Origin of the sequence: Cryobacterium sp. MDB2-A-1 (assembly GCF_004402675.1) — a bacterium.
GTDB lineage: Bacteria > Actinomycetota > Actinomycetes > Actinomycetales > Microbacteriaceae > Cryobacterium > Cryobacterium glucosi.
In genome coordinates, this window is the sequence record NZ_SOFK01000002.1 from 1 (window position 1) to 57,671 (window position 57,671).

Below are 57,671 nucleotides of genomic sequence, written 5' to 3' on the forward strand. Positions count from 1 at the left end.
AGGGACTGGACATGGTGGGACTTCCTGATTCTCGCCCTACGTCAAACGGCGAACTTGCTCTGAGCTACCCGCCTCAACTCACCCTGACACGTAGGGAGGTCGCGGCAACGAGATGGCTCGCCACGCTGATTTCACGGCAGCTCGAGCGGCGGGGCCATCGGCACGCCAGCCCCAACGCCGTCTGCATCCGCGGATTCACCGGCAACACAACCTGGCGTTCCGGGGACGCTCCCGACCGGGACCATCGGAACGGGCACGCTGACGTCCGACAACGGTACTACCGGCAATGTGAGGTTCGATTTCCACGGAACCGAGCTCACGCTCCACATCGATGACCTCGTCACTCCGGCAGCGGCAACGGTCGACGCGGTGACCGCGACCCAGCCCATACCGGCGAACCAAACCTGCTACGACAGCGGCTTCCGCATGGACTTCGGGCCGTTCACGAGCGGAAGCGGCGCCTACGGCTGGGGTGACCTCAGCATCCTCAGCGGAGATCCCAGCGGAATCGACCAGGTCATTCTGGTCACAACCCCCGCCCAACCGGACACGACCGACCCGGACTGCCGTGAGGCCGTCGTCGCGCGCGCCGACATCCGTTGGACCTTCGCGCCGCTCCGCGGCTACCTCAACCCCGTGGACTCCGGTGCGACGCCCGGCGCCCGGGGCACGGTCGACGTCATCGACGGCAGGCCCGCGGGCTATACCGCCGCAACGAATGAATACCGCGCCGACGTGGCCGCCCGATTCGGCATCACCGTCGACGACCTCACCTATTTGAACGATGCCCAGCTGATGGGCACGAACAAGGAAACCGCGCCGGCGGGAAGGCGACTCAACCTGCTCCTCGCAGACCGATAGCACGAGCACATGGGCAGCACGAAGAGAGTGGGCCGGGCGATGAGGAAAGGGAGCCGCCTGTCAGAATCGAACTGACGACCTTCTCATTACGAGTGAGATGCTCTACCAACTGAGCTAAGGCGGCGTGACGCCCGAATGCTTCTTTCCGGAAACGCGCGGTGACACAGCAACAAAGCTTAGCTGGTCCGGAGGGTCAATTCGTACAGCCCCGCGAACGACGCCCGCACCCGATCGGCGAGCGGCTCCGACTCGTCTCCCTCGGCCCAGCAGCGCCAGGCGTGTCGCAGGGCTGCGACCGCGACGAGCGTGAGCAGCAGGGCGCGCTGGTGCAACGCGATCGGGTCGGCGGCGAGCACGGGATCGTCCGCCGCGAGGCGCCGGCTGATCACGTCGTCGAGGTGTCCCTCGAAGCTGCGGAGGGTAGCCATCCGCATGCCGAACAGGTAGGGGTTCTCCTTCATCACCTGACGCCGCAGATGGTGAATCTCCCGGTCATCCTGGGAATTCTGCACGCTGGTCGAGAGCAGCACCGCGAGGTCGGCGAGGATGTCACCGGAGGGGCTCCTGTGTACGAAGTCCTCGATCTCCGCCTCGGAACCGAGGGTGAGATCGTCACCGGCGAGGGCGGCGTCCTTCGACGGGAAGTAGTTGAAGAAGGTGCGCGGGGACACATCGGCGATCCGGCTGATGTCCTCGACGGTGACCTTGTCGACCCCGCGCTCGGACGCGAGCGTGAGCACAGCGAGTTGGATGGCCCGGTGGGTCGCCAGACGTTTCCGTTCACGCAGGCCGGGTTCTTCCGCAACATCCACCATGGTCACATTCTTACACGGCGCGCAAATGTGCAGTCCTCGAGTCGTCACCGGATGCCGCACGGCCGCCCCCGCACATCAGCACTTCGGGTCGGTGGCCGGCACCGTCCCCTGCAGCAGGTATGAGTCCACCGCGTTGTTCACGCAGGCATTGGACTTGTTGTACGCAGTGTGCCCCTCGCCCGCGTACGTGACGAGCTGCGCACTGTCGAGCTGCCTGGCCAGGCTCTGCGCCCACACGTACGGGGTCGCCGGGTCGTTCGTCGTGCCGACGACGAGGATCGGCGCCGCTCCCGGCGCGTGGATCTCGGCGCGGGTTCCGGTGAACTTGTCCGGCCAGTTCGCACAGCCGGTGTCGCCGTAGGCCATGTACTTGCCGATGACCGGCGCTGCGGCCTCGATGGCCGCGGCGTCGGCGCGCATCACGGCCGGGTCGTCGTTGTAGCTGTAGTCGAGGCAGTTGATCGCCAGGAAGGCCTCGGTCGAATTGTCGAGGTATGTCCCGTCGGAGTTACGGCCGTTGTAGGCATCCGCGAACTGGAACGCGATCTTGGTGTTGCCCTGCATCACGCTCGACAGCATCTCGCTCAGGTTCGGCCACGCCGACGCCTGGTACAGCGGGTAGATGATGGCGGTCAGCAGCGTGTTGGCGCCGAGCATCCGGCCATCGCTCGCGGCGATCGGGCTCCGGTCGACCGAGTCGAGCAGCGCGGAGATGGTGGTCATCGCCTGGTCGACGGTGCCGTTGAACGGGCACTTCGATCCAGCCAGGCAATCGGCGAGGTAGGAGCGTAGCGCGCTCTCGAAGCCGACGGCCTGCACCCGGGTCACCTCGGCATTGCTCGTGGACGGGTCGAGGGCTCCATCGAGGACGAGGCGGCCGACCTTGTCCGGGAACAGGTTGGCGTAGGTGGCGCCGAGGAAGGTGCCGTAGGAATAGCCGAGGTAGTTGAGCTGGGCATCGCCGAGCACGGCACGCAGCATGTCGAGGTCATGGGCAGCGCTCACGGTGTCGACGTGGGCGAGGAGGGCGCCGGTGTTGGTGGCGCAGGCGGCTCCGAAGTCGGTCGAGGACTTCTCGACCTCCTGGATCCAGGCATCCGTGCCGCGGGCTGCTGTCGGGATGGCGTACAGGTACTGGTCCATCTCGGCAGCCCCGAAACACTTCACCGCTGACGAGCGCCCGACGCCGCGCGGGTCGAACCCGACGATGTCGAATCCGGCCTGCAGCTTCGCATCCGTGGCGTAGTCGAGGGACCCCTTCACGAAGTCGTACCCGGAGCCGCCGGGACCGCCGGGGTTGACCAGGAGCGAGCCGACCCGGGTGCCGGTCGCGACGTGCCGCACGAGGGCGAGGTCGACGGTGTCGGTTCCGGGCGCGCTCCATTCGAGCGGGGCCTTCGCGGTGGTGCACTGCAGGCTGTTACCGCAGTCGGTCCAGGTGAGCACCTGGTTGTAGAACGGGTCGAGGGCGCTGCTGACGCTCTCCCCGGTGGGGGACGACGTCGAGGCCGAGGGTTGCGGCAGGAACGCGGGCACGCATCCGCTGAGCCCCATCGTGACGACGACGGCGGCGGCCAGGATCGCGAAGCGGCGGGCGGCCGGGTGGCGCGTCCGGGTGCCATTCGACACCGGGCCGTTCGACGCCGGGCGCTGGCGGATGCGTGTGGTCAACGGTTCCTCTTTACTGGTCTGGTCATGCAGGCGGTTCAGGCTCTTACGAGCGCCGCGCGTGGGCGGTGGCATCGTCGTAGTCATCGCTTCATCGCCGGATGGCGGACACCAGCATTGCCTCGAGGGCCAGGGCCGGTGCCACATTGGATTCAATTCTCTGCCGCGCGATCGCGATGGCGTCCAGTGTCGCGAGCGTCGTGACGGTCGCGCACGCCGCCGCTGCGGCGCGCACTCCGACGAGGAGCTCGCGGTTGATCACTTCATTCTCGCGGCCGAACTGTACCATGATCACATCCCGGTACAGCGAGGTCAGATCCACGAGGATCCGGTCGAGCCCGTCGCGCAGGCTCCGGGTGGCCCGCCGTTTCTGGTCGTCTTCCAGCGCCTTGATCTGGCCGCGGAGCGCGGGCGGCACCGACTTGCCGGGCTCGACGCCGAGGGAGCGGAGCACACCCTCGCGTTCGGCGGCGTCCCGCTCGAGGGTGATCGCCTTCGCGTCGTCACCGGCGATCGCGAGCAGTCGCGCCGCGGCGTTCACTGCGTGCGACACCCCACGGATGCCGAGCGCGGCCTTCAGGGTTTCCTCGCGCCGTTCGCGGGCCTCGGGGTTCGTGGCCAGCCGCCGCGCCATGCCGATGTGGCTCTGTGCTTCGCGGGCGCAGCGCTCGGCGATGACAGGGTCGACCCCCTCGCGCGCGACAAGAAGCGCGGCGACGTCGGCGACGCTCGGGACGCGCAACCTGACCGTGCGCACCCGGGACCGGATGGTCGGCAACAGGTCGGCCTCACTCGGGGCGCAGAGGATCCACACGGTGCGTTCCGGCGGCTCTTCGAGGGCCTTGAGCAGCACATTGGAGGTGCGCTCGACCATGCGGTCGGCGTCTTCGACGACGATGACCCGGTATCGGCCGACCGAGGGCGAATACTGGGAGCGTTTGACGGCCTCCTTGACGGATTCCATCTTGATGATGACGCCCTCGGTGGCGAGCACGACGAGGTCGGGGTGGGTGCGGGCCTCCACGAGCCGTTCGGCGGTCGCGTCTTCGGCTGGCGTTCCCGGGCTGAGGAGGGCGGCGGCGAAGGCGAAGGCCAGGTTGGACCGGCCCGAACCAGGCGGGCCCGTGATGAGCCAGGCGTGCGTCATGGACGCGGAGGTGCTCGAAGCCGAGGAGCCGGAGGCGACGGCGCTGCTGCCGGCGGTGCTGCCGGCGGTGCTCCCGGCGGCGCTCCCGGCGGTGCTGCCGGCGGTGCTCGCGGGGGCGTCAACCGCGCTCTGCTGCGGCGCGGCGGCGGCGCGGAAGATCGCGATCGCATCCGCCTGGCCGGTCAGGTTGTCCCACACGCTCATTCCCTCAGGGTACCGGTCGCCGCTGACATCCCGCCCAGACGCCTGCGAGGTCAGAGCAGGGGGGCTACGCGGGCGCGGATCGCCGCGGCGATCTCGTCGACCGGGCGCGCGGCATCCACGACCAGGAAACGGTCGGGCTCGGCGCGGGCGAGGTCGAGGAACGCAGCACGCACCCGCCCGTGGAAGTCGTCCTTCTCGGCCTCGAGGCGGTCGAAACGCTTGTTGGCGGCGTCGAGCCGGCCGCGCGCGACGGTCTCATCGAGGTCGAGCAGGATGGTGAGCTCGGGCAGCAGGCCTTCCGCGGCCCAGAGCGACAGCTCGCGGATCTCCGAGGCGCCGAGTACCCGCCCCGCGCCCTGGTAGGCGACGGATGAGTCGAGGTAGCGGTCCTGGACCACCACGTCCCCGCGGGCGAGCGCCGGACGCACGGCAGTGGCGATGTGCTGGGCGCGATCGGCCGCGTAGAGCAGGGCCTCGGCGCGCGGGGACACCTCGCCGGTGTGGTGCAGGACGATCTCACGGATTTCGACGCCGACGACGGTGCCGCCGGGCTCCCGGGTGCGCAGCACCGTGCGGCCCTGCTCACCGAGCCACTCGGCGAGCAGCCGGGCCTGGGTGGACTTGCCCGAACCGTCGCCGCCCTCGAGGGTAATGAAGAGGCCGGTCGGGGCGGCCTCAGTGGAGGCCGCCCCGGTCACGTCTGCTGCGGTCACGACTGGGTGGTCGAACCCGCGGGAGTCTTCGTCGCTGCAGTCCTGGTCGTCGCGGTCTTGGTGGAGGTCCCTGTCTTGGTGACGGCCGGCTTGCGGACTGCGGTCTTGATGACCGTGGTCTTCGTAGCGGTGGCCTTCTTCACGACGGGCTTCTTCACGGCGGGCTTCTTGGCGACCGGCTTCTTGGCGGGGGCCTTCTTCGCGGGCGCCTTCTTGACGGCCGGTCCCTTGGCGCGCTTGTCGGCGAGGAGCTGCACGGCCCGGTCGAAATCGACCTCTTCGACCGTCTCGGCCTTCGGGATCGTCACATTCGTGACACCGTCGGTGACGTAGGCGCCGAATCGGCCGTCCTTGATCTTGATCGCCTTGCCGCTGTCCGGGTCGGGCGTCTCGAATTCCTTGAGGGCGCTCGACGCACGCCGCGCACCGTACTTGGGCTGGCTGTACAGTTCGACCGCTCCGGGCAGGTCGATCTCGAAGATCTGGTCCTCGCTCGTGAGCGAGCGGGTGTCGACGCCCTTCTTCAGGTACGGGCCGAACTTGCCGTTCTGTGCGGTGATCTCGGTCTGCGTTTCGGGGTCGAGGCCGACGACGCGCGGGAGGGCGAGCAGCCGGAGCGCGGTCTCGAGGTCGATCGTCGCGAGGTCCATCGACTTGAATAGCGAGGCGGTGCGCGGCTTGTCGGCGGGGGCGATCTTCTTCGCGGCCGGCTTGCGCTTGGGCTTCGCTGCGGGAGCGCCGGCGTCGACCAGCTGGGTCACTTCACCGGTGAGCGGGTCGATGGTCTCGCCGGCGGACTCGGTCTGGGTCTCGACGAGTTCGACGACGGCGGGCTCGGCGGGCGCCGGGTCGAGCTCGGTCACGTACGGGCCGAAACGACCGTCCTTGGCGACGATGTTCTTGCCGGTCTCCGGGTTGACCCCGATGACGCGGTCGATGACGACGGGCGCGTCGATGAGCTGACGTGCTTTCGCGGGGGTCAGTTCGTCGGGTGCGAGGTCCGGCGGGATGTTCACCCGGCGCGGCGGGGCATCCGCTGCGGCGGCAGGGTCGATGACCTCGAGGTAGGGGCCGTACTTGCCGATGCGGAGGGTGATGTCGTCACCGATCGGCATCGAGTTGATCGACCGGGCGTCGATCTCACCGAGGTTGTCGACGACCTGGCGGAGACCGCGGTGCTTCTCGGAGCCGAAGTAGAAGCTGTTGAGCCAGTCGACGCGGTCGGCCTTACCGTCGGCGATGCGGTCGAGGTCGTCTTCCATCTCGGCGGTGAAGTCGTATTCGACGAGATCGGTGAAGTATTCCTCGAGCAGGCGCACCACGGAGAAGGCGATCCAGTTCGGCACGAGCGACTGGCCGCGCGGGGTGACGTAGCCGCGGTCGGTGATCGTGGAGATGATCGAGGCGTACGTCGACGGGCGGCCGATGCCGAGCTCTTCGAGCTTCTTGACGAGGCTCGCCTCGGTGTACCGGGCGGCCGGGGTGGTCTCGTGGCCCTTGGCCTCGACCTCGAGCAGGGACAGCGACTGGCCCTCTTCGAGCGGCGGCAGCTTGGACTCGGTCGGGTCGGTGGGCGCGTTGCGCTCTTCGTCGCGGGATTCCTCGTAGGCGAGCATGAAGCCGCGGAAGGTGATCACCGTGCCGCTCGCGGAGAACTCGGCGAGCACGCCGGACGCCGCGGGGTGCGGCGAGACGCCGGTCGGGCCTGCCGCGATGGTGACGGACGCGGTCGAACCGGTCGCGTCGGCCATCTGCGAGGCGACCGTGCGCTTCCAGATCAGGTCGTAGAGGCGGAAGTCGTTACCGCGGATGGTGTTCGCGAGCGAGGAGGGCGTGCGGAAGGTATCGCCGGACGGGCGGATGGCCTCGTGGGCCTCCTGCGCGTTCTTGCTCTTGCCCTTGTAGAGGCGCGGCTGGGCCGGCACCGTTTCGGGGCCGTAGAGAGAGGATGCCTGGTTGCGGGCCGCGGTGATTGCCTGCTGCGAGAGCGACGGCGAGTCTGTACGCATGTAGGTGATGTAGCCGTTTTCGTAGAGCGACTGGGCGACGCTCATGGTCTGCCGGGCGGTGAAGCGCAGCTTGCGGGCGGCTTCCTGCTGCAGGGTCGATGTCGTGAACGGGGCGGCCGGGCTGCGACGGTACGGCTTGGAGGCGACCTTGGTCACGGTGATCGCGACGCTCGGTTCCTTGAGCGCGTCGGCGACGGCGAGGGCGGATGCCTCATCGAGCGTCGTCGCCGTGACCTTGGGCTTGAGGCGGCCGAGATCGTCGAAGTCGCCGCCGGAGGCGATGCGTTCGCCGTTGAGGCGCACGAGCTTGGCCTGGAAAGCGGCATCCTCGCGCGCCGTACCGGAGGCGAGCTGGGCCGAGAGGTCCCAGTAGCCGGCGGAGACGAACGCGAGGCGTTCGCGTTCGCGGTCGACGACGAGGCGGGTCGCGGCGGACTGCACGCGACCGGCGGAGAGGCCAGGGCCGACCTTGCGCCAGAGCACGGGGGAAATCTCGTAGCCGTAGATGCGGTCGAGGATGCGCCGGGTCTCCTGCGCGTCGACGAGGGCCGTGTCGAGGTCGCGGGTGTTGTCCTTGGCCTTGAGGATCGCTTCCTTGGTGATCTCGTGGAACACCATGCGCTTCACGGGGACCTTGGGCTGGAGGACCTGCAGGAGGTGCCAGGCGATGGCCTCGCCTTCGCGGTCCTCATCAGTTGCGAGCAGGAGTTCATCGGCCGTCTTCATCGCCCGCTTGAGCTCGGCGACGGTCTTCTTCTTCGCGTCGGACACGACGTAATACGGCTCGAAGCCGTTGTCGACGTCGACGGAGAACTTGCCGAGGGGCCCCTTCTTCAGTTCAGGGGGCAGGTTTTTTGGCTCGATCAGGTCCCGAATGTGGCCGACCGAGGACAGGACCTCGTAGCCGTCGCCGAGATACGCGGCGATCGACTTCATTTTTGTCGGCGATTCGACAATGACCAGCTTCTTAGCGCCTGGCACCAGACTCCTCTTTATAGGTATCGGCCCGTTGAAGGGCCAAGGCACACCATACACACAGAAAGATGGTGCCCACCTAATCGGCCACACGTCACACAGGGCTTTGGGGCTTGCCAGCCTCGCCTGGGTGAGGACAATGGAGGCATGGGTACAGCAGCTACGGGCACGTACACCGCGAAGCTTACGGACGGCCCCCTCGAAGGCAAGACGATCACCACGGAGTTCCTCGAGACGGGCGATATCCGGCCTCGTCTGGAGATTCCCGCGGAGTCCGGTGGCAAGCGCTACGTCTATACCCGCGGCGCCGGCCTGGAGTTCGACTCCACGGAGTTCCCCGAGCGACCGACGGCCGTCGACTACCGCTACCTCGAGGCCATTTTCGACTGAGCCGGCCGCTTCGCCCCGACCGTTCCCGGGCGAAGCTCCGCCTCCCGGTGCACCCGCCGAACCCGGTGGACCGGCCCTGGCGCGCGCTCTCAGGTTCCAGCCGAGAAATTCCCGGGTGACCGTGACGCTCGCGATCGGGCCGGCCGTTGTGCAGCGCGCCACGGATGCCCCGTCGAGGGCCGCGATCTCGGCCGCGGCCTCGCAGGGCACCCCGGCCACGAGTCCCGACAGCGTGTCCGCTGCGGCGAGCGCCGTGGCATCCGCCGCCGCCCGCACGGTCTGGCCGACGACGAGCACCGCGATGAACGGGAGCAGGAGCGCGGTCAACAGCACGACCGCCCCGAGGATGCCCACCGCGAGCACCGACCCGGAGCCACGATCGCGGTTGCGGGTCACGTGGCGCCTCCGAGCGCGCAGGAGCCCGCCGTCACCGTGATCCCGAGCGCTGCGGGAGCGCTCAGCCGGGCGCAGACCGCGTCGCCGCGCTGGTCCACTGAGACGGCCGCGCCGCCGACGAGTTGCCGGGCCAGACTGGTCGCGTGGTCGAGCCCGTCGCCCCGGGCGAGGGACCGGGCCGCCTGGGCCGCGGCATCCGCCAGCCGGACCTGCTGACCGCCGACCTGCACCCCGCCGAGGCAGAGCAGCAGCACGAGGAGCACTGCCGGAATGACGGCGGCGAATTCGGCCGTGATGCTGCCGCGCTCGGCCGGGACGGTGCTCCCGTCGGTGCCGGTCGCGTCACCGGCCGCGGCACGGGATGCGGCCCTCCGGCTACCCGACCGTGAGGGCATGGCGCACCAGCTCGGTGAGGATGCCGCGCACTTCGTCTCCCCGGAGGATGAGGATGAGCAATCCCGCGAAGCCGACGGCCGCCATCGTGGCGATCACGTACTCGGCGGTCGCGGCGCCCGCATCCTCCCGCAGGCGCCTGACGGCCCGGCGTGGTCGTCGTTTCACCGTGTCTGTTGAGCTCGGCATCTGTCCTTCTCCTCTCCCATCGATCGACGCGGTTGTCCGGCGGCACGATCGGTTCCAGATTCGCCCGCCAGACACCGAATCCCGCGGCCGATCCGGATTCGGTGGAAAACGCCGCCCGACCCGGCCCTGTTGAGGACGCCCGCCCCGCGTGGGATCGCGAGAGTACACTTTTGGCCCTTAAGACCGCGGTTTAAGGGCCAAAACTGCGCTCTCGCGATCGGGCGAGGACGGCAAAGAGGAGGCGATTTTTGCTCCACGACGACCAATTTCAGAAAGGGGTTACCTTTGGCGAAAGATGAGCGTAGTGTCTTCCCAACGGCACCCACTAGGGTCCGGGGAACGAGGCGCTGATGGCAGACAAATCCCCAAAGAAGAGCACCGGCAAGACTGCCGCAGCGAAGACTCTGAAGGAAAAACGCGCCGACAAGAAAGCTCGTCCGGAGCGCAAGGACTAGAGCAACTGGACAGTTTCACCGTGACTTCGAAAGAGTCGGGCCCAAGGGCCCGGCTCTTTTTTCGTGCTCGGGTCTTTTCGTGCCCGGGTCTCTTCGTACACGGCTGCCGCGGCTAGAACTCCGAGAGCGTCGTCGACAGCACCGTCACGAGGAGCGGCACCACGCCGAGCAGCATGAAGGCCGGCAGGACACACACGCCGAGGGGAACCAGCAGGGCGATCCTGAGGGTGACCGCCCGCCGCTGGCCTGCTGTCCGGGCGTCGCGGCGCAGCTGCTCGGCTTCGCTGCGCAAGAGCTCGGCGGCGGGCACGCCGGCGCGCACGGCCAGGTCCAGCACCCGGTCCGCGGCGGAGCGGCCGGGGTCCGCCGAGTAGCCGGGGTCGGTTGAGCGGCCGCGTCTTGCGGTGCGGCCGAGGGCGGCGGAGCGGCCGGGCTTCGCGGGCTCCGACCGCCGGCCTCGTTCCGGATGCGGGTCTGGCGCGGCGGGGAGATAGCGGCCGAGCGCCTCGGTCACCAGGGCCTGGGCGCGGTCGACCGAACCGCCGCCGCTCATCGCGATCGCGGTCAGGTCCAGATCGAGGCCCGGCGTCGGCGCCCGAGCCCGGGCCCGCCGGAGCAGCCGGCGATTCCACCGGTTCCCCGCGAGTATGAGTCCGGTACCGCTGCCGAGGCACAGCCAGCCCGGTACGGTCAGGAACAGCGTCGCGACGGTGTTGAACCCGAGCAGCACGCCGAAGAGGATCCCGACGAGCGGCAGGACGGCGACCAGCCGGGCGGTCGCGGCCGGGCCGGCGAGCGCCGTCTCGAGGTCCGCATGAAGCTGGCCGAGGTCGCGCAGGCTGGCCGCGAGCTGACGCAGGCACGCGGCGAGCGGCGCCCCTGACCGGGTCGCCACCTCCCACGCGGCGGCGACCGCGCACCAGGCCTCGCCCGACTGCCCGCCAACGGCCCGCGCCTCCCCCGCAATGGCCTCCGCAACGCTGTCCCCGCGACTCGCGGCGAGACCGGCGGCGCGCACGACACGGATGCCGACGGCCGGCGAATCGCCACCCGCCCGGTTCACCCGCGGTCGCCTCCGATCCGCACCCCTCTGGGCAGCGCGAGAGGCGTCAGGGCCGGCGTCCTCGTCCAGGTATCCCCACGCGTTCACGGGCGACACCCCTGCCGAGAGGAGCACGGCCAGCCGCTGCACGATCCGGGCCGCATCCTCGATGTCGGCGTCCCCTCGGGCTTGCTTGACCGCTCCACGGCGCATCACGGGATGCCCCCGGCCGGCACGCCCACCAGCACGGCCACCAGCAGCCCGCGGCCGTCGAGCTCGAACCGGCCGAGCTGCGCGAGCCTGCGCTCACCGCCGCGGCGCTCGAGGTGCAGCACGAGGCCGATCGCGCTGACGGCCTGCCGGGCGACGGCCGCCTGGCTCATCCCGGCGAGCGCCCCGAGGGCCTCGAGCTGGGCGGGCACGTCGCCCAGGGAGTTCGCGTGCAGGGTGCCCGCCCCGCCGTCATGGCCGGTGTTGAGGGCGGCGAGCAGTTCGCGCAGTTCGCCGCCGCGGCATTCGCCGAGCACCAGCCGGTCCGGGCGCATCCGCAGGGCCTCGCGGAGCAACGCGTCCAGGCCGACCCGCCCGGCGCCTTCGAGGTTCGGCTGCCGCGATTCGAGCGCCACGACGTGGGGGTGGTCGATGCGGAGTTCGGCGACGTCCTCGATGACGACGATGCGCTCCCCCGGCGGCGCCTCGCCGAGAAGTGCTGCCAGCAGGGTGGTCTTGCCGCTGCCCGCAGCCCCGGTCACGAGCAGGTTCTCCCGTCCCTGCACCGCTGCACGCAGCCGGTCGCTGAGCGCGAGGCCCACCGTCCCCGAGCCGAACAGGCCCCCAGCGGCGAGCGCGTCCAGTCGCGGCCGGTCGGGCCGCGGCAGCCGGATCGAGAGCAGGGTGCCCGTGCTCGACACCGGCGGCAGCACGGCGTGCACCCGGATGCCGTCGGCGAGCCGCACGTCGACGCACGGGCTCGCCTCGTCGATGTGCCGGCCGCCGAGCGCGATCAGCCGCACCGCGAGCGCCCGCACCTCGGCCTCGGCACACCGCCAGCCCGACTGCCGCACCGGGCCGAGGCCCGCATCGACCCAGAGGCCGGCCTCGCCGTTGACGAACAGGTCCGTCACACCTGCGGATGCCGCGTACCGCGCGATCGGGCCCAGTCTGGCCAGGTTCCGCCCGGGCACCAACCCCGTCACCGACCCCGGCCCCGTCACCGGCGCGCGCTCCCCCGGGTCGGCGACCTCGGGCATCCGCTCACGGTTGAGCGACGGGGCGGCGACGAACGGTTGCACCATGACCCGAAAGTATCCGGCGATGACCTCGTGGACGGGGCCACAACACCAGGCTGGGGACGCGTCGCCCTGCACGACGACGGTGGAGGACGAGCCACCGAACCGCCGGAAAACTGCCGGAAACCCGTCGGGTCGCTAAAAAAAGGGGGGCGGCACCTATTGGGGGGAACAGGTGCCGCCTCGGCATCACGCTGATTGGGGGGAACCAAACGTGATGCAGGTCAAAACTTTCGTTCGGACGAGTCCAAGTGTATAAGGAAAATCAAGATGCGCAAGTCCCCCGTGTCCTCATAAATGAGGACACGGTGACGCGGCCCCCGTTCAGGGGTGACCTCGGGCGATCCCGGAGAGTTCTCCGGGGAGAGAGCCGCTCCGCAATTCCCCGCAACGTGAGTTCGCGGATCGTCAGGGTATGGTGCACGAGGGGCTTGTTACGCACCCGGCCGTCATCGCAAAGGAGCGACAAGCTATGAGCGTTCAGATCGACCACCTTCTCAACGAAACCCGCAGGTTCGCACCGACTGCCGAGTTCGCGGACCAAGCCATCGGCACCGCGCAGCTCTACACGGATGCCGCGAACGATCGCCTCGGATTCTGGGCCGATCAGGCCCGCGAGCTGCTGCACTGGCACAAGCCGTTCACCACCGTGCTCGACTGGACCAACCCGCCGTTCGCGAAATGGTTCGAGGACGGGCACCTCAATGTGGCCTGGAACTGCCTCGACCGGCACGTGCTCGCGGGCAATGGCGACCGGGTCGCGCTCTACTTCGAAGGCGAGCCAGGAGACTCCCGCGCGATCACCTACGCCGAGTTGACGGCCGAGGTGAAGCGCGCTGCGAATGTGCTGACAAAGCTCGGCGTGCAGGCCGGGGACCGGGTCGCGATCTACCTGCCGATGATCCCGGAGGCCGTGATCTCGATGCTCGCCGTCGCCCGGATCGGCGCTGTGCACTCGGTCATCTTCGGCGGCTTCAGCGCTGAGAGCCTGCGCTCACGAATCGACGACGCGAACGCGGTGCTCGTGATCACCGCGGACGGCGGCTACCGCAAGGGCCGCGTCACGCCCCTCAAGCCCGCGGTCGACATGGCGCTGACCGGTGTGCCGACGACCGTGCGCAACGTGCTCGTCGTCAAGCGCACCGGCAACGACGTGGAGTGGACCGACCGCGACCTGTGGTGGCACGACGAGCTCGCGAGCGTCGACGCCGAGCACGAGGCCGAGGGTTTCCCCGCCGAGAATCCGCTGTTCATTCTCTACACCTCCGGCACGACCGGTAAGCCCAAGGGCATCCTGCACACGAGCGGCGGGTACCTCACCCAGGTCGCCTTCACCCACAAGAACGTCTTCGACCTGCACCCCGAAACGGATGTCTATTGGTGCACCGCGGACGTCGGCTGGATCACGGGTCACAGCTACGTGACCTACGGCCCGCTCGCCAACGGGGCGACGCAGGTCCTCTTCGAGGGCACCCCGGACACCCCGCACCCGGGCCGCTGGTGGGAGATCGTCGAGAAGTACAAGGTCAGCATCCTCTACACGGCGCCCACCGCCATCCGCACGTTCATGAAGCTCGGCCGCCAGATTCCCCAGGGCTTCGACCTGTCGAGCCTGCGGCTGCTCGGCTCGGTCGGCGAACCGATCAACCCTGAGGCGTGGATGTGGTACCGCGAGGTGATCGGCGGCAACGTCGCCCCTGTCGTGGACACCTGGTGGCAGACCGAGACCGGCGCGATCATGATTTCGGCGCTTCCCGGGGTCACCGTCGCGAAGCCGGGCGCCGCGCAGGTACCGATCCCCGGGGTGTCGATCGACGTGCTCGACGAGGCCGGCGTGCACGTGGGCCACGGTAACGGCGGGCTGCTCGTCGTCACCGAGCCCTGGCCGTCGATGCTCCGCGGCATCTGGGGCGACCCGGAGCGGTTCATCGAAACGTACTGGGAGAAGTTCGGTGAGGCGAACCCGCGCTACTTCGCCGGCGACGGCGCCCGCCTCGACGAGGACGGCGATATCTGGCTGCTCGGCCGGGTCGACGACGTGATGAACGTCTCCGGGCACCGGCTCTCCACCGCGGAGATCGAGTCCTCGCTCGTGTCGCACCCGATGACGGCCGAGGCGGCCGTGGTCGGCGCGCACGACGAGACGACCGGCCAGGCTGTCGTCGCATTCGTGATCATCAAGTACAGCCACCTCGAGGAGTCCTCGCACGAGGACATCCAGGCGGTGCTGCGTGCGCACGTGACGCAGCAGATCGGCGCGATCGCCCGGCCCCGGCAGATCTTCATCGTGAACGAGCTGCCGAAGACCCGCTCGGGCAAGATCATCCGCCGCCTGTTGCAGGACGTCGCAGAGGGCCGCGAAATCGGCGACACGACGACCCTCGCCGACACCTCCGTGATGCAGGTGATCAAGAGCACCCTGGGGTAGCCGGGCCGGCCGGACGAGGGGGCAGTGAGGGTTTTCACAAGCGGCCCCCCTATCGTGGGGACAATGCCTCGTCTTCCCTCGTCCGGACGCCTGGTCGCGCTCGACGCACTCCGCGGTGTCGCCGCGGGCATTGTGCTCGTGCACCACGTCTCGATGACCGCTCCCGGCATCGCGGCCGCATACCAGTCGACCGTCGGCGTCGACACCGGTTCGGCGGGCTGGTGGTCGACCCTGACCCCGCTCAAGTTCCTCGTCGCCGGCCCCGAGTTCGTGCTGGTCTTCTTCGTCCTCAGCGGTTTCGTGCTCGTACGCTCACCGCTCGCGAGCCGGGCCGCGAGCACGGCGAACGGGCTCGCCGCCCGCGGCTACGACTGGGTGGCCTATTACCCGCGCCGCATCATCCGCCTGGCGATCCCCGTCGTCGTGTCCGTCGCCCTCGCCGCCGCGTGGATCCTCCTCGTGCCGCGTGCGGGCATCGACGTCGGCGGCAGTTGGCTCAAGCGGCAGGACAATCCCGACATCGGCCTCCCCAACCTGCTCGGCGAGGCGAGCGTCATCGGCGGCTCCGGCCGGCCGGACGTCAACCCGCCGCTCTGGTCGCTGACCTGGGAGATGTGGTTCTCGCTTCTGCTGCCGATCTGCGTGCTGCTCGCCGTCGCGACCCGCCGGCTGCCCGCGCTCTGGGCGGCGGCGTTCCTCGCCGTGAGTGCGACCGGGTACGTCACCGGCATCGAGCCGCTGATGTACCTGCCCGCGTTCGGCCTCGGCGCCCTGCTCGCCGCGAACCACGAGTCACTCCGCGTCTGGGCGGCCCGGGTCGCCGCACGACGCGGCGGCACCGCCATCTGGATCGAGCTCACCGCCCTCGGCCCCGCGCTGCTCGTGTCGCACTGGCTGCTGCGCCCGCAACTCAGCGGGCTCTGGGGCGACCTGACGCTCGCGCTGCGGGTGCCCGGCGCCGTGCTCGTCGTCGCCGTCGTCGCGCTCTGGCCCCCGCTGCAGCGCCCGCTCTCCGCCCGGCCGCTGGTCTGGCTCGGCCGGGTGAGCTTCAGCCTGTACCTCGTGCACTTCCCGGTCGTCGTCGCCTTCGGCACGATGTTCGGCCCTGGCCGCTGGTGGCTCGGCGCGCTCGTCTCTGTGCCGCTCAGCCTCGCGCTCGCGCAGCTGATGTACCTGTGGGTCGAGCTGCCCTCGCAACGCGTCGCGAATTGGACGGGCCGGTGGGCGAGCGAGACGGCCGGTGCGCTACGGAGGCGCGGCGGCAGGCGAACGGATGCCGCGGCATCCGCCGCCCCCACCTCTCCCGTGCCCGAGAACGAGCGCGCGAGCGCCTAAGCGAACGAGACGATGAGCTCCACCTCGACGGGCGAGTCGAGCGGCAGCACGGCGACGCCGACTGCCGACCGGGCGTGCACGCCGCGGTCGCCGAAGATCTCGCCGAGCACCTGCGACGCCCCGTTGACGACGCCGGGCTGGCCGGTGAACCCGGGGTCGGATGCGACGAACCCGGTGACCTTGACCACCTGCGTGATGCGGTCGAGCGACCCGATCACGGCCTTGATCGCGGCGAGGGCGTTGAGCGCGCACAGGCGGGCGTACTCCTGGGCGTCCGCGGCGGGCACGAGACCGTGGCCGTCGCCGACCTTTCCGGTCTCCGGCAGCACGCCGGACACCATCGGCAGCTGGCCGGAGGTGAAGACGAGGTTGCCAGAGACGACAGCGGGAACGTAGGACGCCACCGGGGGAACCACACTCGGCAGGTCGATCCCCAGTTCGGCGAGACGCGCATCAATGATCGACACGATCAGGCCTCCTTCACGACGGGACGCTTGAGGTATGCAACGAGGCCGCCCTCCGGTCCCGGCACGACCTGGACGAGCTCCCAGCCGTCCGATCCCCAGCTGTTCAGGATGGCGGCGGTGTTGTGGATCATCAGCGGGGTGGTGAGGTACTCCCAGGCAGGCATAAGACTCCGATTCAGGCGGTTTTACAGATTTGTCCCTTACGCTCAATTGTATGTCTGCCAAAAATCGAACGGTCAGCGGCTCCCTGGGCGGTCTCCTGGGTTTCGTTGGAATGAGTGCAATCGTCGGTGTTCTCGTGACGGCCGCGGTCACTCCCGCTCTCGCTTTGTCGGGCATGGCTGCCACGAACACGATCAACGTCTTCGAGAACCTGCCCGACTACCTGAAGATCGACCAGCTCTCGCAGAAGAGCAACATCTACGCGACCACGAGCACCGGCGCCCCCTACCTCCTGGCCTCGTTCTACGACCAGAACCGCGTCGAGGTCGCCTCGGATGCGATCAACCAGTTCGTCAAGGACGCCGCGACCTCCGGTGAAGACCCCCGGTTCTACGACCACGGCGGCGTCGACCTGCAGGGCACCGTCGGCGGCCTCGTCTCGACCCTCGCGGGCGGCGGCACCCGCGGTGGTTCCTCGATCACCCAGCAGTACGTCAAGAACGTGCTCGTGCAGAAGTGCGAAGTGCTCACGGATGCGCAGAAGAAGTCGGACTGTTATGACGCGGCCACCGCGACCACTCCCGACCGCAAGCTCAAGGAGATGCGCCTCGCGATCGGCGTGGAGAAGAAGTACGCGAAGGACGACATCCTCCGCCAGTACCTGAACATCACCGGCTTCGGCGGCACCGTCTACGGCATCGAATCGGCCGCGGAGTACTACTTCGGCGCGACGGCGGCGACGCTGACGCTCCCGCAGGCCGCGAGCCTCGTCGCGATCGTGAACAACCCGGTCAAGTTCCAGCTCGACCAGCCCGACAGCGAGACCAACGGCGCCGCGAACGGCTACGCCGCGAACAAGGACCGCCGCGACTACATCCTCGACCAGATGCTCAAGTACGGCAAAATCAACCAGGCCGACCATGACGCCGCGATCGCCACCGCCATCGAGCCCAGCATCCACGAACCCTCGACCGGCTGCCAGACCGCCGGCGGCAGCGCGTACTTCTGCGACCTCGTCGTAAGTACTCTGCAGAACAACCCGGTCTTCGGAGCCGACGACACCACCCGGATGGCCAACTTCCGCCGCGGCGGGTTCAACGTCTACACGACCCTCGACTTGGACCTCCAGCAGGCCGCTGAGGCGACGATGAAGGCCAACGTTCCCGACACCTTCCCCGGCTGGGACGTCGGTGGCGTGGCCGTGAGCGTCGGTGTGGGCACCGGGAAGGTGCTCGCCATGGCGCAGAACAAGGACTACAGCCAGGACCCGGCCGTGCAAGCCACCGGCGCGAACTACACGGGGATCAACTACAACACCAACGTCGACCAGGGTGGTTCGCACGGGTTCCAGCCCGGCTCGATGTACAAGGTGTTCACCCTCGCCGAGTGGTTGACCGAGGGTCACTCGCTCAATGAGCGGGTCGACTCCCGTATCAAGTCGAACTGGGGCACCTTCCGGGACAGCTGCGCGACCGGCGGCACCGTGAGCTTCCCGGGCTACAACCCGAAGAACGACTCGTCGTCCGAGACCGGCGCCAACTACAGTGCGCTGCAGTCGACGATCGGGTCCATCAACACGGGCTTCATCGGCATGGCGAAGAAACTCGACCTGTGTGCCATCCGCAAGACCGCGGAGGCCTTCGACGTCACGCGCGCCGACGGCGGCCCGCTCGAACAGGGTGCCTCCGCGGTGCTCGGCACCAACGAGGTCGCGCCCCTGAGCATGGCGGTCGCCTTCGCCGGCATCGCCAACAAGGGCACGACCTGCAGCCCGATCGTGATCGACCACATCACCGGCTCCGACGGAACCACACTCCCGGCGCCGACAAGCGACTGCCACCAGTCAGTCGACCCCAACGTCGCGGCCGGCATGACGACCGCCATGCAACAGGTCATGACCAGCGGAACCGCGATCGCCTCCAATTCGGCCACGAGCCCGAAGGTCCCGATGATCGGTAAGACCGGTACCACCGACGGCAACAAGGACACCTGGATGGGCGGCGCAAGCAGCAAGGTCGCTACCATCGTCGGAGTGATGAGCGTCACCGGCGACAAGGACCAGCGCAACACCACCTTCGCGAGCGGCCAGGCGGCCACCGCCCGGCACCGGATGTGGCCTGTCATAATGAGCGTCGCCAACGCCAAGTACGGCGGAGACGCGTTCCCCGCCGCGACCGGAACGATCGTCAATGCGGTTCAGATCCCCATCCCGGACCTCCGCGGCAAGAGCATCAGTGAGGCCCAGTCCACCCTTGAGGCGGCCGGCTTCCTGTTCGTCGACGGCGGCCCGATTGACTCGGAGCTCCCGGGCGGCACTGTCGCCAAGACCGACCCGGCAGGAGCAACAAGCACGAGCCGCGGCTCGAGCGTGACCGTGTACACCAGCAACGCCTCGCAGATCGTCGTGCCCGACGTCGTGGGCAAGAGTGAGGGTGAGGCTCGATCGACGCTCGGCAAGTTCGCCGTCGCGAAGACGGACGGCGACACCACCGATCCGACACAGGTGGGCAAGGTCATCTCGATGTCCCCGGCCGCCGGTGGCGGAGCCAAGCCCGGTGACACCATCACGATCGTGATCGGAAGGCTCGCCGCCACCAACAACGGCAACGGCAACGGCAAGGCTGGCGGATGAGTACCCTCGGCACCGGGGCCAAGGCCCTCCTCGTCGGCACGGGCGCGCTAGCCGCGGCCGGTGCCGGCGCGTTCGCCTGGGGATCTCTGCTCGAACGTCGGATGTTCACCCTGCGTGAGGCATCCGTGCCCGTGCTCGCCCCAGGCTCGAAACCGATCCGTGTGCTGCACATCTCGGACCTGCACCTCGCCCCCTGGCAGAAGGACAAACAGGAGTGGGTGCGCAGCCTCGCCGCGCTGAAGCCCGACCTCGTCGTGGACACCGGAGACAACCTCGGCCACACGGATGCCTTCGACGCCCTCGCGTACACGCTCGAGCCGTTCGCGGGGATCCCCGGGATCTTCGTCAACGGTTCCAACGATTTCTGGGGACCGCAGCTGAAGAATCCGTTCCGGTACTTCGGCGGACCGTCGCTGCTCAAGGCCGCCCCGCAGAACCGGCTCGACACCGACCGTCTGCACGGGATCTTCGCGAATCTCGGCTGGAACGACATCAACAATGCCGCGGAGGCGCTCGACATCAACGGCACCCACCTCGAGCTCTTCGGCGTGGACGACCCGCACATCGGACGCGATCGCCTCGACCTGATCACCCGGGCCGTCGACGACCTCCGCGGTGACGACCCGCTCGGCGACGAGACCTGGCCGGACTCCGCGGAGCACCGCGAGCCACGGCCGACGGTCACGATCGGCGTCGCGCACGCGCCGTACCGCCGGGTGCTCACCTCGTTCGTGAACCACGGCGCGCAGCTGATCCTCGCGGGGCACACCCACGGCGGCCAGGTCTGCGTGCCCGGCTTCGGCGCCCTCGTCACGAACTGCGACATTCCGCGGTCTCAGGTCAAGGGGCTCAGCCTCTGGGGATCCGGACTCCGCAGCGCATACCTCAACGTTTCGGCCGGCCTCGGCACGTCGATCTACGCCCCGGTGCGCTTCGCCTGCCCGCCCGAGGCGACCCTGCTGACCCTGACCGCCTCGTCGTAGGCGGCGCTCACGGGATCCGTTCGGGGGCTGCACCGAGCATCCATGTGCATGGGGTTATACTTGACAAGGCTTACGGGCCATCGGGGTATGGCGCAGCTTGGTAGCGCGCGTCGTTCGGGACGACGAGGTCGCAGGTTCAAATCCTGTTACCCCGACAGCAAAACACAGAAACGGAAAACCCCCACTCGCGAGAGTGGGGGTTTTCTGCTGTGCGCAGGGCGGACATCCGCTTGGTGAATGCGATCACCCTCGGCCTTGACTCGCATGACTACTCGTGCGAGAGTAAACGCATGTCATCGATTCGCCTGTTCATTCTCGGCTCCCTCGCCGAGCGCGGACCGATGCACGGCCACCAGCTCCGCCTGCTCGCCGAGGAGGAGCACGTGCACATGTGGACGGACATCTCCGTCGGCGCGGTGTACGGGGCGATCAAACGCCTCGCGACCGAGGGGCTGATCAGCGTGGCCCGCGTCGAGCGCGAGGGCCACTACCCCGAGCGACAGGTCTACGAGATTTCGGATGCCGGGCGCCGGGACCTCGCCGCGCTCCGGCTCGAGGGGTTGCGCACGATCGTGCTCAAGCCCGACCCGTTCGACCTCGCGATGACCCGGCTCGACCCCGACCGCCTCGATGAACTCCCCCTGATGATCGAGGCACGCCTGCTCGCCCTGCGCGCCATGCTCACCGATTCCGAAGCCACCACGGCGCACGCCCTCCCCTATCTCACCGCCAGCGAGAGTTTTGTCATGCAGCACAAGGCAGCCCGCCTGCGCGCCGAGATCGCCTGGCACGAACACCTCGTCACCGTCCTCCCCGACATCGTCGCGGACGAACTAGCCCGAAAGGCCGACTGACCATGTCAGACACCAACGCTCCGACCTCCACCGGGGCCGGCACCGGCACGCCCGGCACGCCCGGCGCGACCAACAGCCACGGCACGCCCGGCACCCGACCGCCCGTCGTGATCCCCCGCCACGCGTGGCAGGCCCTGATCGTGCTGCTGGCCGGCATGTTCATGGCGCTGCTCGACACCACGATCGTGAACGTCGCCCTGCCGACCATCCGGGAGAGCCTGAACGCCTCAGAGGCGACGCTGTCCTGGATCATCTCCGGGTATGCGCTCGCGTTCGGGCTCGCGCTCATCCCCGCCGGGCGCCTCGGCGACCGGATCGGCCACAAGTGGGTCTTCTTCACCGGGCTCGCGCTCTTCACCCTCGCGAGCCTCGCCTGCGGCCTCGCGCAGAACGACCTGCAGATGATCATCGCTCGCGTCGTGCAGGGCCTCGCCGGCGGTATCTTCGTGCCCGCCGTCACCGCAGTGATCCAGCTCCTGTTCCCGCCGATGGCGCGCGGCAAGGCGTTCGCCATCATGGGCTCGGTCATCGGCGTCTCGACCGCGCTCGGCCCGATCCTCGGCGGCCTGATCATCCAGGCGTTCGGCGACGAGAACGGCTGGCGCCTGGTGTTCTGGGTCAACCTCCCGATCGGCGTCGCGGCGCTCATCGCCGCCGTGTTCATGCTCCCCGCCGGCGCCGAGCGCGACCCGAACAAGCCGAGCTCGGGCATCGACTTCGTCGGGCTCGTGCTGCTCTCCGGCAGCCTCGTCGCCCTCCTCGTGCCGCTCATCGAGGGCCAGGACCAGGGCTGGCCACTATGGACCTACCTCACCCTCGTCGCCGGCGCGCTGCTCCTCGCCGCGTTCGGGGCCTGGGAAGTCAACTACGCCCGCCGCGGCAAGAGCCCGCTCGTGCCGCCGCACCTGTTCTCGCACCCGGCCTTCTCCGGTGGAGTCGTGCTCGCGCTCGTCTACTTCGCGGCGTTCACAAGCATCTTCTTCACGATCTCGATCCTCTGGCAGGCGGGCCTCGGCCACACCGCCCTCGAGTCCGGGCTCGTCTCGATCCCCTTCGCGATCGGCAACATCGTCGGCGCCTCGCAGAGCAACCGGCTCGCGCAGCGCCTCGGCCGCACGGTGCTCGTGATCGGCGTGACCCTCGTCACGACCGGCCTGATCTGGATCTACCTCGCCCTGCTCCTGATCGGCCCGTCGATCACCAACTGGGAGCTGCTGCCGCCGCTTCTCATCGCAGGCCTCGGCAGCGGATTCTTCATCGCCCCGAACGCGCAGTTCATCGTCGCGACCGTCGACCGCGCAGAGGCCGGTGCCGCGAGCGGTGTCGTCGGCGTGATGCAGCGGGTCGGCGCCGCCGTCGGCATCGCCGTGATCGGCAGTGTGCTCTTCGGCAACCTCGTCGTCGCCGGGCCGGGGAAGGACGCGCTGGCGTCCGCATTCACGACCGCCGCGACGGATGCGATGGCCGTCAGCGCCGCGTTCAGCGTGCTGGCGCTGCTGCTCGTCTTCGTGCTGCCGAAGCGGGTCGACGCGCACTTCTAGCCCGCGGCATCCGCCCGTCGCGTCGCACGCGGCATCGCGTCGGCGTTCGACGATCGGATGCAGCGGGTCAGCCGACCCGGGTGAGCTCGGTGAACGACATGGTCGCGTTCGAACCGTTGATGCAGGTTTGGTACAGCAGGTCGTAGCCGCGCGGGATGGAGTCGGTGCGATCGGTGTTCGCGTTGAGAACTGCGACGACCGCGCCGACCCGGTAGGTGCCCGACCGCACCCCGGTCAGCGCGATGAGAGTGCCGTCCGCCGGGAAGTGCGACCCGCCGCACGACCAGTGCTCGGCGATCACCGCGACTCCGTAGTTGCCGCTGAGGTCGACGGCACCCTGGCAGCTGTCGATCTCGGCCTGCCAGCCGCTCGTCCAGACGTATTTTGTGTAGGTGGGCACGCCCTGCGCGGCGGCGGATGCGGCCGCTTCCGCCTCCGCAACGGCCTGCGCGGCCGCGGCGACCCGTGCCGCCTCGGCAGCAACGGCCGCAGCTTCCGCGACCCGCGCCTCCTCCGCAACCCGGGCAACCTCCGCGACCCGGGCGACTTCGGCAACCCGGGCAACTTCCGCGACCCGTGCGACCTCGGCGATGCGCGCCGCTTCTGCGATCCGTTCCGTCTGCGCGGCGGTGGACTGCGTGGCGGTGGACTGCGTGGCGCCGAACGCGAGCCGGGCCGCCGCCCCGGGGAACCCCGGCCGAGGGGACTGCCAGTCGACGAGACCACGAGAGGGACCTTTCCGGTCGAGAGTGACCGGCACAAAGGTCACTCTCGACCGGAAAGGTGTGCGCTGCAGGTTCGCGTACCGGCCGGACCCCACGGCGCCGACCGCCGAGTCGGACGAGTCGGAGGAGCCGGAGGAGCCGGGCGCGACAGCGGCGGACGCGGAGGCGGGGTCGGGCGCGGGGGCATCCGCTGTAATGCGGGCCGCGGCGAACGTGGGCGTCGCCGCGACGAGCACGAGGCTCACGGCCCCGACGACGCGGGCACACCCGCCGACCGTTCGGCGAAACCACGACCGGTGTTGTGGCGCGTCCATAGCAACCTGCCCGTGCCGCCCCTGTTCGGATGGGGGCGGCCCAGTCAGTAAATCCCGGTCAGCGGGACGTGACTACCCCTCAGTTTCTTCCCCGAACAGGGGTATTATGCCGCGGCGTCCGCGGGGTCCGCACGCAGGTCGGCCACGATCTCGAGCGAGCGGATGCGCCCCACAAGCGTTGCGGACTGCGCACTGAGCATGAGCTCGTCGGCCCCTGTGGCATCGAGGAGCGCCGTGAGCCGGGCATCCACCTCGGCCGGGGTGCCCACGGCCTGGCGGCGATTCCGGGACGCCACGAACGAGAGCTCATACTCGGTGAAACGGTAGGCGAGCGCCTCCTCGAGCGACACCGGAGCGGGCTTCTTACCCTGCCGCATCCGCAGGAACGTGATCAGCCCGGGCAGCGACTCCCGGCGCACCACTTCGGGGTCGTCGTCGCTGATCAGCCCGACCGCGATCATCGCGTGCGGGGCGGCCAGGAACGCGCTCGGCTCGAAGTGCGCCCGGTACAGGTCCAGGGCTTCCTCGGTGTGCTCGCCCGCGAAGTGGTGCGCGAACGTGAACGGCAGCCCGAGCACCCCGGCGAGCTGCGCGCTGAACCCGCTCGAGCCGAGCAGCCACGTCTCCGGGGCATCGCCGAGCCCCGGGTAGGCCGTGATGCCGCGCAGTGGGTTATCCGCCGCCATGCCGCCGTGGAAGAACCCGATCAGGTCCACAAGCTGTTGCGGGAAATCGTCGACACCCAGCCCGGATTCGCTCCGGCGCAGGGCGAGCGCCGTCGCGCCGTCGGTGCCGGGCGCCCGCCCGATGCCGAGGTCGATCCGGTCGCCGTAGAGGGCGCGCAGGGTGCCGAACTGCTCGGCGACGACAAGCGGGGCATGGTTGGGCAGCATCACGCCGCCAGACCCGACCCGGATCCGCGTCGTCCGCGCCGCGATTCCCGCGATCAGCACGGGCGGCGCGCTCGAGGCGATCGCCGGCATGTTGTGGTGCTCGGCCACCCAGAACCGGTCGTAGCCGAGCTCCTCCGCACGCTGCGCCAGACGGATGCTGCCGGCCACGGCCTCCGCGTTACTGCCGCCCGCGGGGCGGCTGGCCAGATCGAGCACGCTGATCGGCAAAGTTTTCATCTTCTATTCAAACAACGTTTGAACGTGCGAGATTCCCTGCTTTGCGCACCCCTCCGGTGCATAACTCCTGCAAACTCTCGGAAAACCCCGCAAAGTGGGCACTTTGGGCCTGTTTCGAGAGGATGTGCAGGAGTTATGCCGTTCCTGAGAGTCTCTCCGGATCTGACCAAAGGCACATTCGATTGGATACAGTATCACCACCAACAGCACACGATAGGCCCGGCCATGAACCAATTACGTGACCACACCGTCATTGATGCCGGTTCCAAGTCTTCCTTCTCGCAGCGCGAACGCGCCGACCAGGACCCGATGCCCTCACACGCGTTCCGAGCGATGGCATTGCTCGACGTGCGCGGACTCACAGTGGCCACCGCCCGTCCGGGCACTCGCGGCCGCGCCGCAACGCCCGGTGAACAAGAAGTGTCCCGCGTCGCGCTCACCCTGATGCAGGGCGAGTCGCTGGCCCTCGTCGGCGAGTCCGGCAGCGGCATGACCGCCACAGCGCTTGCCATCGCCGGCCTGCTGCCCCCGACCATGACCGTGACGAACGGGTCGATCCTGTTCAACGGCCAGGAACTCGTCGGTCTGAGCCGTCGCGCCCAAGCGCGCCTGCTCGGCGCGAACATTGGATACCTTCCCCCCGACCTGCTGGGGTTTCTCGACCCCACCCGCACCATCCTCAGCCAGCTCGCGACCCCGCTCAGGCGACGCCTCGGACTCGACCGCCCCGCCGCCCGCGCGCGCACCCTCAAGGCCCTCGCCCGCGTGGGCCTGGACAACCCCGAGGTCGTCGCACTCTCCTACCCGGGCGACCTCACCCCCGTCGTCATCCAGCGTGTGGCCGTCGCCGCGGCCCTGTCCCTTGACCCCGAGCTCCTCATCGCCGCGATCCCCGCGCACGCCCGCCCGCTCGCCGACCTGCTCCGCCTCGTGCGCGCCCTGCAGAGCAAGCACCAGTTCGCGCTCATCCTGGTCACCGACGACGTCGGCGTCGCCGCCGAGTGCTGCGAGCGCATCGCGGTTCTGCAGGCCGGACGCATCATCGAACAAGGCTCGGTCGACGAGCTGCTCGAGTCCCCGCAGCATCCGCACACCCAGCGGATGCTCGACGCCCGCCAGCCGTATACCCTCAGTCCCGCAGACCTCGCACCCGGGGCCAGGTCCGGCGTACCGGAGGTCGTCGCGCTGCACTCCGTGGGCGCCTCCGCGTTCTACCACGGCGCCGGCACCCTCGCCGGCTAGCGCCGCCGCCAGCGGGCGCCCAGCGACGCCCCCGGTCCCTGACCGATTCGACGGACTTCTTCCGTTCTGCACCGGTTCAACCGCCGTCCCCCGTGCTGAGAATCCACAAACTCAGTGGAATTAGTTCGCGCGGACTCCAGCGGGCGACCAGCCGGGAGGCATACAGTGGAAGGATCGATGGTGACGTGGTCCACAACCCGACGCCGTCGGACCGGTCGCTCATCCGCTCTGTTCCGGGGAGGTGCTGTGGTGTTCGACACGATCGCTGAACGGCAGGGACGACCCGTCCCCGCGGGGACCGGGCACCGGCATCCGCTGCTGCGCCGCTGGGTGATCGCCCTTGCCGTCGTCTATGTGGTCGCCCTCGCCCTGATCGCGTTCTGGCCGGTTCCGGTCGACCGTAACATCGACGGCCCGCTGCTGCACCTGATCAACTGGCTGCACCAGCACGGCGCCCCGGGCTGGTTCCGCTACAGCACGGTCGAGTTCGGCGCGAACATCGTGCTCTTCATCCCGGTCGGGGTGTTCATCGTGGTGCTCGCCGGCGCCCGGCGCTGGTGGTGGGCGATACTCGTCGGGTTCGCCGCGAGCTGCACGATCGAGCTCTGCCAGTTGCTCTTCCTCTCGAGCCGCTTCGCGACCCTCAACGACGTCATCGCTAACACGAGCGGGGCCGTCGTCGGTGCCCTCCTCGGCCTCGTGCTGCTGATCCTCGCCGAGATCGCCCGCCCGCGCACCCACGCCGCGGATGTCTAACTCACCGTCCCGAGGAACCTCGGCCGAGAACGCCGGGCAAGTTCAGCACCGGCAGTGATAACGGTGAGCCGAATTTTCTTACTGGCCGTCGGCCGGGGAATGGCCTAGCATTTTGCTTATGAGCCGGCTCATCAGCCGGGCAGCCTCGGCGCTGCGCAGGTCGGGGGAATCATGAAGAGAATGTCATTCTGCGGCATGACGTTCCTCACCACGGATGCCGTTGCCGACGCGGTGCTGGAGCTGACAGCACTGCTCACGCACGGGCACAATTCGGAACTGCTTGTGGTGCCCTCATTCGCCCAGGACGGCAGCGAAATACTCGTCAACCTTCTTGTCGCCCCCGGCAGCGAACTCATCAGCATTCCGGAGAACGACCACGGGGCCGAACGTGACACGTCCCGCGCCGTGGCGGTTCTGCGCGATCAAATCGACGTCCTCACTTCCGAGCGCGACACCGGAATCACCACCACACGGGCGGTCGCATCGTCGAGTGCCGACTGGGCGTCCGAAGACCACTGGGACGACGTCTACTAGCTCCGACCGAGCCCGGCGTGCACCGTTCCCCGACCCCTAGTCAGTATCAAAACCCGCACCACGACCCGCATCCGCCTCGAACCCCGCACCATCACCAGGTCCGGGCTCTGCACCGTCCCAGCCCAGAATCGCGTTTCGCGCGCCGAGTATATGAGCGCGCATCGTCGCTTCGGCCCACAGCGCATCGTGCGTTCGGAGCGCGGCGAGGAGGTCTCTATGGTGGTGGTTGCTGATAGCCCGAAAATGTCCGCCATCACGGCGGAAGACCTCCGCCATCATCGGCACACGGCCGACGGAGTTGATCAGCCGGACCAGCTTCTGATCCCCCGATGCCGCTATGACAACGTGGTGGAATTCGGCGTTGAGCTCGCCCAGGCGGGCGACACCCTCGTCGTCAGTGGACAGCACAAAATCGTCCATCGCCACGATGAGGTCAGCAAGTCGAGCGAGCGTGACGTCGTCGATGCGGGCCGCAGCCAGGCCGGCGGCGCGACTCTCCAGATCGCCGCGCAGCACGTACGTGTCCCGCACCTGTTCCTTCGTACAGGAGACGACCGTCGCACCGCGATGGGGCGTGAATTCCACCAACCCGGCCTCGTGCAGGCGGCGGAGGGCCTCACGAACCGGGGTGCGGCTGAGACCCAGCTCTTCCGCAAGGGACTGCTCCCTGATCACCGCTCGTGCGGGGATCTCGCCCGACAGAATGCGACGACGGAGGTACTCGAACGCGGCCTCCCCGCCCGTCACGCCCTCCGGAGCATGTGTGGCTTGGTTTGTCTGCACTGACGTCATGGCCTATCCATTTCTTACGAGCATGCGCGCAAAACGTCTCAACGCGCAGAACACTTTCGGGTGAACACGATTATCGTCCAGAAGCGCCATCTGGGCAACGACTTTAACGCTCGGTGTTAGCGCTCCCCCGCCGCTGCGGTGTCGACCTCGCCTCAGATCAGGTCCATCCCCGAGTTTTCCCACCCGCAGCCCTCTCGCGGACACCGATCCAGCCAGGACCGCACGTCAAGCTCCGCCGGCATGGCATACGGCCCGCGCACGACAGGGCTGTCGCAGTTCGGGCACAATAGAATGAACATGCGATCATCGTAGGCACAATCTGGCTTGAGGAGCCAGCCACGCAGTGTCACATCCCCGCGGTAGAGGTCACTTCCTTGCAACCGGCCCGACGACCAGGCCACGCCGATCGACTGCCGCCCCAGGACCTACTGCGCCGGGACCGTCTGCATGGTCTGGTACTCCGGCTCGAACGTGTCGAGGGTATCCGTCTGGAACGCGTGCTGCACTGTCGCAAGCTTCGCCAGGTCGAGGTTCACGATCGACTGCCCGTTGCTCGACACCGCGATCCCCTTCGTTGGCGCCGTGAAGAACGTGAAATCCGTCGAGCGGATGCTGGCCAGCGACCCCGCGAGCGCCGTCAGGTAGTCGACGTTGAGGCCTTCGTCCACGGCAATGTACGGACGCACCGCAGACAAGAGGGCGGATACCTTGCCGGGATCGGTCAGCGTCTCCGGCTGCATCGCCTTGGTGAGGGTGGCCCGCATCACCAGCTGCTGGTTGCGCACCCGCTGGAAGTCCCCGTCGGGGAACGCCCGCCACTCGCGCGCGAAGGCGAGGGTCTCGTCGCCGGTGAGGTGTTGCATCCCCGACGGGTAGTAGTGGTCGCTCGCGGAGGACTGGAACCCGACCGGGTTCAGGATGCCCACCCCGCCGAGCGCATCGGTGAGGCCCTTGTACCCGGCGTAGTCCACGAGTGCGACATGGTCGATGCGGGTGCCGATGAGTCCCTCGATCGTTTGCACGGCGAGCGGAACGCCGCCATAGGAGAGCGCCGCATTGATCTTGTCCGAGCCGTGGCCGGGCAGGTCGAGCCAGCTGTCCCGCAGGATCGACATCACGTAGACGTGGTGCCGGTCTGCTGGAATGTGTACAACCATGATGGTGTCGGAGCGCTGTTTACTGATGTTCACGAGCGAACCGTTGACTTGATCCCAGGTGTCCGAGCCCAGCAGCAGGATGTTCTGCGCCCCTGCGGCGAGCCCGGTCGAGACCGGCGGCCGGGCGGCATCCGCCGGAAACGGCTGGGACAGGGTGGGGAGCTGGAGGTCGAAGAGCCGCCCGACGATAGACCCGATGCTCGCGACATCGGCCGCCGCCGCCAGAACGAGCACGAGCACGATGGAGGTGATTCGCCAGACCCCCGACGGCTGGCGCACAGCAGCCGACTCCGTCACGATTCTCGATTCGGGTTCGACACGGTGGGCCTCCAGCAGTCACGGTGCAAGAACGGTGCGTTTCAGGTGCAAACAATATAGCTCGGGCCGCAAGCCCTGTCCCGGGGGCCAAAGGCCCAAAAACACCCGTAAACGGGGGCGACACGCCGTCTATCACCGCGTAATGACGCCGTAACCTTTCTTCAATAACCTGAGTGGCATGACCACGAAGATAACCAAAGCCGTCATCCCCGCCGCCGGGTTGGGTACGCGCTTCCTGCCTGCCACGAAGGCCATGCCCAAGGAGATGCTCCCGGTCGTGGACAAGCCGGCAATCCAGTACGTCGTCGAGGAAGCCGTCGCCGCCGGCCTCACCGACGTGCTCATGATCACGGGCCGCAACAAGAACGCGCTCGAGAACCACTTCGACCGGATGACCGAGCTCGAGGACCTCCTCGAGAAGAAGGGCGACCAGGACCGCCTCGCCAAGGTGCGTTTCGCCACCGGACTCGCCGACGTGCACTACGTGCGCCAGGGCGACCCGCTCGGTCTCGGCCACGCCGTATTGCGTGCAAAGATGCACATCGGGTTCGAGCCCTTCGCCGTTCTCCTGGGCGACGACATCATCGACGACCGTGATGTGCTGCTGTCCAAGATGCTCACCGAGCAGACCAAACGCAACGCCACGATCATCGCCCTGATGGAGGTCGAGCCGGAGACCATCCACCTCTACGGTTGCGCTGCCGTCGAGACCACGGACGACCCCGACGTGGTGAAGGTGACCGGCCTGGTCGAGAAGCCTTCCGCAGCGGATGCCCCGTCGAACCTGGCTATCATCGGTCGCTACGTACTCCGCCCCGAGATCTTCGAGGTTCTGCAGAACACCAAGCCCGGCAAGGGCAACGAGATCCAGCTCACCGATGCCCTGCAGGTGATGGCGGTCAACCCGCAGTTCACCGGCGGCGTCTACGGCGTCATCTTCCGCGGCCGCCGCTACGACACCGGCGACCGGCTCGACTACATCAAGGCCATCGTGCAGCTCGCTGTCGACCGCCCCGACCTCGGCCCGGACCTGCGCGTCTGGCTGCAGGAGTTCGCCGCGACCCTCGAATAGCGGGAGCACACAGCACCCCGAAGGGGCACGGAACCGTCTGGTTGAATATTGGCTTCGATGGGCACCACCTGTGGTGCGGGTGAGCCCCACTGTTCAGATGCGTGATTCGTATCGTTCAGCCCCACTGCCGGCGTGGTTGAGCACCACCTGAAAAGCTCCTCCCACCATGTGAGCGCCACGTGGTGGAAGGAGTACCGGTAATGGTACGGAAGATCAAAGCAAAGCAGATCCTGCAGCTGCGAAATCAGGGCTTGTCGCGACGGGCGATCGAGTCCGCCCAGGGGATGTCCCGGCACAGCATTCGGGCTGTGCTCGATGCAGCAGAGCGGCTCGGGGTCGGCTGGGACGACGTCGCGGAGTTGTCGGAGGCCATGGTGTATTCGACGTTGTTCCCCGGCCGCGGCGTCCACGAGAGTGTGTTCGCGCAGCCGGACTGGGCGCGGGTGCACACCGAGCTGGCCCGGGTCGGGGTGACGCTGAAGCTGTTGCACCAGGAGTATGTCGACGCCTCATCGATGGCGCAGGCGACGATGAGCTACGACCGGTTCTGCCGCCTCTATGCCGAGCACGCCGCGGTCTCTGGGGCGACGTCGAGGGTCGGCCACAAGGCCGGCCGCAGCATCGAGGTCGACTGGTCCGGGCCCACGATGCAACTAGCGGATCCGACGACCGGTGAGATGTCGAGGGTGTATTTGTTCGTCGCCTGCCTGCCGTTTAGCCGCTACGCCTTCGTGGAAGCCACCCTGGACATGCGGCAGGAGTCGTGGTTGCGCGCCCACACGGCGATGTTCGCCTTCTTCGGCGGCAGCGTCCCACGCCTGGTGCCGGACAACTTGAAGACCGGGGTGATCTCTCACCCGAAGGAAGGGGAGGTCGTTTTGAACGATGCCTACCGGGAGATGGCGGCGCACTACTCGGCCGCAGTGCTTCCCGGCAGAGTCCGCCACCCCCGCGACAAAAGCAGCACTGAGAACACGGTGGCCCATGTCGCGACCTGGGTCATCGCCGGTTTGAGGAAGGAGACGTTCACCTCGCTGGCTCAACTGCGCCTGCGAATCCGGGAACAGATGGACGCCTATAACCGGGAGCCCTTCCAGAAACGCACCGGGTCCCGCCTCAGCGTATTCACCACCGAGGAGAAGCCGCTGCTGCAGGCGCTGCCGGCGGTCCCGTTCGAGATCAGCACCTGGTCCTACAAAAGGAAGGTCAACACCAACGCCCACGTGGTCTGGGCCAAGAACTTCTACTCCGTTCCCTTCAACCAGATCGGCGCGCTGGTCGACCTGCGCGTCACCGAGACGATGCTGGAGGTCTATCGCCGCGATGAGCGCCTGGCCAGCCACCTGCTGCTGCCGGCAACGACCAGCAACCAGTATCGGACCAACGAGGCCGACCTACCCGAAGGTCGCAGTTTCCAGGCCTGGGACCGGACCCGGATCGAGGAATGGGCGACGCGGATCGGGCCGGCAACTGTCACCGTGACGGCCAAGATCTTCGAAACCGTCTTCATCGACGAGGCCGGCTTCGATGCGGCGTTGGCGGTGCTGAAACTGTCGCGCCGGTTCTCCCCGGCCCGGGTCGAGGCCGCCTGCGCGCTCGCGTTGCGGGGTCCGGTCCGATCCCCGCGCTATGCGCATCTGCGGCCGATCCTCGACACCGGGCAGGACAAGACAGGACAGGCCCCCGAGCCCGAGAGCGACGATGGCGGGTATGTCCGCGGCAGCGCCTACTACGCCGGAGGCACCCGGTGAGCGCCCTCGACGGGGAGACCAAACGCAAGCTCCGCGAGATGAACGCCAGCGAGCTGCTGCAGGCGATCGACACCCAGGACGACACCCTCAGCATCGGCCTGGCCTTCGAGGAACGGGTCCGGCTGGCCGTCGACGACGCCTACTCGACGTTCATGCATTCCAAGGTCGACGGGCTGATCCGGCGGGCAGGACTGCGTTATCCGAACGCGGATCTGCGGCGCATCGACCTGCTCGACGAGCGCGGCCTCAACCGGCAGGTGCTCACCCAGCTCGGGACCTGCTCATTCGTCACCCGGCAGCAAAACGTCGTCTTCCAGGGCTTCACCGGGTCGGGGAAATCGTATCTGGGCTGCGCGATCGCCAAACGGGCCTGCGCGCATCGCATCCGCGCCCACTACATCCGGATGCCTGACCTCGAGGAAGCCTGGGTCGCCGCGCAGGACGCCCCGGGCGGGGCGAGCAAGTTCCTCCGCAAATATGCCGCGTTCACGCTGCTGGTCATTGACGAGTGGCTACTCGACCGGCCGACGGAATCGATGCGGACGATGCTGCTGGAGTTGATGGAGCGCCGTTACGGCGAGACCTCGACGGTGTTCTGCACCCAATATCAACAGAAGGACTGGCACCAGCGCCTCGGCGCCGGCGTCCACGCCGACGCCATCATGGACCGCATCATCCACAACACCACCTGGGTCGACACAGGCACCTACAACATGCGGGAACAAGCCGCCCTCGCGACCGCGTAATCCGTGACGAGGAGCACCGGTGGTGCTGAGCCACACCACCACTGGTGCTCTTCCGCACGAACGGTGGGGCTCAACCGCACGATCGGGTGGGGCTCAAAGGCTCGAATACTCAGTCTGGTTCCGTGCCCCTTCTTATGGGTACACCCGCAGTGCGTGACGAGTTCATTTCCCGGACATTGCGCTTTGTAAAAGTTCAGCACGTTCGTACTTCTTCGGCCGTATTCTGGCCAGAGTGCACTAACGATTCCGCCCGGACACCGCCAATCGTCACCAGAGGATTCACAATGTCGTCACCGCGCCCCGAAACATCGCCACCCTCCCCCGACTCATTACCTGCCGCCTGGCAGGTCGACCTGAAATCGATCCACCCGCTCGTCTTCGACAAGTTCGACAGCCCGAAGGCCGTGCCGAAGATCGTTTCGGTCTACTACCCCCTGCAGGGTTGGAACAATTCGATGAAGCGCGCTGTACTCACGATCGGGCTCGTCCACGACCTCCGCTCCGACGGGGCCACCCTCGTGCTCGCGAAATGGCGGAAGCTCGAGCGCACGTTCACGCTGAGCACCCTGGACTTCCCGGTCGACCGGGGCTGACGACTCGTCAGACGGATGCGGCGGCGAGCTTAGGAATCAACGTCTCCAAGAACGCGGCAGTGTCTTCCCAGCCCTCGACAGCGAAGCACTCGACCCCGAGCGCGAGAACCGGGTAGTCGTTGCCGTTCTCGTCGAGACGGTCGCCGACGAAAAGCATGTCATCGAGGGGCACCCCGGTCAGCTGCGCGAGCTTCTTCATGCCGTAGGCCTTGTCGATGCCCTGTCGGGTGATATCGACAGAGGTCGACCCTCCGGAGCGCACCTCGAGGTCGGGCAGCAGCATCTGCACCGCTTCACGCAGGGTGTTCTTCTTGCTCCCGGTCGGGTCCCAGGCGACCTTGGAGGCCACGGGAGCGGCCTGGCCGAGCGCCGAGAACGTAATTTGCGAACCGCGGTCTTCCAAGATCGGACCCCAAGTGTTGCTTTCCCAATAACCGAGTTCTCGGGCCGTGGTCTCGACAGCCACGAGCGCCCGCGACTTCTGGTCATCGGTGAGGTACTCCGCGTAGATCTGCGTCCAGCCACCCCGCTTATGCAGGAAGTACTGCGTACCGCAGGTGGGCATCAGGTGCAGGCGGGCCAGGGTCTCATCGTCGACGTCGTTGAGGTTGTCGATGAGTTGCATGTGGAACTGACCGATCTGGCCACCGGAAATCACGCAGACCTCCACAACACCGAGCAGGCGCACCATCAGGTCGGCCATCCGCGGGTCGATCGGGGATTTGGAGGCCGCAAGTGTGTCATCCAGGTCAAAGGCCACCAGGCGGGGAAGAGTCGTCATGAGTGTGCTGTTTTCCTAACTGAATACTGAGAATGCCCGATGTCGGCCCGGTTACGGACGGCCCAGACCATGGTAGGTCCAGCCGGCAGCACGCCACGCGGCGGCGTCGAAGGAATTGCGTCCGTCGATGACGATCTTGTTCTTGACCAGGGCACCGACCCAGGCCGGGTCGAGGTGTCTAAATTCAGGCCATTCGGTCACGAGCACGACAGCGTCCGCGCCGCGCAAGGTCTCCTCCAGGTCGGTCGAATAGGTGAGCTGGGGGTGCCGCGCCCGCGAGTTCTCGATGCCCTGCGGGTCGGTCGCAACGACGTTGGCGCCGAGACCATGCAGTTGCACGGCGACGTCGAGTGCTGGCGAGTCACGCACATCGTCGGAGTGCGGCTTGAAGCTGAGGCCAAGCACGGCCACCTTGGCGTTGTACGCGCTACCACCGAGTGCCGAGACGGTGAGGTCGATCGCACGCTGGCGTCGACGCAGGTTGATCGAATCCACTTCCTTGAGGAAAGCCACGGATTCGCCACGACCGAGTTCTTCGGCCCGGGCTGTGAACGCCCGGATGTCCTTCGGCAGGCAACCGCCGCCGAAGCCGACGCCGGCGCCCAGGAAACGGCGCCCGATGCGATTGTCGTAGCCGATCGCATCGGCAAGCTGCGTCACATCGGCTCCGGTGACCTCGGCAATTTCGGCCATGGCGTTGATGAAGCTGATCTTGGTGGCGAGGAACGCGTTCGCTGCGACCTTCACGAGTTCGGCCGTGGCGAAGTCGGTGACCACGAGAGGAGTCTCCGCGGCAAGTGCGGCGGCGTAGATCTCGTTGAGCAGCGCGGTTGCGTGCTCGCCGGGCTCTCCAGCGGCAACACCGTAGACCAGACGGTCCGGGCTGATGGTGTCTTTCACGGCGAAGCCCTCGCGCAGGAACTCAGGGTTCCAGGCGAGTGTCGCACCGGTTCCCGATGCTTCCACGATGCCCGCGAGACGAGTGGCGGTCCCGACGGGGACAGTACTCTTGCCCACAACCAGGTCCCCCGCGCCGAGGTGCGGCAGGAGCGCCTGTACTGCAGCGTCCACGTAGGTGAGGTCCGCGGCGTAGCTGCCGGGCTTCTGCGGGGTGCCGACGGCGACGAAATGCACGCGGGAGCCAGCAACTTCGGCAATGTCCGTGCTGAAGCGCAGCCGGCCTGTGGCCATGGCCGAGGTCAGGATCTCGGGAAGGCCAGGTTCAAAGAACGGCGGAAGCCCGACGGCAAGCTGCGCGATCTTCTTCGCGTCGACGTCGATACCGACGACCTCATGCCCGAGCTCTACCATCGCGGCCGCGTGCACGGCCCCGAGATACCCACAACCAATGACAGAAATCTTCATACGTCTAACTCCATACAAAAAGCCTAACGGCGGCGGAACCGAGAATCGAACTCACCTCGGGGTAACGGATGGCAAAGGATCTGCCTCCGGCGTTAAGAAAGGCCCCGGACGATGTCCGGGGCCTTTCCTGGGGGGGGTCACTTCGTGGCGATCAACTTCACACAGTGTCGGAAGAAGTTGCCTCTTGAGTAAACGCTACGCGGCTACGCGGCGGCGGCGAACGAAGCTCAGCACAACCACGAGGGCGATACCGAGGAGGAGCGCACCAGCGGCAGCCCAGATCAGAAGAACCGGGGTGTTGTAGCCGGTGCTGGCGAGGGTCTGTCCGGTCGCGCCGTTGTCAGCGGCCACGACGGTGAGTGTCGCCGTGCCGACGGTGCCGGAGGTGAGGCCGGTGGCCGTGGTGGTGTAGGAACCGGTCGCGTCCGTCGGAAGCGTGACGGAAACGCTGGCCGCACCGGTGGTGGTGGCCGACTTGACGAGCGTCGCCGTTCCGGACTTCACGACGGAGAGAGTAGCGACGCCCGAACCGGTGACGGCGAAGGAGACGCTCTCACCGGGCGTGAAGGACGCGCCGTCGAACGAGACCGTCACTGCCTGGCCAGGAACCGGGGTGCTGTCGGAGACGGCAACGTTTGCTGCCGGGACGTAGCCGGCAGCGTTAGCTGCGGCCGGGACTGCGAAAACGGCGAGGACTGCGAGCGCAATCACCGCGAGGATCTTTTTTGCCATGGTGTTATCCCTGCTGTGGATCACAATGATTTTTCGCCGACACTGGCTGACCTCGAGTGAGGCTACCCCCTACTTTAGGGGACATTCACAGCCCGTTTCCAGTTCGCGTGTTTCTATCGGGTGAACATTTCGTTGCATTGCATACACCCGAGTAGGCCAAAAGCGAGCGCACGCCTCGCGGGCGTGCGCTCGCTTTTCACTCAGCGCCCCTACTGTCGAATGCTAGTGACGTGGTTCCGATACCACTGCACCGTTGATACAAGCCCGTCTTCCAGCCCGATCTGAGCTGTCCAGCCTGCGTCTGCGAGCTTGGAGACGTCGAGGAGTTTCTGGGGCGTGCCGTCGGGCTTCTCTGTGTCCCAGAGAGTCTCTCCTGTGAATCCCACGACCCGCGCGATTGTCTCCGCAATTTCACGAATGGTCACGTCAGACCCGGTGCCTACGTTTACCTGCTCGGGACCGTCGTAGTGCTCCATCAGGTGCAAACACGCTGCAGCCATGTCGTCGACGTGCAGGAACTCGCGGCGTGGAGTGCCTGTCCCCCAGTTAGTAACGGTGGCGGCGCCAGACTGCGCCCCCTCGTCGTATCGGCGTATGAGCGCCGGAAGGACGTGCGACCCTTTCGGCGAGAAGTTGTCGCCGGGACCATAGAGGTTTGTCGGCATCGCTGAGATCCACGGCAACCCGTATTGGCGCCGAACGGCCTGAATCTGCAGGATCCCTGCGATCTTTGCGATCGCATAGGCGTCGTTTGTCGGTTCGAGGTGCCCCGTGAGAAGGGTGTCCTCTCGTATTGGTTGCGGGGCGAGCCGCGGATAGATGCAGGACGATCCCAGAAACAAGAGGCGTTCGACGCCACACTTTAGGGCTGCGTCGAGCACGTTCACCTGTATCCGCAAGTTGTCGCTCAAGAAGTCGACCGGGAACGTGCTGTTCGCCAGGATCCCGCCCACCTTCGCGGCCGCCAATACTGCGTAACGCGGCTTCGCTTCCTCAAAGAATGCGAAGACGGCATCTCGGTCCTTGAGATCCAGCTCAGCAGAGGTCCGACCGATCAGATCGGTGAATCCCTCCGCCTCTAGTCGGCGCCAGATCGCGGATCCGACCAAGCCGCGATGACCTGCGACGTAAAACCGACTTGAGCGGTCCAGGACTCCAGGCACGAATTTGACGTGGTCGCGGTCGTCCGCCATGACTACTTCGTACCCCAACTCGCGAGTTTGACCTCATCGATCCAGTGGCCACCCGCATGCTCGAGCGCGACGATGTCGGCGTCCACCATGATGCGGGCGAGTTCGGCGGTGTCGACCGTGGCCTTCCAGCCAAGCTTGGCCTCAGCCTTGGAGGCGTCGCCAACGAGAGCGTCCACCTCGGTGGGGCGCAAGTATCGCTCGTCGAAGCGCACGTGATCTTCCCATTTGAGGCCGGCGTGACTGAATGAGGTCTCCACGAAGTCCCGCACCGTGAAGTTTCCGCCGGTGGCAAGGACGAAGTCATCGGGCTCGTCAACCTGCAGCATGCGCCACATGCCCTCCACATATTCTGCGGCGTAGCCCCAGTCACGGATCGAATCGAGGTTGCCAAGGTAGACATGATCCTGTCTACCCGCCTTGATGGCTGCGACGGCGCGTGTGATCTTTCGAGTAACAAAAGTCTCGCCACGGCGCGGAGATTCGTGGTTAAAGAGAATGCCGTTCACGGCAAACATGTCGTATGCCTCGCGGTAATTCTTAGTGATCCAGTAGCTGTAAACCTTGGCTGCGCCGTACGGCGAGCGGGGGTAGAACGGGGTCTCCTCATTCTGAGGTGGCGGAGTAGCCCCAAACATCTCCGAGCTTGACGCCTGGTAGAAGCGTGTCTCAATACCAGACATGCGTACGGCCTCGAGCAGGCGAATGGTGCCCATACCCGTCGTGTCACCGGTGTGCTCGGGCTCGTCGAAGGACACACGAACATGCGATTGCGCAGCAAGGTTGTAGACCTCGTGCGGCTGAATCTCGGCGAGCAGAGTGACAAGGCGGCTGCCGTCACTGAGATCGCCATAGTGAAGGAACAACTTGGCCTCGGGGTCGTGCGGGTCAACATACAGGTGATCAATTCGGGCCGTATTGAACGTCGAAGCACGTCGAATTAGCCCGTGCACCTCGTAGCCCTTCGAGAGCAAGAGCTCGGCAAGGTACGAACCATCCTGACCGGTAATTCCAGTGATGAGAGCGCGCTTTGTCATGAATTTCCTCCATCTTTGCCTAACGAATGCGAGTGACCATCGACATGGTCCTGCATTGACGTCAAGCCCCTTAGCCATTGAGCAAATCGGTCAATGGCCACTTCTTGCCCTAGGACGTCTGCGCGGTAGCGCATTCCATTCGCGCCGAACAAAGCAGCCCGCGCTGGGTCGTCCCGGAGCCCAATTGCCTCATCGATTATTGCCTGTGGGTCTTCGGCGTCCACAACGACTCCACCCCTCGCCGACTCGATTTCGGCCGCAGTCACCCCTCTGCGATCGGTTGCCGCGATCACGGGCCGACCTGCATTGTAATAAGACGTCAGTTTGCTGGGCACGGCCATCTCGGAAACACCGAGCTTCTCGTTGACCAACAAAATGTCTGCAGATGCGAGTGCCCTTTGGAAACCAAAGTCGTCGAGAGAATCGATGAACTGCAGTCGAGAGATACCTTTTCCCTGGGCCATGAGCGCGTCTCGTTGGCTTCCGTTTCCCAATAAAACGAAGCGGACCGGGAGGTCCTGTGCTTCCGCAAGTCGTGCGGCTTCGACCACATTCCCGAGAGCCTGCTTAATCCCCATGTTCCCAGCGTGTAGGACAACGGTCTCATCTGGATTCCAGCCGTGAGTCGCACGGACGGCGGTGAAATCGAAGGGCGGAGTCGGTTTGAGGTGGGTCCAGTTTCGAATTACCTCAATTTGCGCAGATCCGATGCCGAACTTTTCACCTAGGTGGGCGGCGAACCGGGAATGAATTACAACCACGCCCGATGCTGCCGCGATCGTGACCTTCTCTACCCAAGTCACTACCCTGGTGATGAAATCTGAACCGGTCCCAGTTTCGGCCATCCCCAAGCTATAGAGGTCCTGTATCCAAATGTTAACAATGCGCTTTCGGTGGCTCATCCGCGCTCTGAGCATCGCAAGGGCGGTCGAAAAGAGCGCTGGCGAGACCATCACAATCACGTCTGGGCGACCCCATTTCGCGAACATGACGCCTATTCCAAAGGAAATCTCAGAAGCCAAACGTTTTAGGCCTTCGGGGCTGGATGGAACGTAGTGCGGCAACCGTGTGACGCGAACGCCATCTAGAAATTCGGACGTCTTTCTACCGCCAAAGCCGGCATGGACTTTCCACTCCGGGTAGTGAGGATGTGCCGTTATGACATCGACGGCGAAGCCGCGTTCCACAAGCCCCTGAACAAGCCCACTCGTGTATGGCGCTATCCCGGTGACCTCCGGTGAGAAGTTCAGGCCGATGACGAGCACCTTCAGCTGAGTCTGCTTGGTCAATGACGATCTGCTTTCTGGTTCTTGATACTTGCTCAAAGTCAGTTCAACTACTCAAAACTGGAGGTGTGCCCGGTCCCGAAACAGGCGCTCCACAACCCACTAACACCCTAGCGTCGTCCAGTTTCGGGCCTCCCCCGTTCGGGTTACAGCCTGATTTCATTCTCATGACGTAAGGGCATCATCCGAACGACCTTCCGTACCCGTTTCAGCCGAGCGCGATTCCTACCCCTGTTGCAGGCGAACGTGGGCCCTAGGATTACGGTGTTGACCGAAATCCCTAGGGTCTGTCCCACGGGAGGACCATCCGCGACGCACGGCGAGGACAAGATGACGAATAGGCCGTCTGATGAATTGGACCCAATTGAGATTCCGGTCATCAGCCTTGCTGCAGCGCCTGGCTCGAGAGAAGCATGGGACCGCCCTAGGTTTGTGATCTATCTGTGGGCTGCAGCAGAGTTGCTATTCGTTACGAATCCATGGCAAGTCAGTTCCGGGCTTCGCGTTCGAGTACTGAGGGCATTCGGTGCAGACATTGGCCCAGGTGTCATATTCCGCCCCAGAACCCGAGTGAAGTTCCCGTGGAAGCTACACGTAGGAGCGAACTCTTGGATCGGGGAAGGGGTTTGGTTCCACAATCAAGACGAAGTATTTATCGGACATGACGTTTCAATCTCGCAGGAGACACTCCTAACGACAGGCAGCCACGCCCATCGTCGCGACATGGCGCTGATTACTAAGGCGATCCGAATAGGCGACGGGGCCTGGGTGACTTCCCGATGCATTGTCCTCGGCGGCGCTGATATCGGTCGTTCGGCACTCGTGACACCCGGAACAACTGTGAACGGTGCGATTCCTGCAAATCGGGTCTGGGGCCCCCGTAGCCCAGAGGATCTCGGCCCGCGATTCCGCGCATAAGGTATTGACTCGATGGCGCTCCGGAAACGAGTCGCCTGTCTAACTAGATTTTGGCAGCGCTTCACACCGGCTCCAGATCTGCCTCGCGCCACCGCGGCAAGACACGAAAGAGATTGCGGTGATGTGCTCAGCTACCCCTTATCGCTCACGTCGGAACTATCGACACGGAGAGCTGTACTGTGCGCGTGCCTCTGAGCATCAGAATCGAATCGTTTCCGGATGACTCGAGCGGGATTCCCGACGGCAATTCCGTAAGGCTCAATGTCATGTGTCACCACAGCGCCAGCGCCAAGCACGGCCCCCTCGCCGATAGTGACCCCACCGAGAATAATGACGCCACCGCCAATCCACACATCACTTCCAATCTGTACGGCATCCTGCGGGACTGCGGGTCGATCTCCAACCCACGTCGAGAACGCCATTGGAATTCCCACCTCGTCGATCGAATGATCCACACGACCGACAATCTGCACTCCGCGCCCAATCAGGCAGTAGTCTCCGATTGCACCGTCGACTTCGATGACTGTGCGTTGGCCAATCGAAACATTGTGACCGACTCTGAGCCCGTGCACCGAACTCAAGGTGCTGTCATTACCCATTCGCAAGTTCTTGCCGTACGTCACCGGCCCATGGATCATTAGTCGTCGCTGCAATGCACGAACAACTCCCTCTAGCGGTGCTGGGATACGGCTGCGGTTCTTGGGCACCTTGACTACCGATTCGACGGCCATCCATCATCTCCGAGTTCCTGTTTGGTGTTTTTGAGTGCCGACGCGATCCCCGCCGCCATGGCTTCCGCCGAATATGTCTTCCGAATTGCGATGCTGATTCGCTGTCGCTCGCATGCACTGCCGGCAGGCGCGAGCGCATCAAGAGCGGCCGCAAGTGCAAGCGGCGAGTCAGTCTCGAAGAACTCGACGCCACCGATTCGAGCGAGCTCGAGTTCAGGAGAATGCGGTTCGTCCCTTGAGATCAGCATAGGAACGCCAAACCCGAGGCTTTGTGTGAGGCTTAGCCCAACGTAACCCGGCGATACGGAGCACAGAGCGTCTTCATAGAGATGGCGAAGTTCATTCACATCGGCGACCTGGCCGAGAAAGGTTACCGAAGCATTGCCGCCCAGCTCCGAAACAAGGTCGGCGAGGGCCTTGCGTTCGGCGCCCTCTCCTACGATGACAAGCTGCACGCCGCGGGTGGCAAGATCGCTCCTCAAGAATCCTCGGATGAGCAGGTCTACTTTCTTATCGGAAACGAGGCGCCCCACGTACAGGACGCTGGTGTACGGGCCTTCATTGGCCGGTACAGTCAAGGCATCCCTTGCGTACAAAGAGTTCGGCGCCACCCAGACGGGCGACCCTGGGAGCTCTGCGAGCGCAAAGGGAACGCTATCGTACCCGTAAAGCACCGTCCCGTTCGAAAGACGCCGCATCGAGCGGCGTAGCACCGCCGTCCTACTGCCTCTTCCGGAGCGAGGGTGCAAATGGCCCCATAGGAGCGTTCGCCTACCCAGAATGCGTCTCAAACCCAGCAATGTCCACGCCGTGAGGCTGCGCGGATTGAGGTCGAGGATCGTGGTCTTGGCGCTGATCGCTGTGCGCCACCCCCCCAGCTGGACAAGTACGCGTCCGGCAAGGACGTAGTTTCTAACTTGCACATATAAGGACCTACTGATTCCGGTTCGAATAGTGGGATCGACGTGCCGATCACCAGCAAACAGGATCACGTCCAAAGACAAATCAGCTTTGAGCTCCTGGATGCAATATTCCCGATAGAAGGGAAGGACGGCGAGATATAACGCGTCGAACTTACTGGCCGGCGATTTTCTGTACATTTGAGGACCTCTCAACGTGAACTGGAAGGATAAGCTAAGCAATCGACGATTAGCACCTTCAACGTCGGAGCCTTTGTGCGGTGACGTATGTATCCCAAAGGCCAAAGCGGTCCACAACCGCCTCGAAAGCCACGTCATTCTCGTTCTTGAGGACGTTGCGACGCCAAAGCGCGCTGCTTTGGCTTGCACCATTGGATGGATATTCGCGACCGGTGTCTACCTTTACCGCTTCGATGCCCGCCAAAGATGCCATGACTTTGAACCAGATATCGTCCGCGGACGGACAAATGAGAGAAGCCGTCGCCCAGTCAAAAACCCGCGGATCCAGAGAATGTGGCGGGTAGAGAATGCCACCCCGACCGGTCAGAAAAACGAGTTGGCCGGGTACACCGGCCTCTGCTGCCGGCCATTCCGTGTATGGGCGGGCACGATTGCCCTCCATCTTTATTAGAGTTCCTCTGGTTCCGACTACTGTTCCAGGAAAGGTCAGACTGGCCGCGTCGAGCTGTTGAGCCCAGGATCGCCAGTAAAGGACGTCGTCGTCCGCAGTTAAAATAGTCGCCTCAGGATAGATTGCGATGATCGGAAGAAGCTTCTTGAACGACCGCATATTTTCGGGCGTGAAATGTACATTCACTCTGCCTTTTGTAGCGGCAAGTAGTCGCCGTAGATTGGGAGGGAGGTCCGACTCACCGCCCGGGAACTCAAGGGTCGAGAGGACAAGGTAGATCGCATCAACGGCTATCGATTGTTTAAGCAAGCTTCGAATCGTCAAATGCACAGCGCCAATGCGAGGCGGATAAGTGGTCAGCGCAATGACTCGAGTTGCATCGTCGACGCTTCGTGGATCACGGGTTGGCCCCATAACGCCAAGCGGTAGTCGTACCCACAATTGGGCGCAGATGCGGTCCACTCGAGTCTGTACGGCCGATCGTATTCGCGCGACTAGACGCAGATAAGAATTTCGCATGATCAATTCCCGTGCGCTCCCTTCGGATTCGTGTTGCCTAGACCGGTAAGCACTCGGTCCGTGCCATGTCCTCTTTGAGCGACTGCTTCCGTCAGCACAGGAGAGGTGTTTGCAGCCGGTTCAGCCGCAGGCTCAAGTGCAAGCAGCGTGGCCGCTGCCATCCACCCAAAGACGTCGAGCAAGCCAAATGCCCACGTACGCTCGAGTAGACCCGAATAGATTACCGGGATGAACAAGAGCGCGGTCTGGGGGGCGGTCCATTTATCCGCTTGCCGCAGCGCAATCACGATCAAGATGATGAACAGTGCAATACCTAATGCCCCGGTCGTGTATCTAATATCGAGCCATTGATTGTGGACAGAATATGCCTCATCCCTGGAGATCGTGCCCACAGCAACCTGATTTCCCCAGATGAGCGCGCCGAATCCAAAAAGTTGACTGTCCTCTAGTTGAGCAGAAGCAAGCTTCCACAAATAGGCGCGGTTTGTAAAATCAGTTGGATTCAGGGGCAGATAGGGAAGCACAATGCCAAGAGCCAATCCGACCGATGCCGTCCCAATCGTTACAAACCGTCGCCAAATTCCGCCCATCGACGTGGAACTCATGCCCGTTACCAGGACAAGAATCGTAACAATAAGGGCGACTTGAAGCGCCGTCCGGCTACCAGAGATGTAGACCACGCTAAGGAGATAAACCGCCAGGATCCAACGTGTCGCGCCGCGCAACACAAGGAATATGCACGGGATTGAGGTGGCGACGATAAGACCGATTGTGTTTTCCCCGGTAGTCACTCCAAAGAAAAGATTGCCGAGCGGGCCGCACTTGTCTGCACGGCATGTCCTAAACGCGGCAGCATAGTTCACGAGAAGGAAAATGCCACTTGCGACGCAGACGGAGAATCCAAAGAACGCCACCCCGAGCCGAGCGCCACCGCCGCGCGGCAGCACTGAAGCACCCAGAAACAGTGCGAATAAGGCGATGATGCGAGGGTTCCCAATGGCAGACGCACCCGCGATGGCAGAAGAGAAATCCGTCATCACCACCAGAAGCCCCATAAGCAGCAGGGGAGTTGATAGGCGGTCTCTTTTGACGATACCGAACACAAAGAAGGTGAGGAATCCTATTCCGATAATGGCATAGCCAGCGAGCTGCATTATTTGCGCCGCTCGAGGATTAGCAAGTATCGTCGTCTGCCCGAAGACGTTAACTATGGATACGTTTCCGCCATCAAACTGTGTGAACACCGATGATGCCAACAGGAGCCAAGCTATGAGGACCACATAGGTGGTCGTGATATTCCACTTGGAAACCACGTCACCACGACGTACGCCGCGAAGCCAGACCCACACCGCACCTAGAGAGGATCCAGTGACGAGCGCAATAACAATTGGTTCAGTCACTCGCTCAAACCCCTGGAGCCCGGTTTTGAAGGATTCGTCCAGGATTTCCAACGACGGAAACGTCTTCAGGTACGTCCGTTACTACGACCGCATTTGCGCCAATTCGCACTCGAGCTCCAATGGTAACGGCCCCGATAACGCAAGCGCCGGATCCAATCGATACGCCATCTCCGACAGTAGGCGAAGCACCACCGTCACCCTTATTGCCGATGGTGACGCCTTGGCGAATGACCACGTCAGAACCAAGTCGGCTATCCACATTAATTACAAGGCCGAAACCGTGCACGATTTGCAGCGCAGAGCCGACGTGAGTCTTAACCGGCAACTCCATCCCGAAAACCCATTCGGAAATGAACACGTACCACGCAGTTACAAAATATGACAGCAGACTTGGGCGGTCGGAAAATGGATGTCGGGCCGCCTGCGCCAACCTAAATGTGACCAATAAGAGACGAGTGCGGGGCCTGTGGGCGTTCGCAGCAAAATCTTGAAAGACCCAACTAAATCGGAATCCTGGGGTCGTCGAAACCGTTCGGCCGTAGTTCTTCATGTCGTTGAGCCGTCGAGATCGGCATCGCTATAGACGTCGAGTACATAGTCTCGCCCGAGCATTTGTGGAACCAGACCCCCCGGTCGCCGAGATAGCTTGTATAGCGCCCGATCGGTGACCGATTGAAGGGGCGCCAGCGACCTACGTATGGAGTTCACTCGTGCGGAGTGGAACCTGGCACGAACGCTTTCGGCTTCCACGCTCGACTGGTTCGCACCCGTAATGCTGCCGGGGTGCAGTCGGAACGACGCGACCTCGGATGAAAGGTAGCGGAGTGGCCCAAAGGCTCGAAGCTTTAGGAACAGATCAAAATCCATTGCATATCGAAGACTGGTATCCAGTCCGCCAACGGCTTCGACTGCTTCACGGCGAAATAGACTACCCGGCTGGGGGACCAAGTCTTTACCCCAGCGCAGATAAGCGCTCGCAAAGCGACCGGGCCGAGCAACGAAGAGAGTCTCACTCGCGGCGTCAATGTATCGCACGCACCCGTACGTGCCGGAAGCCGCTGCATTTCTGACTAGCGCGTCCTGCGAAATGCGGAGAGATCCCGGTGCAAGTAGATCATCGTCGCCAAGCCAAGCCAGGAAAGTCGAGTCTTTTAGCTCCGCCCATCCTTCATTGACGGCCGCCGATATTCCCGGCGTGTCTGACGCAACCACAACCGCGGGAGTCCCAGCCGCAATCAGTCTCACCTCGTCCGGACGAGGTGTCACGATGACAACCTTAAGATCAACGCCACGCTGTTCGAACATCGATTTCAAGGTACCGCGAAGCCATGCCGGGCGCGTGCCTAACGTCGGAATCACCATTCCGATTTGTGCCATTTCAATCTCCTATCAATACTTCGACTTGGCGAACGATGATCTCGACGGTCGTACTCTCCCGGATGCTGAGATCTTCTAGATAATTAGGCAACAGTCTCAAGTTCGGGATTTGCGGTGGTCTCACGTACCGAACGGCTATTTGCGCGCACACGAAAGACATTAGGAAATACCTGAAACAACAGAACTCCAACACCGGCAGCCAAGAAGGGCGTTATTGCTCCGAGGGCAGGCACGAATAGCCAAGTGGCACCAATCACGGATGCAGCCATCGGGATGCCCCAAAGCGCCTGAAATCGAAGGTCCCGTGGAGAAGTAAGTGAGACGCCGAGAACGAGCTGGACCGATTGAACAATGATCAGGAGACCACATCCCAGGAATATCATTGCGCTTGCTTCCACCGCCGAATGTGAAATCACGCCGGCCAGCCACGGCCCGAACAACATAAGTCCGATAATGCAAACCAAACCGGCACCTGCAAAGTAGAGAACCATTCGCAAAAGTAGCGCCGAATTACTCTCATTCCGCGATCTATTGCGCGCAAATATGGGCCAGAGCGACGTTCCAGCCGCAATGAAGAAGGACCACAATGGCGCATAGAACTGCATTGCAATTGAGTATGTGGCAACTTGGTCAAGCGTTCCACGAGAGGCGAGAACGATCCGCCCCCATTGAAAGGCAAAAGCCGAAACAACACTAATCATGAGATACCACATCCCCTGAGATAGAAGCCCGGGGAGATGAAACTTGCGGTATTGGAAGACAGTCAACCATCGGAATCGAATCCGCTTGGTCGCGATCCACAAGGATACAAAGGAGCTAATCAGGCCACCAACGACCGGGGGGAAAACTAATAGCTCTGGAGAAAGGCCCATTCCAACGATCACTGCGGTGCCCAGGAGACTCAGTATCGGCCCTAGCGAATTAACTACGATCGCGATCGGATTCATCAGGAGCGCCAAGAGCACCCGTTGTCCAATCCCCATCGGAATGGTAGCTGCGAAGATCACGATCACAAGAGCAGTCACAGTATCAAGGCGGCCCAACCCAGAGTTTTCGAGACTCAGGACCTCGGACCATGAGAAGAAGGTCATTCCGAGCAAGCCCAGGCTAGAGACAATGATCATTGACACCAGCATCACGCGGATCGCGCTGGCCACCGCCTTTGTACGAATCGGATCATCTACTTCCGACATGGAGATCGCGTTAATAACACCGGCCCCTATCCCGAGATCGGCGTAGGGCACCAACTGGGAAAGGGTTATTACTACCGCAATCGCGGCATAGCCAGCCGCTCCAGCATGACCAATGACTAGAGAAGTTGTCAGGAATGTTGCGAGTGCGGTGACGGGAAATGTACCAACGCGGACAAGCGCGCTAAGCCCGACACTGCCGAGACGCCGAGACCGAACGGCATTCAATTTGCGCCATCTTTCGCCGGGACCGAATGGTATCGATGCCTCGGAGTTTCAGCTCGACCTACTCCAACAAGACTTCCTTCGTCGTGGAAGCCAACCCACGCTCCATCGTCCCACGAAAAGTCCGGTCTTTCGTTTCGGTACCCCAGCCCGTGAACTGCATGCTTCGCGAACTCGAGGGATTCCGCCTTGGGATTACGGTGCAGCCCCGTGCCCTCTTGCGATAGGTGTCTAGGGGCCCGAGAAATCCGCTCTGCAAATCCCTGACCCGACTGCGACTGCGGTATGGCTATTCGAGCCGGGATTGCGCGCTGCGACCGTACTCCTCTTCTGAAGAAAGAGCGCCACAGTCGCGCTGTACCGAGTGAAAGATGAGTCTGAGCAGCTGGCGGGTTCCAAGGAACTGTGGTGGCGCTTCGAGCGAAGCCATCGCAAAATTGCGGTCTTCCTGAAGTCTTCAAGACAACCCAGCAACGATCGCCCCGTAGATCAGCGATCGAGTGGTATCCGATGCGCACCATTCCGGTTGCTGCATTGCACATTAGTAGGCACCATCACTTGCTAATACAGCACGGGCCGTCTGCCACAAGATCACGATGTCTCCAGTGATCGACCAGTTCTCGACGTAGTAGAGATCCAAGCGGACCGTGTCCTCCCACGACAAGTTGGACCTACCGCTTACCTGCCAGAGGCCCGTAATACCGGGCTTCACGAGGAATCGACGATGAACGTGATTCTCATATTCAGCAACTTCCCGTTCTAGGGGGGGTCTTGGCCCGACCAAGGACATCGAGCCACCAAATACGTTGAATAACTGCGGAAGTTCATCGAGGCTAAAACGTCGAAGGTACTTTCCGATGGGAGTAACTCGAGGGTCCTCCTTCATCTTGAAGAGTACGGAGTTGCCTTCAGTGCGCGCTTCGTCCCGGAGCCCGACTAGCAGTGCTTCTGCATCTGTGACCATAGATCGGAACTTCAGCATGCTGAAGTGTCGACCGTTAATACCCACTCGCTCCTGCCGAAATAGCACGTCCCCAGGTGTGCTGAGCCGAATTACGGCTCCGATGATGAGGAGGAACGGCGAAAGTACGACTATAAGCAAACCCGAGCACAATAGATCGAAGGCACGCTTAGCAAAGAAATTCCGGCCTTCGAACCTTGGCGTCTCGACGTGGATGAGCGGCAATCCAGCGACCGGTCGGGTGTGGATACGTGGACCACCGATGTCCGTCAAGCTCGGTGCGACGACTAGGTGTTGTCTGCCTGGTTCCAGGCTCCAGCTCAATTCTCGAACTCGTTCTGGTGACAGCTCGTCACTACTGGTAATCACAACCGTGTCGGCGCCCACTGCGGTCATCGCCGCCTGCAATTTGTCGAGATTGCCGAACACAGGTATTGCACTGTCCGGTAGATACCCCGCTACGAGCCCGCTGGGAATACAAGCCCCGACGACGAGATAACCGGCTTTGGGCTGGCGCGCCAATTGACGAGCCAAATGCGTTGCGGACACTTCCGACCCGACTAGGAGCACTCGGGAGGAATAGCGCCCATCGAGACGGTGCACTCCAAGCCATTGTCTCCACATCCAACGCGAAAGAGCGAGAACTGCCAGTCCGAGAGGAAACGCGATGAGAATATAGCCTCGCGCTAAATCGATCTGGAAGAGATAGGCGATTAGCGCCACCAGACCGAAAAGACGGACAGTGCTTCCCGCCACCAAGCGGTACTCCTGCCAGCCAGTGCCCAGCACTCGGTAGCCTCGCGAGCCATAGATACCCAAGGAAATCATCCATGTCACGATGAGCACAATGGAGATTACTGAATAGCTGATCGCTGTGTCCGCGAGGCTACCTCGAAATTGCACATCCGAGGCTGCGATGCCGAACCATGCGATTTGGACCCCAAAAACTACCCAAATCAGGACAAGAAGATCAGAAGCGACAAGTCGAGCGGCATATGAAACCCTCCAATTTCGCCCGCCGGTCTGTTCGATCTCAATAGGTACCCCGGCTATGCCAGTGCGCTTTTTCATATTGCTCCTCATGGCGCTGCACTTTCCGCCATGTCTCGATTTGATTGACGCCAACGCCAGACCACGACGACGTAGGCAAGAAGGTACCCCATTGTGGTTACGGTGGCATTAACCAGCGAAATTCAGTCGATCTATACCTTCTTGATGCGCGCGCGGCTCCGGACCTTTTCGTCCGTGACGTCCTGGGTATACCCATAGCCATATCCATAGCCGTAGTGACCGTAGCCGTAAGCATCAGGGCCTTTGGTCGGCAGCATGGTCAGCACGAGTCCCGAAACCGGTGCACCGACGCTCCCCAATGCTGCGATTGCGCCCCTAAGTTGATTCTTGTGGGTGCGGCCGGCCGCGACCACGATGATGGCCCCACCCACATTCTTCGCGAGGATTGCCGCGTCCGTAACAGGCAGCAATGGCGGCGAGTCAAAGATCACCACGTCAAAGGTGAGATTGAACTGCGCAATGAGATCGGCCATTCGGGCTGAACCTAACAGCTCACTGGGGTTGGGCGGTATCTTGCCTGCCGGGAGCACGAAGAGACGACCCTCGCCCCACGGCTGAATAACGTCGGACAATTCCGCTCGACCGATTAGGACGTCGGTGAGTCCAACACTCCCCTCTACACCCATATAGTCTGCGATCTTTGGGCGCCGCAGATCGGCGTCAATGAGAAGAACACGGCCGCCAGCATCAGCCAGTGTGATCGCGAGGTTTGCACCCGTGGTGCTCTTTCCTTCGCTTTCTATAGATGATGTTATGACGAAGCTGCGTTCTGTCCGACCCACGTCAAGGAACTGGAGATTCGTTCGAAGAGAACGGAACGACTCAGCCCGGGGACTGCGCGGGTCCACATGCACGATGAGCGGGCGTTCCTTGGCTTTCGGGTCGAAGACGATTCCGCCCAAGATCGGCACATCAGTAACCTGCTCGACGTCGCGCTCATTTCGAATGCGAGTCTCCATCGCTTCGCGTAGGACTGCTAAGCCGATTCCTAGAGCAAGTCCTATCAGAGCACCCAGCGCAATATCCAGCGGGACGTTTGGGCTCACTGGCTTGCTGGGCACTGTTGCTTCTTGTGCCCGGGTGAGTTTGACAGGCGATACGGCGTCAATGGCTTCGGGAGTCTCGATGGACTGGACAACGGCAGTAAGGCTCTGAGAAGCGGCATTGGCAATATCGGCGGCCCGCACGGGATCCGGGTCCAGGACGGCGATTTCAATAATCGACGTGTCAAGAGGGGCTGAAGCCGTGACCTGCTTTGCCAAATCAACGGAAGTCATGTTAAGCCCGAGGCTTCCAATCACCGGAAGGAGAACGATCGGTGTAGCCACTAGATCGGCATAAGTCTTCACTCTGGCCACAGTAAAGGTGTTGCCCTGCGCCAGCTCCTGGCTTGTGCCTCCGCCCTGCGTTGAGACGAAGACCTTCGACGACGCATTGTATAAAGGCGTTGTCGTCAAAGAGTAGGTGGCACCCGCTCCCAGACCAACGAGCAACAGAAGTACGATGAGGACCCAGCTCTTACGTAAGACCCGAATATAGTCGCGAAGTTCCACTCAGCGGCCTTCCTATGACGTTCACTTTCGAGGCCGACTTCTGACGCCCCCCATTATGGTGTCACAGTTGCGACCTACGGTGCGTCAAAGAATGCCTGTCGGACGCAGCGTTAACACCCCCGACATATGACGGTCGAGAGACAGTCATCGCTGTGGCCAGAGCAAGGAATCGCAGCGTGACGACGCATTCGTTGCGACAACTCGCGAAGTACCAGGAGTGATCTGAGCAGAGACATCACTCGTCAGAGGTCCAGCCCCTAGCCATCCAAATGTGAGAACCGCACTCTCTCCTGGAGCCAATTCGATGCTAGATGCGCTAACCGGATAGGTCGCATCAGTCGCCGGGTGGTAGCCGATGACGACGTTGTCTCGCATGACGCCCAGGTTCTGCATATCTGGTGCCCCGTAAACCGATACGATCGTCTTCACGTTTCCGGGGGTGACACCAAAATGACCTCCCCCCGTCACATATTCGGGCAATGACTTCGCAGCATCGGCGGGTGCCGTGTTCTTCAGATTCACAGTCACGGCATAATACGGCCGCGCGTCCTGTCGACAGACAGCATTGCCGACAGCTACCTGCACGTCCAGGTGTGTGTCCATTTTTGCGCCAGTGGCATCGTTGAGGTAGACGCCAAACCGCGTCGTGTCGGCGTCGGTCACCGGTAGACGACCGGCCAAGGAGGTGTCCTGGAGAACAGCCTGGTCGTCATCGTGTGCGCTCCAAACCAGAACGCGTCGTTCGGCACCAGCTTGGCCCAACGCCTCGAGGAGCGACTTCGGGTTAGCGCCGCCGCTGGCCAACGCCGAGAATACCGACGAGGCGGCCCCCGCGAAGAATGCGTTCTGGTCGGCTGGCTTCGTGTATCGCGCGTAGGCATCGCTTAGCAGGAGATGTACGGCATTGTCCGAGGTAAGGACGTCGCCTGTCGCCAAAGTAATGGGGCCGGTGGCTTTAAGGAGATAACTGAGGGCCACCGGGTCGATGGAGATGACGCCGTCGGCCTCGACACCAAACTGGCGTTTCCACATTTCGCGCGCGAGTGACGCCGATAGCGGAAAATTCGGCGTGAGAGTGACGTCCTGAATATATTCGCCGACTATGTCGCCGTAAAGCCCTCGCGTCTCTGTTGGAAGAGGCAAGACCGGTTGCGCGTAATGCGGGAAGTCAGTGCCAGCGGTTTGCTGTGCGAGGGTGATCGCACCGTCTTCCGTGTGGATAAGGGCGAGTGCACCGGGGATGCCACCGGAGGCACGGAGTTCCGCGGGGTTCTGGAACAGCACGATATAGTTGCGTGGCCCGGAGGCCCCGAGCATGCCGGGCACAACACGCACGGCGCGGTCAAGCGTGTTCACGGCGTCGGCCGCCTTGTCCACCGAAGTTGACAGCTTTTCCGCCGCGCTGGTCACCACGGACAGTGTGTCCGTCGTGTCGATCGCGTCGACACGTTGCTTCACGGCGGCGAGAGCTGCATCGGCCGCATCGATCTGGGGCTGGGCATCCGTCATCGGTTTGAGGTTGATCGCACCGTTGACCGGTTTGAAGTCGCTCAGGCTGATGGTTCCGGCGATCTTCGTCAGAGGAAGGACGGCCTGTTGGGCAATGTCGTCGGTCGCGGCGGCGAGCTGACGAACCACCGTGAGGTTAGGGCCGAGCACCGGGATGCCTTCGAATGCGCGCCAGACCGGGTCGCTGGTGAGAGCTGCGGCACTCGCGGAATGGTCGGACAGGGCTCGGGCCGTTGGCTGGGCCGATTCGCCATCGCCGGCGACCACCTGGGCCTGGATTTGCGCCGCGAGCGGAAGGGCGGCCTCGAGCTCACCCTTAGCGAGGTAGGCGCGCACGCCCACCCAGGCGACGATCCCGACGAGTAATACAAGGGGAATGCCCACCGAGAGCCAAATTCGTCGTCCCCGTCGACGCCGACCCTGGACCGGTGCAGATGCGTGCGCGTGGGACATTCGTCTAGTAAACCAGACAAAAACGACAGGCCCCGAGCGTGTGCTCGGGGCCTGTCGAAAAGCTGTGCGCCGGGGTCAGCGCGGGGTATTACGCGTTGGCGCGCTTGCGACGAACATAGCCGAGCACGAGGACCAGTGCGATGCCGAGGAGGACGGCGCCCGCTGCGCTCCAGATGAGGAGCATCGGGGCGTTGTAGCCGGTGCTCGCGAGTCCGGCAGAGGTGCCGGCATCCGCTGCGACGACGGTAATGGTCGAGGTGCCGATGAGGCCGGACGTCGCCCCGGTTCCGGTGAGCGTGTAGGAGCCGGTGGCGTTCGTCGGCAGGGTGACCTTGACGGCCAAGGCCCCGGTTGCGGTCGCGGCCTTGGCCAGCGTGGCAACGTTGGCCTTGACGGCCGACAGGGTGGCGGTTCCGGAACCGTCTACCGAGATGTTGACGGTCTCGCCGTTGGTGTAAGAACCGGCGATGAAGTCCACCGCGACACTGCCGCCGGCGACCGGGGTGCCGGTAACGGTGTCATTGGTCGGGGGTACGTACCCGGCTGCGTTGGCGGCGGCGGGTGCGGCGAAGATAGCCAGAATCGTGAGCGCTGCCGCTGCGAAAGCCTTTTTTGCCATGAGTGAATCCCCCTGCTGAAACGTGATTGGATGTGCCGGCGCGTGCGAACGTCTTGAAGGCACTTCTTTACCATACGGTAGATTCACAGCTGAAGTCAGGGCTGGACGGCCCCACGAGCGTCGACCCGCCGGAATGACCCTCGCACTGGGGTGGCTTGTGCCGGCGATCAGTAAGCGCCGGTGCGCTGGAGAACGGTCTTCGCCGTGCGCCACAGGATCGTGAAGTCTCCCGCGAGCGACCAGTTCTCGACGTAGTACAGATCGAGGCGAACGCTTTCTTCCCAGGACAACGTAGATCGGCCATTGATCTGCCACAGTCCGGTGATTCCCGGCTTGACGAGGAACCGGCGATGAACATGGCTCTCGTACTGGTCGACTTCTGCAGCGAGGGGCGGGCGCGGCCCGACGAGGGACATGGTGCCGAGGAAGACATTGACAAGCTGGGGCAGTTCGTCAAGGCTCCACCGGCGCAGGAATCGGCCGAGAGGGGTGATCCGGGGGTCGTTTCTCATCTTGAACAGAACAACGTTGCCCTCGGCACGGTCGAGGGTGCTGGTGTCCGCGAGCCGGTTTTCCGCGTCGATGACCATGGAGCGGAACTTGAACATGCGGAATGTGTCGCCGTGGAAGCCCACCCGGGCCTGACTGAACAGCACCGGACCGGCGTCGCCCACCCGAATGGCGAGAGCGACCAGTGCGAACACCGGTGACAGGACCACGAGGAGCAGACCGGACACCACCAGGTCGAAGGCGCGCTTGGTATGGATCTTGCGGCCTTCGTAGCTCGGCGTCTCGACATGCATGAGCGGTAGCCCGGCGACCGGGCGCATGTGGATGCGCGGGCCACCGACATCGATGAGTCGCGGAGCGACCACGAGGTGCTGCAGCCCGGGTTCCAGGCTCCAGCTCAGCTCGCGGATGAGCTGAGCGGTCATTTCGTCGGCGCCCGTGACGACGACCGTATCGGCACCCGTCGCGCCGAGGGCCGAATGGACGGTGTCGATGGATCCGAAGACCGGCACCTGAGTGTCCGGGAGCACGCCGCCCGCGGCAGCGCCGGTGATGCAGGCCCCCACGACCCAGTAGCCGGCGCCGGGCTGGCGGGACAGTTCACGGTTGATGCGCGCCGTCGAGGAGAGTGACCCGACCAGGATCACGCGGGACGAGAACTGGCCGTTGGTGCGCTGGACAACCAACCATTGGCGCCACATCCACCGGGAGAAGATGAGCACCACGATGCCGAGCGGGAAAGCGATGAGAATGTAGCCGCGGGCCACGTCGATATGGAACAGGTACGCGACCAGGGCCAGCAGCCCGAAGAGGCGCAGGGAGGAGTTGGCGATGAGCTTGTATTCGTCGGGTCCGGTTCCGAGCACCCGGAGGCCGCGCGTGTCGTATGCCGCCAGGATGATCATCCAGGCGGCGATGAGCACGACCGAGACGACGCTGTAGTTGACGGCGAGATCAGAGTGACTGCGGCTCATGGACAGACTGGCGGTATCCACCCCGAACCACAGCATCTGCACGCCGAACACGACCCAGATGAGCACCAGGAAGTCGGTGAACATGAGGCGCCGGGCGTAAATGCGACGCCAATCGCGCGCGGCAGGAGGGCATGCGGTGCTCTCGACGGGGGACGCCGTGGATGCGCTCATGTCTCCTCCGAACGGGTGCGCGCCCGAAAGGATCCGGGTGCACAGACACATTCGGGGTGTCTCGCTCAGCTACCAGTCTAGGAACGAACGGTGTGCCCCATTGAGGGGGGTGTTACTTGAAGGTCGCTCCGGAGTCGGTGGAACGCACGACCTGCTCGCCGGCCCAGAGCCAGATGGTTCCGGCTGCCTCGGAGACGGCGACCGTTCCGGCCATGGCCGTCGCCGGGGTGCTCACGGCGTAGCAGCCGGCCACGGTGGGTGCGAGAGCGTCGGTCACGGTGAGTAGCTGGGCGCCGGCGCACTCGGGACGGCCCGCCGAGACGACGAGGTAGCCCGAGGTGGCGGGGGCGAGGGCGAGGGCGATCGCACCGGGGAGGGTTGCCGGGGTGGACCAGGTGACGGCGGCATCCGTCGTAGTGAAGAGGCGACCGTCGCCGCAGAGCGCGGCCGCGGCGGTGTCACTCCGGGGGGCGAGGGAAACGACGGCGTCGCAGGGGGCGGGGTGTTGGCCGGCGGGGGCGTGCACGACGGCGCGGTTGGCTGGGTTGACGTACCAGCTGGTGGCGACCTGCTCGGGGTAGGCCTTGTAGTTGTCGCCGGAGACGAAGGTCTTGACGACCTCGGGTGCGCAGCCGGCGGCGGTGAGGCCCATGAGGGTGACGGTGGTCGCGGAGGACGCGGACAGGCTCTGTACCGCGGTGACCTTGGTGGGGCCGGTGGCGTCCGTGCTCGCCCAGGTGGCGCCCGAATCGGTGGTGAGTTCGGGGGTGGCGGCCGTGGCGGGGCAGGCGCCGGTCGAGGCACGCCATGCGGTGGTGGCGCTGACGGCCGAGAGGATGCGGGTGGCCGGGACCGCGACGATGCCCGCGGAGTCGGCGCCGGCGGTCGGGGTGGGTGTCGGCGTGGGCGTTGCGGTCGGCGTGGCCACCGGCGTTGCCGGGGTCGTCGTGTAGGTGGGGATGGGGCGCGGAGCCGAACCGCTGGCGGTGGCGCGGGTGGAGTTGATGGCCCAGAGGATCAGCAGGATGTCGAAGAGGATGAACGCGGCGACGCCGATGTAGACCCAGACGCGGCGGCGGGAACTGTCTTTCGGAACGTGACGGACGTTGCGAGCCATGGTCAGGCCACCTTGGTGAGTGCGCCGGTGAGTGCCGTCGCGATCGTCGCGGCCGAGGCGTCGATCGCGACTCCGACACGGTCATAGGTGGCGAGGGAGCGACGGTACGGGTCTCCAATGTCATCGTCGGCCGGGTCGGCCGGTGGCGGGGTGAGGCCGCGGCTGGCCGCGATCTCGGCGATGAAGGCGCGGAGGGTGTCAGCGGCAGTGAGAGGTGCGGTGCCGGCGTTGTGGTCGGAGTGGCCGACGGGTGCGCTGTCGGCGCCGGGGCGTTCGGCGGCGGCGTGTTCCGCTGCGGCAAATTCGGCGTCGCGGAGGCCGTCGATCAGACGGGCCAGCTGGTTGAGGGTGAA

Annotated in this window: 49 protein-coding genes, 2 tRNA genes and 2 pseudogenes (1 of these 53 running past the window's edge); 16 read left to right on the top strand and 37 right to left on the bottom strand. The window is 64.7% G+C overall.

Translation table 11 applies throughout. The annotated features are described in order from the left end of the window. The first annotated feature begins 288 nt into the window (after positions 1-288). Positions 289-861: a hypothetical protein gene (locus E3O39_RS00025; protein ID WP_134449651.1), complete on the top strand. Its 573-nt coding sequence runs from the start codon at positions 289-291 to the stop codon at positions 859-861. A 51-nt stretch (positions 862-912) separates the two neighbouring features. On the opposite strand, the gene E3O39_RS00030 is transcribed toward E3O39_RS00025, so the two are convergent. From E3O39_RS00030 to topA, 6 genes are all read right to left on the bottom strand, one after another. Continuing rightward, positions 913-985 (bottom strand) — tRNA-Thr (locus E3O39_RS00030). 52 nt (positions 986-1,037) lie between these two features. Continuing rightward, positions 1,038-1,676, bottom strand: a complete 639-nt coding sequence (locus E3O39_RS00035; protein ID WP_134449652.1) for a TetR/AcrR family transcriptional regulator — start codon at positions 1,674-1,676, stop codon at positions 1,038-1,040. 75 nt (positions 1,677-1,751) lie between these two features. Then, positions 1,752-3,347 carry an alpha/beta hydrolase gene (locus tag E3O39_RS00040; RefSeq protein ID WP_241975213.1) on the bottom strand — a complete coding sequence of 532 codons (1,596 nt, stop codon included), beginning with the start codon at positions 3,345-3,347 and terminating at the stop codon, positions 1,752-1,754. Positions 3,348-3,435: 88 nt separating this feature from the next. Further along, complete coding sequence (locus E3O39_RS00045) at positions 3,436-4,695, bottom strand: DNA polymerase III subunit delta' (RefSeq protein ID WP_134449654.1); 1,260 nt, start codon at positions 4,693-4,695, stop codon at positions 3,436-3,438. A gap of 50 nt (positions 4,696-4,745) precedes the next feature. Continuing rightward, a complete protein-coding gene (gene tmk / locus E3O39_RS00050) occupies positions 4,746-5,408 on the bottom strand; it encodes a dTMP kinase (RefSeq protein WP_241975214.1) in 663 nt (220 codons plus the stop codon). Next, positions 5,405-8,398: a type I DNA topoisomerase gene (topA, locus tag E3O39_RS00055; protein ID WP_134449655.1), complete on the bottom strand. Its 2,994-nt coding sequence runs from the start codon at positions 8,396-8,398 to the stop codon at positions 5,405-5,407. Before topA ends, tmk begins: the two co-directional genes overlap by 4 nt. Positions 8,399-8,539: 141 nt before the next feature. Between topA and E3O39_RS00060 the strand changes: the two genes are divergently transcribed. Continuing rightward, complete coding sequence (locus tag E3O39_RS00060; RefSeq protein WP_134449656.1) at positions 8,540-8,782, top strand: hypothetical protein; 243 nt, start codon at positions 8,540-8,542, stop codon at positions 8,780-8,782. Between the two features lie 126 nt (positions 8,783-8,908). On the opposite strand, the pseudogene E3O39_RS19790 reads toward E3O39_RS00060, so the two are convergent. From E3O39_RS19790 to E3O39_RS00085, 5 genes and pseudogenes are all read right to left on the bottom strand, one after another. Then, positions 8,909-9,178: pseudogene (locus E3O39_RS19790) on the bottom strand (Rv3654c family TadE-like protein); the annotation flags it as partial. Further along, positions 9,175-9,573, bottom strand: a complete 399-nt coding sequence (locus E3O39_RS00070) for a TadE family type IV pilus minor pilin (RefSeq protein WP_134449657.1) — start codon at positions 9,571-9,573, stop codon at positions 9,175-9,177. The pseudogene E3O39_RS19790 and the gene E3O39_RS00070, both read right to left, overlap by 4 nt. After that, complete coding sequence (locus tag E3O39_RS00075; protein ID WP_134449658.1) at positions 9,554-9,760, bottom strand: DUF4244 domain-containing protein; 207 nt, start codon at positions 9,758-9,760, stop codon at positions 9,554-9,556. Before E3O39_RS00075 ends, E3O39_RS00070 begins: the two co-directional genes overlap by 20 nt. A 567-nt stretch (positions 9,761-10,327) precedes the next feature. After that, positions 10,328-11,473 carry a pilus assembly protein gene (locus E3O39_RS00080; protein ID WP_134449659.1) on the bottom strand — a complete coding sequence of 382 codons (1,146 nt, stop codon included), beginning with the start codon at positions 11,471-11,473 and terminating at the stop codon, positions 10,328-10,330. Beyond that, positions 11,470-12,552, bottom strand: coding sequence for a TadA family conjugal transfer-associated ATPase (locus E3O39_RS00085; protein ID WP_134449660.1), 1,083 nt, complete (start codon positions 12,550-12,552; stop codon positions 11,470-11,472). The genes E3O39_RS00080 and E3O39_RS00085 overlap by 4 nt, the downstream gene beginning before the upstream one ends. A gap of 466 nt (positions 12,553-13,018) precedes the next feature. On the opposite strand from E3O39_RS00085, the gene acs reads away from it, so the two are divergent. Together acs and E3O39_RS00095 are read left to right on the top strand one after the other, a co-directional pair. Then, the gene (acs, locus tag E3O39_RS00090; RefSeq protein ID WP_134449661.1) at positions 13,019-14,974 is read left to right on the top strand and encodes an acetate--CoA ligase; all 1,956 of its coding nucleotides are present in this window, start codon (positions 13,019-13,021) and stop codon (positions 14,972-14,974) included. Between the two features lie 63 nt (positions 14,975-15,037). After that, the gene (locus E3O39_RS00095) at positions 15,038-16,309 is read left to right on the top strand and encodes an acyltransferase (RefSeq protein ID WP_134449662.1); all 1,272 of its coding nucleotides are present in this window, start codon (positions 15,038-15,040) and stop codon (positions 16,307-16,309) included. Here E3O39_RS00095 and E3O39_RS00100 read toward each other — a convergent pair. Both E3O39_RS00100 and E3O39_RS18820 read right to left on the bottom strand, forming a co-directional pair. Beyond that, positions 16,306-16,776, bottom strand: a complete 471-nt coding sequence (locus E3O39_RS00100; RefSeq protein WP_134449663.1) for a RidA family protein — start codon at positions 16,774-16,776, stop codon at positions 16,306-16,308. The two genes, E3O39_RS00095 and E3O39_RS00100, sit on opposite strands and share 4 nt — an antisense overlap. Before the next feature lie 2 nt (positions 16,777-16,778). After that, a complete protein-coding gene (locus tag E3O39_RS18820) occupies positions 16,779-16,940 on the bottom strand; it encodes a DUF4177 domain-containing protein (RefSeq protein WP_166787392.1) in 162 nt (53 codons plus the stop codon). Positions 16,941-17,050: 110 nt separating this feature from the next. Between E3O39_RS18820 and E3O39_RS00105 the strand changes: the two genes are divergently transcribed. The 5 genes from E3O39_RS00105 to E3O39_RS00125 all read left to right on the top strand — a co-directional run bounded on the left by E3O39_RS00105 (position 17,051) and on the right by E3O39_RS00125 (position 22,948). Next, positions 17,051-19,570, top strand: coding sequence for a transglycosylase domain-containing protein (locus tag E3O39_RS00105; RefSeq protein ID WP_241984915.1), 2,520 nt, complete (start codon positions 17,051-17,053; stop codon positions 19,568-19,570). Beyond that, on the top strand, positions 19,567-20,553 hold the full coding sequence (locus E3O39_RS00110; RefSeq protein WP_134449665.1) for a metallophosphoesterase: 987 nt from the start codon (positions 19,567-19,569) through the stop codon (positions 20,551-20,553). Before E3O39_RS00105 ends, E3O39_RS00110 begins: the two co-directional genes overlap by 4 nt. An 81-nt stretch (positions 20,554-20,634) precedes the next feature. Beyond that, positions 20,635-20,708 (top strand) — tRNA-Pro (locus E3O39_RS00115). Positions 20,709-20,843: 135 nt separating this feature from the next. Further along, the gene (locus E3O39_RS00120; protein ID WP_198413338.1) at positions 20,844-21,407 is read left to right on the top strand and encodes a PadR family transcriptional regulator; all 564 of its coding nucleotides are present in this window, start codon (positions 20,844-20,846) and stop codon (positions 21,405-21,407) included. Between the two features lie 2 nt (positions 21,408-21,409). After that, the gene (locus E3O39_RS00125) at positions 21,410-22,948 is read left to right on the top strand and encodes an MFS transporter (RefSeq protein ID WP_134449666.1); all 1,539 of its coding nucleotides are present in this window, start codon (positions 21,410-21,412) and stop codon (positions 22,946-22,948) included. 67 nt (positions 22,949-23,015) lie between these two features. Here the strand turns inward: E3O39_RS00125 and E3O39_RS19135 are convergent, their stop codons facing one another. Continuing rightward, positions 23,016-23,987, bottom strand: a complete 972-nt coding sequence (locus E3O39_RS19135; protein ID WP_174774820.1) for a hypothetical protein — start codon at positions 23,985-23,987, stop codon at positions 23,016-23,018. 104 nt (positions 23,988-24,091) lie between these two features. Beyond that, positions 24,092-25,117 carry an LLM class flavin-dependent oxidoreductase gene (locus E3O39_RS00135; protein ID WP_134449667.1) on the bottom strand — a complete coding sequence of 342 codons (1,026 nt, stop codon included), beginning with the start codon at positions 25,115-25,117 and terminating at the stop codon, positions 24,092-24,094. A gap of 225 nt (positions 25,118-25,342) precedes the next feature. Here E3O39_RS00135 and E3O39_RS00140 point away from each other — a divergent pair, with 225 nt between their 5' ends. The 3 genes from E3O39_RS00140 to E3O39_RS00150 all read left to right on the top strand — a co-directional run bounded on the left by E3O39_RS00140 (position 25,343) and on the right by E3O39_RS00150 (position 27,649). Then, positions 25,343-26,359 (top strand): ATP-binding cassette domain-containing protein, encoded by a 1,017-nt coding sequence (locus E3O39_RS00140; protein WP_166787393.1) that lies wholly within the window; start codon positions 25,343-25,345, stop codon positions 26,357-26,359. A 246-nt stretch (positions 26,360-26,605) separates the two neighbouring features. Continuing rightward, a complete protein-coding gene (locus E3O39_RS00145; RefSeq protein WP_241975217.1) occupies positions 26,606-27,115 on the top strand; it encodes a VanZ family protein in 510 nt (169 codons plus the stop codon). Positions 27,116-27,310: 195 nt separating this feature from the next. Beyond that, positions 27,311-27,649, top strand: coding sequence for a hypothetical protein (locus tag E3O39_RS00150; RefSeq protein ID WP_134449670.1), 339 nt, complete (start codon positions 27,311-27,313; stop codon positions 27,647-27,649). 36 nt (positions 27,650-27,685) lie between these two features. Here the strand turns inward: E3O39_RS00150 and E3O39_RS00155 are convergent, their stop codons facing one another. Continuing rightward, complete coding sequence (locus E3O39_RS00155) at positions 27,686-28,441, bottom strand: GntR family transcriptional regulator (protein ID WP_134449671.1); 756 nt, start codon at positions 28,439-28,441, stop codon at positions 27,686-27,688. 425 nt (positions 28,442-28,866) lie between these two features. Next, on the bottom strand, positions 28,867-29,895 hold the full coding sequence (locus tag E3O39_RS00160) for an LCP family protein (RefSeq protein ID WP_166787396.1): 1,029 nt from the start codon (positions 29,893-29,895) through the stop codon (positions 28,867-28,869). A gap of 199 nt (positions 29,896-30,094) precedes the next feature. On the opposite strand from E3O39_RS00160, the gene galU reads away from it, so the two are divergent. From galU to E3O39_RS00180, 4 genes are all read left to right on the top strand, one after another. Further along, on the top strand, positions 30,095-30,988 hold the full coding sequence (gene galU / locus E3O39_RS00165; protein WP_134449673.1) for a UTP--glucose-1-phosphate uridylyltransferase GalU: 894 nt from the start codon (positions 30,095-30,097) through the stop codon (positions 30,986-30,988). 200 nt (positions 30,989-31,188) lie between these two features. Continuing rightward, positions 31,189-32,739: an IS21 family transposase gene (gene istA / locus E3O39_RS00170; protein ID WP_134449674.1), complete on the top strand. Its 1,551-nt coding sequence runs from the start codon at positions 31,189-31,191 to the stop codon at positions 32,737-32,739. Beyond that, positions 32,736-33,485, top strand: coding sequence for an ATP-binding protein (locus tag E3O39_RS00175; RefSeq protein ID WP_134449675.1), 750 nt, complete (start codon positions 32,736-32,738; stop codon positions 33,483-33,485). The genes istA and E3O39_RS00175 overlap by 4 nt, the downstream gene beginning before the upstream one ends. 284 nt (positions 33,486-33,769) lie before the next feature. Next, entirely contained in the window at positions 33,770-34,078 is a 309-nt protein-coding gene (locus tag E3O39_RS00180; protein ID WP_134449676.1) for a hypothetical protein, read from the top strand. Between the two features lie 7 nt (positions 34,079-34,085). On the opposite strand, the gene E3O39_RS00185 is transcribed toward E3O39_RS00180, so the two are convergent. From E3O39_RS00185 to E3O39_RS00280, 20 genes and pseudogenes are all read right to left on the bottom strand, one after another. After that, complete coding sequence (locus E3O39_RS00185; protein WP_134449677.1) at positions 34,086-34,859, bottom strand: HAD-IIB family hydrolase; 774 nt, start codon at positions 34,857-34,859, stop codon at positions 34,086-34,088. Between the two features lie 51 nt (positions 34,860-34,910). Next, entirely contained in the window at positions 34,911-36,224 is a 1,314-nt protein-coding gene (locus E3O39_RS00190; RefSeq protein WP_134449678.1) for a UDP-glucose/GDP-mannose dehydrogenase family protein, read from the bottom strand. Between the two features lie 195 nt (positions 36,225-36,419). Further along, complete coding sequence (locus E3O39_RS00195) at positions 36,420-36,956, bottom strand: sortase (protein WP_134449679.1); 537 nt, start codon at positions 36,954-36,956, stop codon at positions 36,420-36,422. Between the two features lie 209 nt (positions 36,957-37,165). Beyond that, positions 37,166-38,149: a GDP-L-fucose synthase gene (locus tag E3O39_RS00200; RefSeq protein ID WP_134449680.1), complete on the bottom strand. Its 984-nt coding sequence runs from the start codon at positions 38,147-38,149 to the stop codon at positions 37,166-37,168. A 2-nt stretch (positions 38,150-38,151) separates the two neighbouring features. Continuing rightward, positions 38,152-39,183, bottom strand: coding sequence for a GDP-mannose 4,6-dehydratase (gene gmd / locus E3O39_RS00205; protein WP_134449681.1), 1,032 nt, complete (start codon positions 39,181-39,183; stop codon positions 38,152-38,154). Beyond that, positions 39,180-40,472, bottom strand: a complete 1,293-nt coding sequence (locus tag E3O39_RS00210) for a glycosyltransferase (RefSeq protein ID WP_134449682.1) — start codon at positions 40,470-40,472, stop codon at positions 39,180-39,182. Before E3O39_RS00210 ends, gmd begins: the two co-directional genes overlap by 4 nt. Before the next feature lie 1,046 nt (positions 40,473-41,518). Continuing rightward, a pseudogene (locus E3O39_RS19730) lies at positions 41,519-41,752 on the bottom strand (hypothetical protein); the annotation flags it as partial. A 347-nt stretch (positions 41,753-42,099) separates the two neighbouring features. Next, complete coding sequence (locus tag E3O39_RS00225) at positions 42,100-43,218, bottom strand: glycosyltransferase (protein ID WP_166787397.1); 1,119 nt, start codon at positions 43,216-43,218, stop codon at positions 42,100-42,102. A gap of 58 nt (positions 43,219-43,276) precedes the next feature. Next, on the bottom strand, positions 43,277-43,855 hold the full coding sequence (locus E3O39_RS18825) for a hypothetical protein (protein ID WP_166787398.1): 579 nt from the start codon (positions 43,853-43,855) through the stop codon (positions 43,277-43,279). A gap of 335 nt (positions 43,856-44,190) precedes the next feature. Beyond that, complete coding sequence (locus E3O39_RS00230) at positions 44,191-45,639, bottom strand: O-antigen ligase (RefSeq protein ID WP_166787391.1); 1,449 nt, start codon at positions 45,637-45,639, stop codon at positions 44,191-44,193. Beyond that, a complete protein-coding gene (locus E3O39_RS19795) occupies positions 45,593-46,138 on the bottom strand; it encodes a serine O-acetyltransferase (RefSeq protein WP_134449685.1) in 546 nt (181 codons plus the stop codon). Before E3O39_RS19795 ends, E3O39_RS00230 begins: the two co-directional genes overlap by 47 nt. Beyond that, the gene (locus tag E3O39_RS00240) at positions 46,135-46,965 is read right to left on the bottom strand and encodes a glycosyltransferase (protein WP_134449686.1); all 831 of its coding nucleotides are present in this window, start codon (positions 46,963-46,965) and stop codon (positions 46,135-46,137) included. The genes E3O39_RS19795 and E3O39_RS00240 overlap by 4 nt, the downstream gene beginning before the upstream one ends. Before the next feature lie 83 nt (positions 46,966-47,048). Next, a complete protein-coding gene (locus E3O39_RS00245) occupies positions 47,049-48,209 on the bottom strand; it encodes a lipopolysaccharide biosynthesis protein (RefSeq protein ID WP_134449687.1) in 1,161 nt (386 codons plus the stop codon). A gap of 712 nt (positions 48,210-48,921) precedes the next feature. Continuing rightward, on the bottom strand, positions 48,922-50,412 hold the full coding sequence (locus E3O39_RS00250; RefSeq protein ID WP_241984916.1) for a sugar transferase: 1,491 nt from the start codon (positions 50,410-50,412) through the stop codon (positions 48,922-48,924). A gap of 131 nt (positions 50,413-50,543) precedes the next feature. Then, positions 50,544-51,965 (bottom strand): polysaccharide biosynthesis tyrosine autokinase, encoded by a 1,422-nt coding sequence (locus tag E3O39_RS00255; protein ID WP_134449689.1) that lies wholly within the window; start codon positions 51,963-51,965, stop codon positions 50,544-50,546. A 144-nt stretch (positions 51,966-52,109) separates the two neighbouring features. Further along, the gene (locus E3O39_RS00260; RefSeq protein WP_166787399.1) at positions 52,110-53,858 is read right to left on the bottom strand and encodes a DUF4012 domain-containing protein; all 1,749 of its coding nucleotides are present in this window, start codon (positions 53,856-53,858) and stop codon (positions 52,110-52,112) included. 157 nt (positions 53,859-54,015) lie between these two features. Then, complete coding sequence (locus E3O39_RS00265; RefSeq protein WP_134449691.1) at positions 54,016-54,546, bottom strand: hypothetical protein; 531 nt, start codon at positions 54,544-54,546, stop codon at positions 54,016-54,018. A 167-nt stretch (positions 54,547-54,713) separates the two neighbouring features. Then, positions 54,714-56,201: a sugar transferase gene (locus E3O39_RS00270; protein WP_241975228.1), complete on the bottom strand. Its 1,488-nt coding sequence runs from the start codon at positions 56,199-56,201 to the stop codon at positions 54,714-54,716. A gap of 112 nt (positions 56,202-56,313) precedes the next feature. Then, on the bottom strand, positions 56,314-57,318 hold the full coding sequence (locus tag E3O39_RS00275) for a hypothetical protein (protein WP_134449693.1): 1,005 nt from the start codon (positions 57,316-57,318) through the stop codon (positions 56,314-56,316). Positions 57,319-57,320: 2 nt separating this feature from the next. Beyond that, positions 57,321-57,671, bottom strand: the final stretch of a protein-coding gene (locus E3O39_RS00280) for a low molecular weight phosphatase family protein (RefSeq protein ID WP_134449694.1). Its footprint extends 354 nt past the window's final position; 351 of the gene's 705 nt are visible here — the last part of the coding sequence; the start codon falls outside the window, past its right edge; it ends in the stop codon at positions 57,321-57,323.

Coding starts and splice junctions, on each gene's coding strand:
- E3O39_RS19135 (WP_174774820.1), bottom strand. CDS start 23,987: ATGGACGCGCCACAACACCGGTCGTGGTTTCGCCGAACGGTCGGCGGG.
- galU (WP_134449673.1), top strand. CDS start 30,095: ATGACCACGAAGATAACCAAAGCCGTCATCCCCGCCGCCGGGTTGGGT.
- E3O39_RS00070 (WP_134449657.1), bottom strand. CDS start 9,573: ATGCCCTCACGGTCGGGTAGCCGGAGGGCCGCATCCCGTGCCGCGGCC.
- E3O39_RS00275 (WP_134449693.1), bottom strand. CDS start 57,318: ATGGCTCGCAACGTCCGTCACGTTCCGAAAGACAGTTCCCGCCGCCGC.
- E3O39_RS00150 (WP_134449670.1), top strand. CDS start 27,311: ATGACGTTCCTCACCACGGATGCCGTTGCCGACGCGGTGCTGGAGCTG.
- E3O39_RS00190 (WP_134449678.1), bottom strand. CDS start 36,224: ATGAAGATTTCTGTCATTGGTTGTGGGTATCTCGGGGCCGTGCACGCG.
- E3O39_RS00270 (WP_241975228.1), bottom strand. CDS start 56,201: ATGAGCGCATCCACGGCGTCCCCCGTCGAGAGCACCGCATGCCCTCCT.
- E3O39_RS00185 (WP_134449677.1), bottom strand. CDS start 34,859: ATGACGACTCTTCCCCGCCTGGTGGCCTTTGACCTGGATGACACACTT.
- E3O39_RS00035 (WP_134449652.1), bottom strand. CDS start 1,676: ATGGTGGATGTTGCGGAAGAACCCGGCCTGCGTGAACGGAAACGTCTG.
- E3O39_RS00180 (WP_134449676.1), top strand. CDS start 33,770: ATGTCGTCACCGCGCCCCGAAACATCGCCACCCTCCCCCGACTCATTA.
- E3O39_RS00240 (WP_134449686.1), bottom strand. CDS start 46,965: ATGGCACAAATCGGAATGGTGATTCCGACGTTAGGCACGCGCCCGGCA.
- E3O39_RS00120 (WP_198413338.1), top strand. CDS start 20,844: ATGTCATCGATTCGCCTGTTCATTCTCGGCTCCCTCGCCGAGCGCGGA.
- E3O39_RS00075 (WP_134449658.1), bottom strand. CDS start 9,760: ATGCCGAGCTCAACAGACACGGTGAAACGACGACCACGCCGGGCCGTC.
- E3O39_RS00135 (WP_134449667.1), bottom strand. CDS start 25,117: ATGAAAACTTTGCCGATCAGCGTGCTCGATCTGGCCAGCCGCCCCGCG.
- E3O39_RS00225 (WP_166787397.1), bottom strand. CDS start 43,218: ATGTACAGAAAATCGCCGGCCAGTAAGTTCGACGCGTTATATCTCGCC.
- gmd (WP_134449681.1), bottom strand. CDS start 39,183: ATGACAAAGCGCGCTCTCATCACTGGAATTACCGGTCAGGATGGTTCG.
- E3O39_RS00250 (WP_241984916.1), bottom strand. CDS start 50,412: ATGAAAAAGCGCACTGGCATAGCCGGGGTACCTATTGAGATCGAACAG.
- E3O39_RS00195 (WP_134449679.1), bottom strand. CDS start 36,956: ATGGCAAAAAAGATCCTCGCGGTGATTGCGCTCGCAGTCCTCGCCGTT.
- E3O39_RS00060 (WP_134449656.1), top strand. CDS start 8,540: ATGGGTACAGCAGCTACGGGCACGTACACCGCGAAGCTTACGGACGGC.
- istA (WP_134449674.1), top strand. CDS start 31,189: ATGGTACGGAAGATCAAAGCAAAGCAGATCCTGCAGCTGCGAAATCAG.
- E3O39_RS00140 (WP_166787393.1), top strand. CDS start 25,343: ATGAACCAATTACGTGACCACACCGTCATTGATGCCGGTTCCAAGTCT.
- E3O39_RS00105 (WP_241984915.1), top strand. CDS start 17,051: ATGAGTGCAATCGTCGGTGTTCTCGTGACGGCCGCGGTCACTCCCGCT.
- E3O39_RS18820 (WP_166787392.1), bottom strand. CDS start 16,940: ATGCCTGCCTGGGAGTACCTCACCACCCCGCTGATGATCCACAACACC.
- E3O39_RS00155 (WP_134449671.1), bottom strand. CDS start 28,441: ATGACGTCAGTGCAGACAAACCAAGCCACACATGCTCCGGAGGGCGTG.
- E3O39_RS00200 (WP_134449680.1), bottom strand. CDS start 38,149: ATGGCGGACGACCGCGACCACGTCAAATTCGTGCCTGGAGTCCTGGAC.
- E3O39_RS00110 (WP_134449665.1), top strand. CDS start 19,567: ATGAGTACCCTCGGCACCGGGGCCAAGGCCCTCCTCGTCGGCACGGGC.
- E3O39_RS00125 (WP_134449666.1), top strand. CDS start 21,410: ATGTCAGACACCAACGCTCCGACCTCCACCGGGGCCGGCACCGGCACG.
- E3O39_RS00045 (WP_134449654.1), bottom strand. CDS start 4,695: ATGAGCGTGTGGGACAACCTGACCGGCCAGGCGGATGCGATCGCGATC.
- E3O39_RS00095 (WP_134449662.1), top strand. CDS start 15,038: ATGCCTCGTCTTCCCTCGTCCGGACGCCTGGTCGCGCTCGACGCACTC.
- acs (WP_134449661.1), top strand. CDS start 13,019: ATGAGCGTTCAGATCGACCACCTTCTCAACGAAACCCGCAGGTTCGCA.
- E3O39_RS19795 (WP_134449685.1), bottom strand. CDS start 46,138: ATGAAGAACTACGGCCGAACGGTTTCGACGACCCCAGGATTCCGATTT.
- E3O39_RS00265 (WP_134449691.1), bottom strand. CDS start 54,546: ATGGCAAAAAAGGCTTTCGCAGCGGCAGCGCTCACGATTCTGGCTATC.
- E3O39_RS00085 (WP_134449660.1), bottom strand. CDS start 12,552: ATGGTGCAACCGTTCGTCGCCGCCCCGTCGCTCAACCGTGAGCGGATG.